Origin of the sequence: Streptomyces sp. NPDC093568 (genome assembly GCF_044764945.1) — a bacterium.
In the GTDB taxonomy this organism is placed as follows: domain Bacteria; phylum Actinomycetota; class Actinomycetes; order Streptomycetales; family Streptomycetaceae; genus Streptomyces.
The window spans coordinates 582,577-625,050 of the sequence record NZ_JBIWJD010000004.1 but is presented as its reverse complement, the minus strand read 5'-3'; the positions used below and the strand labels follow the sequence as shown (position 1 = coordinate 625,050).

General features: G+C 71.3%; 28 protein-coding genes and 1 pseudogene (1 of these 29 only partly in view). 9 read left to right on the top strand and 20 right to left on the bottom strand.

All coding sequences use genetic code 11. The features are described 5' to 3' along the window. Window positions 1–86: 86 nt before the first annotated feature. From ispG to ACIRD7_RS20195, 4 genes are all read right to left on the bottom strand, one after another. Window positions 87–1,244: a flavodoxin-dependent (E)-4-hydroxy-3-methylbut-2-enyl-diphosphate synthase gene (ispG, locus tag ACIRD7_RS20210; RefSeq protein ID WP_403454900.1), complete on the bottom strand. Its 1,158-nt coding sequence runs from the start codon at window positions 1,242–1,244 to the stop codon at window positions 87–89. 202 nt (window positions 1,245–1,446) lie between these two features. Next, complete coding sequence (locus ACIRD7_RS20205; protein WP_403455110.1) at window positions 1,447–2,739, bottom strand: M50 family metallopeptidase; 1,293 nt, start codon at window positions 2,737–2,739, stop codon at window positions 1,447–1,449. An 8-nt stretch (window positions 2,740–2,747) separates the two neighbouring features. Continuing rightward, complete coding sequence (gene dxr, locus ACIRD7_RS20200) at window positions 2,748–4,004, bottom strand: 1-deoxy-D-xylulose-5-phosphate reductoisomerase (RefSeq protein ID WP_403454899.1); 1,257 nt, start codon at window positions 4,002–4,004, stop codon at window positions 2,748–2,750. A 121-nt stretch (window positions 4,005–4,125) separates the two neighbouring features. After that, on the bottom strand, window positions 4,126–6,060 hold the full coding sequence (locus ACIRD7_RS20195) for an acyl-CoA dehydrogenase family protein (protein ID WP_403454896.1): 1,935 nt from the start codon (window positions 6,058–6,060) through the stop codon (window positions 4,126–4,128). 292 nt (window positions 6,061–6,352) lie between these two features. On the opposite strand from ACIRD7_RS20195, the gene ACIRD7_RS20190 reads away from it, so the two are divergent. Both ACIRD7_RS20190 and ACIRD7_RS20185 read left to right on the top strand, forming a co-directional pair. After that, window positions 6,353–7,369, top strand: coding sequence for a LacI family DNA-binding transcriptional regulator (locus ACIRD7_RS20190; RefSeq protein ID WP_403454894.1), 1,017 nt, complete (start codon window positions 6,353–6,355; stop codon window positions 7,367–7,369). A 69-nt stretch (window positions 7,370–7,438) separates the two neighbouring features. Further along, window positions 7,439–9,490, top strand: coding sequence for a TIM-barrel domain-containing protein (locus tag ACIRD7_RS20185; protein ID WP_403454891.1), 2,052 nt, complete (start codon window positions 7,439–7,441; stop codon window positions 9,488–9,490). 45 nt (window positions 9,491–9,535) lie between these two features. On the opposite strand, the gene ACIRD7_RS20180 is transcribed toward ACIRD7_RS20185, so the two are convergent. Together ACIRD7_RS20180 and ACIRD7_RS20175 are read right to left on the bottom strand one after the other, a co-directional pair. After that, window positions 9,536–11,752: a glycosyl hydrolase family 95 catalytic domain-containing protein gene (locus ACIRD7_RS20180; RefSeq protein ID WP_403454888.1), complete on the bottom strand. Its 2,217-nt coding sequence runs from the start codon at window positions 11,750–11,752 to the stop codon at window positions 9,536–9,538. Continuing rightward, window positions 11,749–13,740, bottom strand: coding sequence for a beta-galactosidase (locus ACIRD7_RS20175; RefSeq protein ID WP_403455108.1), 1,992 nt, complete (start codon window positions 13,738–13,740; stop codon window positions 11,749–11,751). The genes ACIRD7_RS20180 and ACIRD7_RS20175 overlap by 4 nt, the downstream gene beginning before the upstream one ends. A 302-nt stretch (window positions 13,741–14,042) precedes the next feature. Here ACIRD7_RS20175 and ACIRD7_RS20170 point away from each other — a divergent pair, with 302 nt between their 5' ends. Further along, on the top strand, window positions 14,043–16,880 hold the full coding sequence (locus ACIRD7_RS20170; RefSeq protein ID WP_403454885.1) for a glycoside hydrolase family 3 C-terminal domain-containing protein: 2,838 nt from the start codon (window positions 14,043–14,045) through the stop codon (window positions 16,878–16,880). Between the two features lie 136 nt (window positions 16,881–17,016). Here ACIRD7_RS20170 and ACIRD7_RS20165 read toward each other — a convergent pair whose 3' ends face one another. The 3 genes from ACIRD7_RS20165 to ACIRD7_RS20155 form a co-directional block, all read right to left on the bottom strand. After that, window positions 17,017–18,462 carry an aldehyde dehydrogenase family protein gene (locus ACIRD7_RS20165; RefSeq protein ID WP_403454882.1) on the bottom strand — a complete coding sequence of 482 codons (1,446 nt, stop codon included), beginning with the start codon at window positions 18,460–18,462 and terminating at the stop codon, window positions 17,017–17,019. 138 nt (window positions 18,463–18,600) lie between these two features. Next, window positions 18,601–20,280: a PucR family transcriptional regulator gene (locus ACIRD7_RS20160; RefSeq protein ID WP_403454879.1), complete on the bottom strand. Its 1,680-nt coding sequence runs from the start codon at window positions 20,278–20,280 to the stop codon at window positions 18,601–18,603. Window positions 20,281–20,395: 115 nt separating this feature from the next. Then, window positions 20,396–22,819 (bottom strand): ATP/GTP-binding protein, encoded by a 2,424-nt coding sequence (locus ACIRD7_RS20155; RefSeq protein ID WP_403454876.1) that lies wholly within the window; start codon window positions 22,817–22,819, stop codon window positions 20,396–20,398. Window positions 22,820–23,102: 283 nt separating this feature from the next. On the opposite strand from ACIRD7_RS20155, the gene gabT reads away from it, so the two are divergent. Further along, the gene (gabT, locus tag ACIRD7_RS20150) at window positions 23,103–24,437 is read left to right on the top strand and encodes a 4-aminobutyrate--2-oxoglutarate transaminase (protein ID WP_403454873.1); all 1,335 of its coding nucleotides are present in this window, start codon (window positions 23,103–23,105) and stop codon (window positions 24,435–24,437) included. A 471-nt stretch (window positions 24,438–24,908) separates the two neighbouring features. Then, window positions 24,909–25,493: a phosphatase PAP2 family protein gene (locus ACIRD7_RS20145; RefSeq protein ID WP_403454871.1), complete on the top strand. Its 585-nt coding sequence runs from the start codon at window positions 24,909–24,911 to the stop codon at window positions 25,491–25,493. Here the strand turns inward: ACIRD7_RS20145 and ACIRD7_RS20140 are convergent. The 8 genes from ACIRD7_RS20140 to ACIRD7_RS20105 all read right to left on the bottom strand — a co-directional run bounded on the left by ACIRD7_RS20140 (window position 25,432) and on the right by ACIRD7_RS20105 (window position 35,161). Then, on the bottom strand, window positions 25,432–27,222 hold the full coding sequence (locus ACIRD7_RS20140) for a chitinase (RefSeq protein WP_403454868.1): 1,791 nt from the start codon (window positions 27,220–27,222) through the stop codon (window positions 25,432–25,434). The two genes, ACIRD7_RS20145 and ACIRD7_RS20140, sit on opposite strands and share 62 nt — an antisense overlap. 174 nt (window positions 27,223–27,396) lie before the next feature. Further along, window positions 27,397–27,843 carry a hypothetical protein gene (locus ACIRD7_RS20135; protein WP_403454865.1) on the bottom strand — a complete coding sequence of 149 codons (447 nt, stop codon included), beginning with the start codon at window positions 27,841–27,843 and terminating at the stop codon, window positions 27,397–27,399. A 113-nt stretch (window positions 27,844–27,956) separates the two neighbouring features. Continuing rightward, entirely contained in the window at window positions 27,957–29,384 is a 1,428-nt protein-coding gene (locus ACIRD7_RS20130) for an NAD(P)/FAD-dependent oxidoreductase (protein ID WP_403454863.1), read from the bottom strand. 22 nt (window positions 29,385–29,406) lie between these two features. Continuing rightward, the gene (locus tag ACIRD7_RS20125) at window positions 29,407–30,207 is read right to left on the bottom strand and encodes an ABC transporter permease (protein ID WP_403454860.1); all 801 of its coding nucleotides are present in this window, start codon (window positions 30,205–30,207) and stop codon (window positions 29,407–29,409) included. Then, window positions 30,208–31,137 (bottom strand): ABC transporter permease, encoded by a 930-nt coding sequence (locus ACIRD7_RS20120; RefSeq protein WP_403454857.1) that lies wholly within the window; start codon window positions 31,135–31,137, stop codon window positions 30,208–30,210. Continuing rightward, entirely contained in the window at window positions 31,137–32,300 is a 1,164-nt protein-coding gene (locus ACIRD7_RS20115; RefSeq protein WP_403454855.1) for an ABC transporter ATP-binding protein, read from the bottom strand. The genes ACIRD7_RS20120 and ACIRD7_RS20115 overlap by 1 nt, the downstream gene beginning before the upstream one ends. 7 nt (window positions 32,301–32,307) lie before the next feature. Then, on the bottom strand, window positions 32,308–33,555 hold the full coding sequence (locus tag ACIRD7_RS20110; protein WP_403454852.1) for a spermidine/putrescine ABC transporter substrate-binding protein: 1,248 nt from the start codon (window positions 33,553–33,555) through the stop codon (window positions 32,308–32,310). 70 nt (window positions 33,556–33,625) lie between these two features. Next, entirely contained in the window at window positions 33,626–35,161 is a 1,536-nt protein-coding gene (locus ACIRD7_RS20105) for a gamma-aminobutyraldehyde dehydrogenase (RefSeq protein WP_403454851.1), read from the bottom strand. Between the two features lie 167 nt (window positions 35,162–35,328). Here ACIRD7_RS20105 and ACIRD7_RS20100 point away from each other — a divergent pair, with 167 nt between their 5' ends. After that, complete coding sequence (locus ACIRD7_RS20100; RefSeq protein WP_403454848.1) at window positions 35,329–35,913, top strand: NADAR family protein; 585 nt, start codon at window positions 35,329–35,331, stop codon at window positions 35,911–35,913. Between the two features lie 210 nt (window positions 35,914–36,123). On the opposite strand, the gene ACIRD7_RS20095 is transcribed toward ACIRD7_RS20100, so the two are convergent. After that, window positions 36,124–36,882 carry a DUF4190 domain-containing protein gene (locus tag ACIRD7_RS20095; RefSeq protein WP_403454846.1) on the bottom strand — a complete coding sequence of 253 codons (759 nt, stop codon included), beginning with the start codon at window positions 36,880–36,882 and terminating at the stop codon, window positions 36,124–36,126. A gap of 157 nt (window positions 36,883–37,039) precedes the next feature. Here ACIRD7_RS20095 and ACIRD7_RS20090 point away from each other — a divergent pair, with 157 nt between their 5' ends. Together ACIRD7_RS20090 and ACIRD7_RS20085 are read left to right on the top strand one after the other, a co-directional pair. Further along, window positions 37,040–38,101: an adenosine deaminase gene (locus ACIRD7_RS20090; protein WP_403454844.1), complete on the top strand. Its 1,062-nt coding sequence runs from the start codon at window positions 37,040–37,042 to the stop codon at window positions 38,099–38,101. 37 nt (window positions 38,102–38,138) lie between these two features. Continuing rightward, complete coding sequence (locus tag ACIRD7_RS20085; protein ID WP_403454842.1) at window positions 38,139–38,837, top strand: glycerophosphodiester phosphodiesterase; 699 nt, start codon at window positions 38,139–38,141, stop codon at window positions 38,835–38,837. On the opposite strand, the pseudogene ACIRD7_RS20080 reads toward ACIRD7_RS20085, so the two are convergent. Beyond that, window positions 38,819–40,501: pseudogene (locus ACIRD7_RS20080) on the bottom strand (sigma-70 family RNA polymerase sigma factor). The gene ACIRD7_RS20085 and the pseudogene ACIRD7_RS20080 overlap by 19 nt on opposite strands. 298 nt (window positions 40,502–40,799) lie before the next feature. Here ACIRD7_RS20080 and ACIRD7_RS20075 point away from each other — a divergent pair. Beyond that, window positions 40,800–41,969, top strand: coding sequence for a serine hydrolase domain-containing protein (locus tag ACIRD7_RS20075; RefSeq protein ID WP_403454840.1), 1,170 nt, complete (start codon window positions 40,800–40,802; stop codon window positions 41,967–41,969). Here ACIRD7_RS20075 and ACIRD7_RS20070 read toward each other — a convergent pair. Continuing rightward, window positions 41,959–42,474 carry the 3' portion of a hypothetical protein gene (locus ACIRD7_RS20070; protein WP_403454837.1) on the bottom strand. 21 nt of this gene lie beyond the right edge of the window, so 516 of the gene's 537 nt are visible here — the last part of the coding sequence; its start codon lies off the right edge, out of view; its stop codon occupies window positions 41,959–41,961. The two genes, ACIRD7_RS20075 and ACIRD7_RS20070, sit on opposite strands and share 11 nt — an antisense overlap.

The following is a 42,474-nucleotide window of genomic DNA, read 5'->3' as shown; positions in this document are numbered from 1 at the left end:
GCACGCTGCGAGGGCCGGCGGCTGCGGGTGAGTGGGGGCTGGGCGCGCAGTTCCCCGCGCCCCTCGGGGGCCTGCGGCCCCCGCTCTCAGCCCGCCACCGAGACCGACGGCTCGCCCGACTCCGTGCCCTCCGCCTCCATCTTTTCGGCCAGCTTCATGGCCTCCTCGATGAGGGTCTCGACGATCTTGGACTCGGGGACCGTCTTGATGACCTCGCCCTTGACGAAGATCTGGCCCTTGCCGTTGCCGGAGGCGACGCCGAGGTCGGCCTCGCGGGCCTCGCCGGGGCCGTTGACGACGCAGCCCATGACGGCGACGCGGAGGGGGACATCCATGCCGGTCAGGCCGGCGGTGACCTCTTCGGCCAGCTTGTAGACGTCGACCTGGGCGCGGCCGCAGGACGGGCAGGAGACGATCTCCAGGCCGCGCTGCTTGAGGTTCAGGGACTCCAGGATCTGGTTGCCGACCTTGACCTCCTCGACCGGCGGGGCCGACAGGGAGACGCGGATGGTGTCACCGATGCCCTGGCTCAAAAGGGCCCCGAAGGCCACCGCGGACTTGATCGTGCCCTGGAACGCCGGGCCCGCCTCCGTCACGCCGAGGTGGAGGGGGTAGTCGCACTGCTCGGCCAGCAGCTGGTAGGCCCTGACCATCACGACCGGGTCGTTGTGCTTCACCGAGATCTTGATGTCCCGGAAGTCGTGCTCCTCGAAGAGGGACGCCTCCCACAGGGCCGACTCGACGAGCGCCTCGGGCGTCGCCTTGCCGTACTTCTGGAGCAGGCGCCGGTCGAGCGAGCCCGCGTTGACGCCGATGCGGATCGGGGTGCCGTGGTCCTTCGCGGCCCGCGCGATCTCCTTGACCTTGTCGTCGAACTGCTTGATGTTGCCGGGGTTCACCCGGACCGCGGCGCAGCCGGCCTCGATGGCCGCGAAGACGTACTTGGGCTGGAAGTGGATGTCGGCGATCACCGGGATCTGCGACTTGCGGGCGATCGTCGAAAGCGCGTCGGCGTCGTCCTGCGTGGGGCACGCCACCCGCACGATCTGGCAGCCGGAGGCGGTCAGCTCGGCGATCTGCTGAAGGGTCGCGCCGATGTCGGACGTACGGGTCGTCGTCATGGACTGGACCGAGACCGGGGCGTCGCCGCCCACCGCCACGGTCCCGACCTGGATCTGCCGGCTCTTCCGGCGCTCGGCGAGCTTGGTCGGAACGGACGGCATGCCGAGAGAAATCGCAGTCATCTGCTGTGCAACCCCAAGTCGTGGATCAAGATCCGGTCCCGTCAGCAGCGGGCTCCAGGCTTCGAGATTACGGCACGCGACCAAAGCCCAGCACGCCCCCACCTCGGATGCACTCGGCGGGGGGACCCCCATCGCCCGTAAACCCACTCAATGGAAGGCGGCCCGGGACAAAGGATCCCGGGCCGCCTCGAACGCCGTATGGCTAGGAGATTCTGACCGGGTTAACGAGGTCCGCGACCAGTACCAGCAGGGTGAAGCAGATGAACACTCCGGCGACCACGTAGGCCACCGGCATCAGCTTCGCCACGTCGAACGGACCCGGGTCCGGGCGGCGCAGCACCCTCGCCAGGTTGCGGCGCAGCGACTCCCACAGGGCGCCCGCGATATGACCGCCGTCGAGCGGCAGCAGCGGGAGCATGTTGAAGAGGAACAGGGAGAGGTTGAAGCCGGCCAGGAGGAAGACGAACGTGGCCAGCTGTTGCGACGCCGGGATGTCGAGGGTCGCGATCTCGCCGCTCACCCGGGCCGCGCCCACGATGCCCATCGGGGAGTCCGGCTCGCGCTCGCCGTCGCCGAACGCCGCGTCCCACAGGGCGGGGATCTTGGAGGGCAGGGCCACGAGCGAGTCGACGGCCTCGCCGACCCGGTCCGTCATCCAGGCCACCGAGTCGCCGAAGTCCTGTTTGACGACGCCGGTGGCCGAGCTGAAGCCGAGGAAGCCGGCCTTGACGTACTCACCCTCGACGTAGGCCCCGCTCGCGTCCTTCTTCACGACCCGGTTGGTGGCGATCTTCGCCTCCAGGGTGACCTGCCGGCCTCCCCGGTCGACGACGATCGGCACCTCCTTGCCGGCGCTGTCGCGGATCAGGTCGGAGAGGGTGTTCCAGTCTTCGGTCCGGACGCCGTCGAAGGCGACGATCTTGTCGCCGGCCTTCATGCCGGCGGCCGCGGCCGGGGACTTGGGGTCGGACGCCTTGCAGTCCTCGCGGTTCTCGGTCTGGGCGATCACACACGGGGAGACCGAGCTGACGGTGGTGGTCTGCTGCTGGATGCCGAAGCCCATCAGCACGGTGAGGAACAGTCCGAAGGCGAGGATCAGGTTCATGAACGGGCCCGCGAACATCACGATGACCCGTTTCCACGGCTTGCGCGTGTAGAACAGGCGGCTCTCGTCACCCGGCTTGAGCTCCTCGAAGGCGGCCGAGCGGGCGTCCTCGATCATGCCGCGCCAGGGTGAGGTGGAGCGGGCTTCGAGGCGGCCGTCCGGTCCGGGCGGGAACATGCCGATCATGCGGATGTAGCCGCCGAACGGGATCGCCTTGACGCCGTACTCGGTCTCGCCCTTGTTCCGTGACCAGATGGTCGGGCCGAAGCCGACCATGTACTGCGGCACGCGGATGCCGAACAGCTTGGCCGTGGACAAGTGGCCCAGCTCGTGCCAGGCGATCGAGAAGAGCAGCCCGACCGCGAACAGCACTATGCCGAGGATGAACATCAGGGTCGTCATGCACGGGCCTCCGCCGTGTGTGCCGCCAGTTCCCGGGCTCGTGCGCGGGCCCAGGTCTCCGCTTCGAGGACGTCCGCGACGGTGAGTGAAGTTCCCGCGCGCGGGGTGCCATGTTCCTCCACCACCCGCGTCACGGTCTCCATGATCCCGTTGAACGGCAGCGCGCCGGCCCGGAAGGCCTCCACGCACTCCTCGTTGGCGGCATTGAACACCGCGGGTGCCGTGCCCGCGAGCTTCCCCACGTGGCGCGCCAGGTTGACCGACGGGAACGCCTCGTTGTCGAGCGGGAAGAACTCCCAGGTCGACGCCTTGCTCCAGTCGAAGGTGGGCGCCGCGTCGGGAATGCGTTCGGGCCAGCCGAGGCCGATGGCGATGGGCCCGCGCATGTCGGGGGGCGTCGCCTGGGCGATCGTGGATCCGTCCGTGAACTCAACCATCGAGTGAACATACGACTGGGGATGCACGACCACCTCAATGCGGTCGAAGGAAATGTCGTACAGCAGATGCGCCTCGATGACCTCCAGACCCTTGTTGACGAGGGTCGCGGAGTTGATCGTGATCACCGGCCCCATGGCCCAGGTGGGGTGCGCGAGGGCGTCCTCGACGGTCACCTTCTCCAGGTCCGCCTTGGTGCGGCCGCGGAAGGGGCCGCCGGAGGCGGTGACGACGAGCTTGCGTACGTCCGCGCGCGCACCGGACGCCAGCGCCTGGAAAAGCGCCGCGTGCTCGGAGTCGACGGGGATGATCTGACCGGGCTTGGCGAGCGCCTTGACCAGCGGGCCGCCGACGATCAGGGACTCCTTGTTGGCCAGCGCGAGGGTGCGGCCCGCCTCCAGGGCGGCGAGGGTGGGGGCGAGGCCGATGGAGCCGGTGATGCCGTTGAGGACGGTGTGGCAGTCGGAGGCGGCTACCTGGGTGGCCGCGTCCGGTCCGGCGAGGATCTCGGGGAGCGGCTCGCCCGTGCCGTACTGGGCCTCCAGGGCTTCCCGCAGCGCCGGTACGACGTCCTCGCGGGCGACCGCGACGGTCCGTACCCGCAGCCGGTACGCCTGCTCGGCGAGGAGGGCGACCCGGCCGCCGTTGGCGGACAGGGCGGTGACCCGGAACCGGTCGGGGTTGCGCAGCACGAGGTCGATGGCCTGGGTGCCGATGGAGCCGGTCGAGCCGAGGATCACCACGTCCTTGGGGCCGTCGCCCGCCACGGGGTCGTAGACGAGATGCGGGTCGGCGAGGGGGGCTGGGCTGTCGCTCATCCCCCTATTGTGGCCGTAACGGCTTGTCGGCAGGACAGGGCGTCCCCCTCCGGCAGGTAACAGGATGGTGAGGGGTCGTCCCCGGCCCCGACCGGGCGGCGGTGACCCCTCACCGGGTCGCTCAACTGATCGGACGGTGTACGTTCTCCCGCTCGCTCGGGCCCGGGGTCGCGTCCGCGATCCACACGCCGCCGTCGTCCGACGGGTCGACGATGCCCTGTTCCAGCCACTCGTACGTGCCCGCCATCACACCCTTGACCACCTTGCGGTCGAGGTCGTCGGTGTTGGACCACAGCCGGCCGAAGAGCTCCTCGATCCGCAGGCGTGACTGCCGGCAGAAGGCGTCCGCGAGCTGGTAGGCCTCGCGGCCGTGTTCGCCCTGGGCGCGCAGGTGCTCGGCGCGGACGCAGACCGCGCTCATGGCGAACAGTTCGGCGCCGATGTCGACGACCCGGCCGAGGAAGCCCTGCTTGGTCTCCATCCGGCCCTGCCAGCGGGACATGCCGTAGAAGGTGGAGCGGGCGAGCTTGCGGGAGGTGCGCTCGACGTAGCGCAGGTGCGCGGAGAGGTCGATGCCCTGCTTGAACTCGCCGTAGGTGTACGGCAGTTGCCCCTGGCCGGCGACCAGTTTCGGCAGCCACTTGGCGTAGAAGACGCCCGCGTTCGCGCCCGCCTTCGCCTTGTCCTGGAGGGACTTGTCGGGGTCGATGAGGTCGCCGGCGACCGTCAGGTGGGCGTCGACGGCCTCGCGGGCGATCAGCAGGTGCATGATCTCCGTGGAGCCCTCGAAGATGCGGTTGATGCGCAGGTCGCGCAGGACCTGCTCGGCGGGGACTCCGCGCTCACCGCGCGCCCTGAGCGAGTCGGCGGTCTCGAAGCCGCGGCCGCCGCGGATCTGGACCAGTTCGTCGGCGATGAGCCAGCCCATCTCGGAGGCGAACAGTTTGGCGAGGGCGCCTTCGATGCGGATGTCGTTGCGGTCCTCGTCGGCCATCTGCGAGGCGAGGTCGGTGACCGCCTCCAGGGCGAAGGTGGTGGCCGCGATGAAGGAGATCTTGGAGCCGACGGCCTCGTGGTGGGAGATCGGCTTGCCCCACTGCTCGCGCGCCGCCGACCACTCGCGGGCGATCTTCAGGCACCACTTGCCGGCCGCGACGCAGGACGCGGGGAGCGAGAGCCGACCTGTGTTGAGCGTGGTCAGGGCGATCTTCAGGCCCGCGCCTTCCGGTCCGATCCGGTTCGCCGCCGGGACCCTGACCTGGTGGAAGCGGGTGACGCCGTTCTCGATGCCGCGCAGGCCCATGAAGGCGTTGCGGTTCTCGACGGTGATGCCCGGCGAGTTGGTCTCGACGACGAAGGCGGTGATGCCGCCCTTGTGCCCCTCGGACTTCGGCACGCGGGCCATGACGACGAGGAGGTCGGCGACCACGCCGTTGGTCGTCCACAGCTTGACGCCGTCGAGGATGTAGTCGTCCCCGTCCGGTACGGCGGTGGTGGCGAGGCGGGCCGGGTCGGAGCCGACGTCGGGCTCGGTGAGCAGGAAGGCGCTGATGTCGGTGCGTGCGCAGCGCGGCAGGAAGAGATCCTTCTGCTCGGGGGTGCCGAACAACTTCAGCGGCTGCGGTACGCCGATCGACTGATGGGCGGAGAGCAGGACGCCGATCGCCGCGCTGGCCGATCCGGCCAGGGTGAGGGCCTTGTTGTAGTACACCTGGCCGAGGCCGAGACCGCCGTACTTGGTGTCGATCTTCATGCCGAAGGCGCCGAGTTCCTTCAGGCCGTCGATCACCTCGTCGGGGATGCGGGCCTCGCGCTCGATGAGGGCGCCGTCGACCTTCGTCTCGATGAAGTCGCGCAGCTTGGCGAGGAACTCCTCGCCGCGCTGGGAGGCCTCGTCGGTGGGCATCGGGTGGGGATGGATGAGGTCCAGGCGGAAGCGGCCGAGGAACAGTTCCTTGGCGAAGCTGGGCTTGCGCCAGTCCTGTTGGCGCGCCTCCTCCGCCACCTGGCGTGCCTCACGTTCGCTGACGGTGGGTTTCGTGGGTGCTGCCGACATGAGGCTCACCTCGACGCGAATCGGGATCTTGGGCCGTTTGGTTACCGACGGGTGCTACCCGATCGTATGTACCCGATTCCGGGCGGCCCCACCACCCCGCGCGCAGCTTGCGCCGGACGAGTGCACGGAGGGAGCATCGCCGTCCCTCGCGCGAGAAGTGCGAGAAAAACTGTCGAAGCGCTTCGACAACCTATGGACACCCACGCGCACCAGAGCTACTGTCGAACCACCCTTACACCCGCCCTGTTCGCACCGCGCACTGTCGAAGCGCTTCAAAAAACCTGGAGAGCGGATGGTCACCCTCGCCGAGGTCGCCCAGCACGCCGGAGTCTCGGCGAGCACGGTGAGCTATGTCCTCAGCGGCAAGCGGTCCATCTCCGCGACCACCCGGCAGCGGGTCGAGCAGAGTATCCGCGACCTCGGCTATCACCCGAACGCGGGCGCCCGCGCCCTGGCCAGCAACCGGTCGAACATCATCGCGCTGATGATCCCGCTGCGCACCGACATGTACGTGCCGGTGATGATGGAGATCGCCATCGCGGTGGCGACGGCCGCCCGTACGCATGGTTACGACGTCCTGCTGCTGACCGGCGAGGAGGGCCCCGACGCCGTGCGCCGCGTCACCGGCAGCGGACTGGCCGACGCGATGATCCTGATGGACGTCCAGCTGGACGACGAGCGGCTGCCGCTGCTGCGCGGCACCGACCAGCCGTCCGTGCTGATCGGGCTGCCCGCCGACACCACCGGGCTGACCTGCGTCGACCTCGACTTCAAGGCGACCGGCGCGCTGTGCGTGGAGCATCTGGCGAGCCTGGGGCACCGCGACATCGCTGTCATCGGCGAGGCGCCGGCCGTCTACGAGCGGCACACCGGTTTCGCCGAGCGCACGCTCGACGGGCTGCGGCTGCGGTCCCAGGAGCTGGGGCTGCGGCTGCTGCACCGGCCCTGCGAGGGCGGGTACGACGCGATGGCCGTCACCCTCGCCCGGATCCTCGACGAGCGGCCGGGCACCACCGGGTTCGTCGTGCAGAACGAGTCGGCGGTCGAGCCGCTGCTCGCCCTGCTGCGCCAGCAGGGCCGTGCCGTCCCCGAGGACGTCTCGGTGGTCGCCATCTGCCCCGACCAGGTCGCCACCCAGGCCTCGGTGCGGCTGACGTCGGTCTCCATCCCCGCGCAGGAGATGGGCCGGCACGCCGTGGAGCAGCTCGTCGCCAAGCTGGACGGGCGCGGCAGCGACGAAGTGCTGCTGATCGCGCCCGAGCTGACGGTCCGGGCGAGCACGGGCCAGGCGCCGTCCGCCGCCCACTGACCGCTTCACCACCGTGCCCTCGCCGGGCACCGCCATGTCTGCATTCGCTGCCCTCCTGAGGAGCACCCCGTGAATCAGTCTGCCGAAAACCAGCCACAGCCGGGCACGGTCAGCCTCACGCAGTCGTCCCCGACCGTCGGCACGTTCCGCGAGCGGGACGGCGCGCTGGAGTGGAGCGGCCGGCAGGAGACGGTACGCGTCGAGCCATGGGGTCCGGACGCGGTCCGGGTGCGGGCCCGGCTCGGCGGGCCGGTCCTCGACGGACTGCCCGGCGCCCTGCTCGACGAGCCCGAGGCCACCGAGAGCTCGGTCAAGATCGGTGACGGGGAGGCGCAGCTGACCGTGGGCGCGCTGACCGTCCACGTGGACGCCGAGGGCCTGATCCGCTTCCTGCGCACCGCGGACTCCGCCGAGCTCCTCGCCGAGGAGCGCGCCCACTTCTGGTGGCCCGGTCCGCGGCTCTACACCGCCGTCGGCAACGGCCACCACCGCCTGGAGCAGCGCTTCGCCGCGTACGACGACGAGAGGCTGTACGGCCTGGGCCAGCACCAGCACGGCCGCTTCGACCAGAAGGGCCTGGTCCTCGACCTGGTCCAGCGCAACGCCGAGGTCGGCATCCCGGTGCTCGCCTCCAGCCGCGGCTACACCCTGCTGTGGAACAACCCGGCGATCGGCCGCGTGGAACTCGCGCACAACGGCACCCGGTGGGTCGCCGACTCGGCCCGCCAGATCGACTACTGGATCACCGCGGGCACCCCGGCCGACGGCCAGCGCCGCTACAGCGCGGCGACGGGCCGTACGCCGATGCTGCCCCGGTGGGCTGCGGGCTTCTGGCAGTGCAAGCTGCGCTATCGCACGCAGGACGAACTCCTCGCGGTGGCACGGGAGTACAAGCGCCGGGGCCTGCCCATCTCCGCGATCGTCTGCGACTTCTTCCACTGGACGCATCTCGGCGAGTGGAAGTTCGACCCGGCGGAGTGGCCGGACCCGGCGGCGATGGTGCGCGAGCTGGACGAGCTGGGCATCAAGCTCGTCGTCTCCGTCTGGCCCTCGGTGTCGCCCCTCTCCGAGAATCACCCGGTCATGGAGCAGCGCGGCTACTTCATCGGCACCCAGTACGGCCCGATGGCGCACGCCGACTGGCCGGACAAGGAGGTGGCGTCGACGGTCCAGGTGGCGTTCTACGACGCCACCAACCCGGACGCCCGCGCGTTCCTGTGGTCGAGGATCAAGCAGAACTACCTCGACCCGTACGGCATCACCGCCTTCTGGCTGGACGCCTGCGAGCCGGAGCTGAAGCCGGGCTTCCAGGAGAACCTGCGCTACTGGGCGGGCCCGGGCCTGGAGGTCGGCAACCTCTACCCGGCGGAGAACTCCCGCACCTTCCACGAGGGCCTGCGCGCCGGCGGCGAGGAGGAGATCGTCACCCTCAACCGCTCGGCCTGGGCGGGCAGTCAGCGCTACGGCGCCGCCCTGTGGTCCGGCGACATCGGCACCGACTTCCCGACCCTGCGCCGCCAGATCGCGGCCGGCCTCAACACCGCGCTCTCCGGCATCCCCTGGTGGAACACCGACATCGGCGGCTTCCACGGCGGCGACCCGGACGACCCGGCCTACCGCGAGGTGATGGTCCGCTGGTTCCAGTTCGGCGCCCTGTCCCCGCTGATGCGCCTGCACGGCTTCCGCGACCCGGGCATGCCGCTCGGCCCGGAGATGACCGGCGGTCCGAACGAGGTGTGGTCCTACGGCGAGCAGGCCGGCGCGATCCTGGAGAAGTACCTGCGGCTGCGCGAGCGGCTCAAGCCGTACGTGCTGGACGTGATGCGGGAGGCGCACGAGGAGGGGCTGCCGGTGATGCGGCCGCTGTTCCTGGAGTTCCCGGACGACCAGGCGGCCTGGGCCGTCGACGACGCCTACCTCTTCGGCCGCGACCTGCTGGTCGCCCCGGTGCTGACGGCGGGCGCGACGACCTGGACGACGTACCTTCCGGCGGGCGCGAGCTGGACGGACGCGTGGACGGGTGAGACGTACGAGGGCGGCGGGACCGTGACGGTCGACGCCCCGCTGGACCGCATCCCGCTGTTCCTGCGGGACGGGGCGCTGCTGCCGGTCGCGGAGTAGCGAGGGTGTGGCCGGTCCCGACCGGGGAGGGACCGGCCACACCCGTCAACTGCTGGTGATCGCGGGGTTGGTGGTGATGAGGCGTTCCTCTCCCGCGCTGAGGTCGAGCTGCTTCGCCACACAGTCCGGAGTCCGGACTTCGATGCGGACGCCGCGGGACGGCTTCAGGACCGCCGTGAGCCCGTCGGGCGCCCAGGTCAGATCGACCTCCGCGCCGAACCGGGTGCGGATGCCCCGCAGCCGGCCTTCCGGCAGGGCGCCGGGCAGCGCGGGCAGCAGGACCAGCCGGTCCGGGGTCGACTGGAGGAGCATCTCGATCAGTACGGCGGGCAGGGTGTGCGCGGCGTCGGCGTTGTAGACGTGGCGGTTCGGGTAGTGGGCGCTCATCAGGGAGGCGTGGAAGAAGTCGCCGCCCAGGACCTGGTCGAGGGCGTGGGCGACGCGCTCGCCGTCCCTGAGCCGGGCCGCGATCAGGGCGTGGTGGAGGTGGCCGTGCGCGGAGTCGTTCTCGGCACCGCGCAGTTCCAGCGCGCGGTGGGCGGCCCTCGCGAGGGCGGGGGTGTCGTACGGGGTGATCTCGTCGAGCGGCCAGACGCCGTAGAGGTGGCTGAGGTGGCGGTGGTCGTAGGTGTCCCGCAGTCCGGGCCAGGCCCACTCGGCGAGGGCGCCGTCCTCGTTGATCCGGTGCGGCGGGAGCCGGTCGGCGAGGGCGCGCCAGCGGCCGGCGTCCGGGGTGCCCGGGTGGTATTCGGCCGCCGTGAGCAGGGCGTGGCGGGCCGCCGAGAGGTCCATGGCGGCGTTGAGCGTGCCCCAGCTCGCGTTCGCCGGGCGGTTCTCGGGTGAGTAGGAGGGGACGACGACCAGTCGGCCGTCGTCGTCGGTGCGGGTGAGGAAGTCCTCGTAGAACAGGGCGGCTTCGGCGAGGACGGCGGCGGTGCGCGGGTCGCGCTCGCCCCGGGTGTCGTCGTGGTCCACCAGGGGCTTGAGGAGCCAGTCGGCGCCCGCGGTCCACAGGTGCAGCGGGTACTCGCGGTTGAAGTGGTAGGAGCGGCCGGACTCGCCGTCGGTGTGGCTGGGGGCGACCACGCCCCGGGCGCCGAAGATCGCCGTCGCGTTCTCGCGCCAGTCGGGGAGCTGCCCGTGGATCAGCGCGGCGTGGGCCTCGGTGACCTCGGGCAGCGCGGCCGCCGCCGCGGACGCGGTCTGGAGGTTGAGGTTGGCGTCGGTGGTGAAGGCGCCCGACCAGGCCGTGTCCCAGTCGCCGGTCCACAGTCCCGTGAGGCGGGGCGGGAGCATGCCGGCGGCGGACAGCTGGTGATAGCGGCCGGCCGCGAAGAGGCGTTCCAGGAGTGCGGGGCTCTTCGGGCGGCGGACCAGCTCCGAGCCGGGGAGGGCGCGTTCGGCCGCGTCGGCGGCCAGATCGAGGCCGGCGCGGAGGTAGGCGGGGCGGTGCAGGGCGGTGTGGCGGGCGAGGAGATGGTCGTACGGGCTCTCGTCGCCGTCGGGAAGCAGCGCGCGCAGCGCCTGGGCCTCGGCGAGGGCGTCCGGCTCACCGGTGTGCCGCCGGACGCGGGTGAGGAGGAGCAGCGAGCGGGCGCCCGCGATGTGCAGGCCCGGCAGGGAGGAGCGGGTGCTGCCGCCCGTGACCACGGCGAGCGTGACGCCGGTGTAGCCGAGGTCGCTGCCGGGGTAGCGGACGCGGAGGCTGAGCAGGGCGCCCTCGGCGGTGAGGACGGCACCCTGTCCGACGGCCAGGTCGTAAGGAGCGCCGGGAAGTTGGTGGTCGAGGGTCACTTCGGTGATGAGGCCGGGCTCGGTGACGTACTGGACGATGACGTCGTCGGCGCGGGAGACGAAGACCCGGCTGCGCCAGGCGCCCCGCACGGCCTCGCAGACGCCGGTGGTGAAGTCGACCTCGCGGCGGAAGTCCGCCTGGCCGTCGGTGGCGGGGCGGCGCAGTCGTATCCCGAAGGCGGGATGGAAGGGCTGCACCCACTGGAGCTCCCGCCCGTCCGTGAAGCGCTCGGCGGCGTCGACGTCACCGGCGAGCAACCGGTCCTGGAGGCCGGAAAGTTCGGCGGCGAGGGCGGGCGGACGGGCGTGTTCGCCGCCGTTCGGGCGGACCAGCGTGTGATGGTTGACGACGACCCGGTCGTCGTTCGGATCACCGAACACCATGACGCCGTGTCGGCCGTTCCCGCTCAGGAAGGCGTCCTCCCAGCGGGCGGCGGGTTCCGGTTCCCAGGTGCCGTGCACCGTCATGACGCAGCCTCCAGTACGACCACCCCATAGCGCCCGAGCTCGACCGCGTCGGTGAGGTCCGCGCCGGTCAGCAGGTCACGATGGCGGCCGGGCACCGGCACGGTGACCGTGTCGCGCCCGTGGTTGAGCAGGAACAGCAGGCTACCTCGCCGTACGGCCTCCACCTGGGCCGGAACCCCGGCGAGGGCCGGCCGTACGCCCGCGTCGGCGGCGATGTCGGCGAGCAGCGTGCGCAGGACGTGCGGTTCGGGGTGGGTGGACAGGTACCAGGCGCGGCCCTTGCGCAGCACCGCGGGGAGCCCGTCCAGCTCGCCGCCCTTGTACGGGGTGACGGCGTCGACGTCGTCCGCCGCCTCGATCTCCTCGGACCACAGCGTGCCGCGGAAGCCCTCGGCATCGACGCTCTCGCCCGCGTCGAGCGGCCACCACTCGTGCAGCACCCGGATGCCGAAGAGGTCCCGCAGCCGGGCGTCCATGCCGCCCTCGCGCACCCGGTCGTCCTCGTCGGCGACGCCGGTCTGGAAGCCCGCGACCAGGGTGCCGCCTTGGTGGACGTAGGCGACGAGGTTGTCGATCGCCGCGTCCGTCATCAGGTAGAGCTGCGGGACGACGACCAGCTTGTAGGCGGACAGGTCGTGCTCGGGAGAGGCGAAGTCGACGGTGGTGTTCGCCTCCCACAGCGCGCGGTGCCAGGCGCGGACGACCTGGGGGTGGTCGACCTCCTGGGACAGCCGCCCGTCCTGCCGGCTCGCCCACCAGGCGTTCCAGTCGAACAGCACGGCTACGCCGGCGGACTCGACACGGGTGTCCGTCACCTTCTCGCTCAGCAGGGCGAGTTCGGCGCCGATCCGCTTGACCTCCTGGAAGGTACGGCCCCGCTCCCCCGCGTGGCCGACCATCCCGGAGTGGAACTTCTCCGAGCCCTGCCGGGACTGCCGCCACTGGAAGTAGCAGACGGCGTCGGCGCCGCGCGCCACGGCCTGCAGGGACCACAGGCGGTTGAGGCCGGCGGGCTTGGGGTGGTTCACCCCGCGCCAGTTGACCGGCCCGGCGGCCTGCTCCATGACCATCCAGGGTCCGCCGCGGGCCTGCGAGCGGGTCATGTCGTGCACCAGGGCGCCGTGCTGGCCGCCGAACGGATCCCTCGGATCCGGATAGATGTCGACGGAGACGACGTCCTCCTGCTCGGCCCACCGCCAGGCGTCCAGCCCCGGCCAGACCGCCATGAAGTTGGTGGTCACGGGGATGTCCGGGCTGCGCCGGGCGACGATGTCCCGCTCGGCGAGGTAGCACTCGAGCAGCGCGTCGGACGTGAACCGCTTGAAGTCCAGCACCTGGGTGGGGTTCTTCATGTAGTGCGCCCGGCGCGGCGGCAGGACCTCGTACCAGTCGCCGTAGCCCTGGCTCCAGAAAGCCGTCCCCCAGGCCTCGTTGAGGGCGTCGAGCGTGCCGTACCTGGCCTGGAGCCAGCCGCGGAAGGCGTCCTCGGCCTCGTCGCCCCAGTCGTAGGTGCAGTACTCGTTGTTGATGTGCCACATCCGCAGGGCGGGGTGGCTGCCGTAGCGGGCGGCGAGGTCCTCGGTGATGGCGGCGGCGTACCGGCGGTAGGTCGCGCTGGAGTGGGAGAAGTGCTGGCGGGACCCCCACCACTCGGTGTGGCCGTCCTCGTCGTGCGGAAGCGTGTCCGGGTGCAGCCGCCCCATCCAGGGCGGTGGTGAGGACGTCGGGGTGGCCAGGACGACCCCGATGCCGTTGTCGTGCATCAGGTCCATCAGCCGGTCCAGCCAGCCGAACTCCCTGGCTCCCGGGCGGGGTTCGAGCCGAGCCCAGGAGAAGACACCGAGGGTGACCGAGTTGACGCCGGCGTCCTTCATCAGCCGGACGTCCTCGTGCCAGGTCTCCTCGGGCCACTGCTCGGGGTTCCAGTCGCCGCCGAACAGGAGGCGGCCGCGGGTGGCGTCGCTCAGGCCGGGTGGCGACGTGCGCATGGACATACCTCGACTCCTGGAAGGGGGGACTGGAGAACCTGAGGGGCGCGGGTCAGCCCTTGACGGCTCCCGTGAGCATGCCCTTCTTCGCCGGTGGAGGCGGAGGAGGCGGCTCTCGGCGTCATGGCGTCAACCCCACTGTCGAAGCGCTTCGATATTGCAGCGAGGTTAAGTGAACGCCTGTGGGTGCACAAGAGTGGCTTCCAAGATTCCTCCAGGCATCTTGACACCGGCCCCAGACGGAATGAGCATCGAAGCGCTTCGAAAGAGCCGAGCCGCTCCATCCGCAAGGGGATCCCCACGTGACCGCACAAACGCCGCCCACGCCGCCGTTCCGTGATCAGCGACTGCCGTTCGCGAAGCGCATCGACGATCTGCTGTCGCGGCTCACCCTCGACGAGAAGATCGGATTCCTGCACCAGTTCACGCCCGCCGTCGAGCGCCTGGGCCTCGCGGCCTTCCGCACCGGCCAGGAGGCGCTGCACGGCGTGGCGTGGATGGGTCCGGCCACCGTCTTCCCCCAGGCGGTCGGCCTCGGCGCCACCTGGAACACCGACCTCGTACGACGGGTCGGCGAGGCGGTGTCCAAGGAGGTCCGGGCCATGCGCGCCCGCGACGACCGCGTCGGCCTCAACGTCTGGTCCCCGACCGTCAACCTCCTGCGCCACCCGCTGTGGGGCCGGGGCGAGGAGGGCTACTCCGAGGACCCGAAGCTCACCTCGGCCATCGCCACGGCGTACACCCGCGGCCTGCGCGGCGACCATCCGACGTACTGGCGCACCGCGCCCGTCCTCAAGCACTGGCTGGCCCACAACAACGAGACGGGCCGCGACGTCACGTCCTCCTCGGTCCGCCCGCGCGTCCTCAACGAGTACGACCTGCGCGCCTTCCGTGAGACGGTCGAGGCGGGCGCGACGGCCGGGGTGATGCCTGCGTACAACCTGGTCAACGGCCGCCCCAACCACGTCTCGCCGTATCTGCGCGAGCACCTGCGCACCTGGACCGACGAGGACCTGCTGGTCTGCTCGGACGCGGGCGCACCCTCCAACCTGGTCGACTCCGAGCACTACTTCGACACCCACGAGGAGGCCACGGCCGCCGCGCTGCTGGCCGGCGTCGACAGCTTCACCGACCACGGCACCGACAGCTCGCGGATCACCGCGCGGGTGCGGGGCGCCCTGGACCGGGGCCTGCTGACCGAGTCGGACCTCGACACCGCGGTGCGCCGTCAGCTCTCGGTCCGCTTCCGGCTCGGCGAGTTCGACCCGCAGGACGACCCGCACGCGCTCACCGAGGACTTCGACACCCCGGATCACCGGGCACTCGCCCAGGAGACGGCCGAGCAGGCGGTCGTACTGCTGAAGAACAGCACGGGTCTGCTGCCGCTCGCGCCCGGGACCCGGCTCGCGGTGGTCGGGCTGCTCGCCGACGAGTGCAAGCGCGACTGGTACAGCGGCACGCTGATCCACCGCTCCACCCCGCTGGAGGGCATGTACGAGCGGTTCGGCGCGGAGCGCGTCGAGTTCGCGGAGGGCGTGGACCGCGTCCTGCTGAAGGCCTCGGACGGCACCTACCTGCACGTCCCGGCGGCGGAGGCCGCCGACGAGGTGCGCGGCGCCGAGGGCGCCCTGGACCCGGCGCTGCTGGCCGGCCGCACGGACCTGCCCGCGCTGACCACCGACCCGGCCGGCACCGAACTCGCGCTCGTCGACTGGGGCGAGGGCGTGCTGACCCTGCGGGCCCCGGACGGCCGCTACCTCTCCGTCGCCGAGGACGGGCTCGTCCGCGCCTCCGCCGACCAGCCCGGAGGCTGGGTCGTCCAGGAGACGTTCCGCCTGGAACCGCATGAGAACGGACACCTCCTGAGGCATATCGGCACGGGTCGCCACGTCTCAGTCGCCGCCGACGGGCTGCGGGTTGCCGAGGCGGACCCGGAAATCTTCGAACTGGTCGTCGTCGAGCACGGCGAGGACGCCGTGGCGAAGGCCGCCTCGCGGGCGGACGTGGTCGTGGTGGTCGCGGGCAACGACCCTCACATCAACGGCCGCGAGACCGAGGACCGTACGACGCTCGCCCTTCCCGCCCACCAGCAACGCCTGCTGGGCGCAGCGCTCGCCGCCAACGCGAACACGGTCCTGGCGCTGGTGTCGGCCTACCCGTACGCGGTCGACCCGGCCGACCTCCCGGCGCTGCTCTGGACGTCCCACGGCGGCCAGGCGGCCGGCACCGCCCTGGCCCGGGTCCTGGCCGGCGACGTCTCCCCCGCCGGCCGCCTCCCGCAGACCTGGTACGCCGACGACGCCGACCTGCCCGATCTCCTCGACTACGACGTGATCGGCGGCCGCCAGACGTACCTGTACTTCGAGGGGACCCCGCTGTTCCCGTTCGGCCACGGCCTGTCGTACGCGAGCTTCGCCTACGCCGATCTGAGCACCCGCACGACGGATGACGCGCTGCAGGTCTCCTTCACGGTCACCAACACCGGCGAGGTGACGGCCGACGAGGTCGCCCAGCTCTACACACGCGCCGTCGACCCGACCGTGCCGCGCCCGCGCCGCGAGCTGCTGGCGCACGCCCGGGTGAGCCTGGCGCCGGGTGAACGGACGGAACTGACCTTCGAAGTCCCCTTGTCCGCCTTCGACTTCTGGGACGTGGCACGGGACGGATGGCGCCGTGAGCCCGGCGCGTACGAGCTGCTGGCCGGCGCCTCCAGCGAGGACGTCCGGCTGCGGACGACGGTGATCCTGGACGGCGAGCCCGCGGTGCCGCGGCCGGTCCGCGAGCGGGGCCTGCCCGCGGCGGACTTCGACGAGCAGAGCGGCGTCGCGATCGTCGACCGCGCGAAGACGTCGGGCGACGCGGTGACGGCGGCAGAGGGCGGAGCGGGTCAACTGGTCTACCGGCACTGCGACTTCGGCGACGGCGTCACCGAGGTGTCGTTGACGGTCGCGGGCGAGGGCACGGTCGAGGTGTCCCTGGACGGCGGCCAGGCACTGGCCGTGGTGACGTCGAAGGCGTCCGGTTCCGGGCCGTACGACTACACGACGCTCACCGCGGGGCTCGTGGCCGAGGGCATCCGCGACGTCCGCCTCGAACTGCGCGGCCCGCTGCGGCTCGCGCATGTCGGCTTCGCCGGTTGAGGGTCCGGAGCAGGCCGACACAAGGAAAGGGCCCGGCACCGGAAGGCATCGGTGCCGGGCCCCTTCTCATCCCGGGATTGCGGGACCACTCTACCTGAAAACGATTGTCACAAGCCAGAGCGGATCCCGAACGCGCTCAGAGGGCGATTCCGGTGAGGACCATCACCCGCTCGTAGGTGTAGTCGTCCATCGCGAACTTCACGCCCTCGCGGCCCACACCGGACTGCTTGGCACCGCCGTACGGCATCTGGTCGGCGCGGTAGGACGGGACGTCGCCGATGACCACGCCACCGACCTCCAGGGCCCGGTGGGCGCGGAAGGCGGTCTGCAGGTCGTGCGTGAACACACCCGCCTGGAGGCCGTACTTGGAGCTGTTGGCGGCGGCGAAGGCGGCGGCCTCCCCGTCGACCTTCTGCACGGTGAGGACCGGCCCGAAGACCTCCTCGCAGGCGATCGTGACGTCGGCCGGTACGTCGGTGAGGACGGTCGGCGCGTAGGAGGCGCCGTCGCGCTTGCCACCGGTGAGGAGGGCGGCGCCGGCGGCGACGGCCTCGTCGACCCAGTTCTCCACGCGCTTGGCGGCGTCCTCGCTGACCAGCGGGCCGACGTCGGTGGCGTCGTCGTTCGGGTCGCCGGTGACCTGGGCCTCGACGGCGGCGACGATGCGCGGCAGCAGGCGGTCGTACACCGACGCGTCCGCGATCACGCGCTGCACCGAGATGCAGGACTGGCCGCCCTGGTAGTTGGAGAAGGTGGCGATGCGGGTCGCGGCCCAGTCCAGGTCCTCGTCGGAGGCGAAGTCGGCCAGCACGACGGCCGCGCCGTTGCCGCCCAGCTCCAGGGTGCAGTGCTTGCGCGGCACCGAGTCCATGATCGCGTAGCCGACCTTCTCGGAACCGGTGAAGGAGATGACCGGCAGGCGCTCGTCCTGGACCAGGGCGGGCATCTTGTCGTTCGGCACCGGCAGGATGCTCCAGGAGCCGGCCGGAAGCTCGGTCTCGGCGAGCAGGTCACCGATGATCAGGCCGGACAGCGGGGTGGCCGGGGCGGGCTTCAGGATGATCGGCGCACCGGCGGCGATCGCCGGGGCGATCTTGTGGGCGCACAGGTTCAGCGGGAAGTTGAAGGGCGCGATGCCGAGGACGACGCCCTTCGGGAAGCGCCGGGTGAAGGCGAGCCGCCCCTGGCCGCCGAGGTCGGTGTCGAGGCGCTGGGCCTCGCCGCCGTTGAACCGCCGGGCCTCCTCGGCCGCGAACCGGAACACGGACACGGCACGGCCGACCTCGCCCCGGGCCCACTTCATGGGCTTGCCGTTCTCGGCGGAGATCAGCCGGGCGATCTCCTCGGTCCGCTCGGCCAGCCGCCGGCTGACGTGGTCCAGAGCGGCGGCACGCACGTGGGCGGGCGTCGCGGCGAACTCGTCCCGGACGGCGTACGCGGCGGCCACGGCCTCCTCGATCTGCGCGTCCGTCGGCACGCTGACCTTGCCGACGACGCGCCCGTCCCAGGGGGAGGTCACATCGAAGCTGTCCTCGCCGCCGACCTGGCGACCGGCGAGCCAGAAGGCGTGGGTGGAAGTCATGTAGATCCCCGGCCCTTCCGCGTTGGGGGTGTCCTGTGTCGTGGTCCACCGTAGGGGCGTGACGGCGGACCGGCGTTTGTCCGGGGTGGAGTGATGGAGGGCCGAGGTTCGCCGGTATGGCACAGCGGGTGCCGGGGGCTACTCCGTCGACGTCGCCTTCAGGGCCAGCCACAGCTCCATCCGCACGTCCGCGTCGTCCAGCGAGCGCCCGAGGATCTCCTCGACCCGCCGCATCCGGTACCGCAGCGTGTGCCGGTGCACCCCCAGGTCCGCCGCGGCCGCGTCCCACTGCCCGTGCCGGGACAGCCACGCCCGCAGTGAGGCCACCAGATCACCCCGGCCCGTCGCGTCGTGCTCGTGCAGCGCGCGCAGCAGCCCGTCGGCGAAGGCCTTCACCGCGTCGTCCGCGAGCAGCGGCAGCACGGACCCCGCGGCCAGCTGCTCGTGCTCCACGAAGACCCGCCCGCGCCGCCGGGCCACCGACAGCGCCTGCTCGGCCTGCTTGTACGCCGCCGCGGCGGCGATGGGCCCGGCCGGCGCCGAAAGGCCGACGACCAGCTCGTCCTCGTCCACGCCCCCGGGCTGCTCCGGTACGCCCCCGGCGCGCGCCGCCTCCAGCGCCGCCGCGTAACCGGCGCACGCCGAGACCGCCGCTCCCCCGTCCGCCGCGAGCACCACCAGCCGTGCCGTCTCCCCTTCTCCCTCCGGCACCACCAGCACCGCCTCCCCCGCCCGGGCGGCCGCGGACTCGACGACCTCGGTGAGCGCTCCCAGCGGATCGCCGCCGGTGTCGGAGACGGCCACGAGGGCGGCGGCGGTCGGCTTGGCGAGCCCCGCGCGGGCCCCGGAGTCCACGACCCGTGCCGCCGACACCGACGCCGACTCGGCGACGATCACCCGGAAGGGCGTGTCGAGCAGGTCGCCGTACAGGTTCCCGGCCACGGCGCGCGCGTGGTCCGGCTCCCCGGCGAGCAGCATGCGCAGCACCGCCGCGCCCACCCGCTGTTCGGCCGCGTGCAACGAGCGTGACCGCTCGGTGGTCAGCGTCAGCAGGGCGATCGCCGAGTGGACGGCGTACCGCTCGGCCGTGCCCAGCGCTGCCGCCGTGCCGACCGCGAGGGCCGCGCGCGGGCGGCGGCCCGTGCCCAGGGTGTGCAGTTCGACCCGGTCCTCGTTCTCCGGCCCGCCCACCACGGACGACGCCGGCGCGGGCCGCTCCCGCAGCCGCTCCACGTCCGCCGTGAGCCGCGCCGCCCGCCGCCCGGCCCACTCCGGCGCGGTCGCGACGACGGCGCCGGACGCGTCGTAGAGCGCCGCCCAGCCGCTCACCTGCGTGGCCAGCGCGGCCAGCAGCCCTTCCGGCCCGTCGGTCAACGCCTGCTTGGTGAGCTCCCGTTGGGCCGCGAACCCGGCCGTGACCGCCCGGTACTGGTCCGCCGCGATGGCCGCCGACACGGCCTTGCTGATGGCGAGGAAGGGGGTGCGGCGCGGCACCTCCAGCAGGGGCAGGTCCTCCTCCTCCGCCGCCTCGACGAGGGCCTCGGGGATGTCCTCGTAGTTGACGCCGACCGCGAAGCCGAGCCCGACGACGCCCGCGCCCACCAGGCGCCGCACATAGCGCCGCATCGCCTCGGGGTTCTCCGCGTCCAGCTTCAGCGCGGTGATCAGCAGCAGCTCCCCGCCCTCCATGTAGGGCACGGGGTCGGCCAGCTCACTCACATGCGCCCAGCGCACCGGCACGTCCAGGCGATCCTCACCCGCCCGCACGGTCAGCTTCAGCGCGGAGTGGTGGACGAGCGAGGAGAGCGTGGGGGGCATAGGGCCTTCAAATCGGTGTGATCACTGTGATCTTTTGGCCGCCGTGTATGAACGACCTGTGTCGATTCTGCCTCACCGTACGGTCACCGCGCGGCGTTGCGCCCGTATACCGAGGTCACCCCCGCAGATCCACCATCAGCGGCGGCGCGTGCTCGCCCCGGACCGTGGTGAGCGACAGCACCGCGTGCCCCGGCGGCACCGCGTGCGCAAGCTCGGACGCCGACCAGCGCTCCCGCTCTACCTGGCGCACCGTCACCGCTTCCGTGGTCACCGCCTTGCCGGTCACCAGCTTGCGCAGGGCGTGCATGGCCCGGGTCATGGGCTGATCGGCGAAGACGGTGTGCTGGGCGACGTCCTTGGTCTCGACCCACTCCGTGCCCCAGGCGTCGGCGAAACGGCTGCCGTCCCAGGTCGTCACCCCGGACAGGGCCATCCGGCAGCCGACCGCGCCGTACAACGGCCCGTGCAGGGGTTCCGGCACGTCGGAGACCGTGCGCAGGGAGAGCACTACACCGGCGTTCTGCGACCGCAGCCCCTGGATCCGGCGCACCGAGGTGGGGGTGACGGTGCCGGTGGCGTCGTCCAGGACCAGGCTGACGAGGTGGTCGCGCGAGCCTTCGCGCGCGACCGCCGCGAACTGCGCCAGCACCAGCCGGGCGATCAGGCGGGAGGCCTGTTCGTGGCCGTGCTCGGGCAGGTCGATCCGCACGCGCAGGGGGTGGTGGGCGAGGGCCCGCAGCGAGAACGGGCGGATCGTGTCGCCGCCCGAGCCGAAGAAGTCGGCGAAGGCGGGCCGGTCCAGCAGAGCGAGCCGGTCGGCGAGCGCCGGGCCCGGGTCGCCCGCGGTGCCGGACTGCCGTGCCCTGGCCTCCAGTTCGCGGCGCATCGCCGTGTGCTTTTCGCCGGCCAGCCGCCGGCGCAGCTCGGCGAGGGCGGCCGGCTGCCCTTCCAGCATTTCCCGCAGGACGGGCAGGGCGGGGAAACGGCCGTACGCGGCACGGTAGGGGCCGAGGAGCTGGGCGAGCGCGGTGGCCGCGCGCTCGGCGCCGACGGTGTCGAGGTCCCCGGCCAGGGCCTCGGCCAGGAACCCGGCCGCCTCGTCGGGGTTGTCGGAGTCCGCGTAGGGATCGAGGTCGTGCACGGAGGCGGGGTCGCCGACGCGCACGACGACGTCGTACGACGTGTCCGCCCCGACCGGTGCGCCCGCGCCGCACACCACGACGACCGCGCACCTGCCGGTGAGGGCCTGCAGCGCGAGTGACTCGACCACCGGGGCGATCACGTGCCGGGTCTTGCCGGCGCCCGAGGGACCCACCACCAGCATCGAGGTGCCCAGCGTCTCCCGCCCGACGGCCGCCCCGACACCGCCGTACTCCGGCGGCGTGCGCTCGGAGGCCACCCACTGTCCGATGCGCACCTGTCCGGTGAGCAGGTCGTGCCGGGCGACGCGGCCGTGCAGGTCCCGGGAGCCGGACGGGTGGGTGAACGCGGCGGCGCCCTGGCGCAGCACGTTGTCCGTGAAGACGGAGAGCCGGCCCAGGCCCCTGGCCCGGTTCCAGCCGTGCTCGATCCGTGCGCAGTCGACATCGTTCATCCGCCCGGCGAGCACTTCGGCGGTGAGCGCGTCGGCGGCCTGGTGCTGTCCGGCCTCGCGCAGCTCCGGCCAGCGGGAGCGGGACTCCTCGACGGCCGGCGAGTCCCCTTCCCGTTCGGCGCGGCCGCGGGCGGCGAGCCAGGTCCGGGCCAGGGACCACCAGCCGCCGAGCCTGGCGAAGGGCCACAGGACGGCCAGGGTGATGAGGGCGTAGAGCCCGTCCGTGGCCCACGGCGACTCGTAGATCCCGTACCCGTCGCTGATCAGCGCGATCAGGGAGAACAGCGGGTTCACGACGGGCAGGGCGTCCCAGCCGGCGCCGGGGAAGGCGTCCGGGAACACGAAGCTCAGCGTGACCAGGGCGCCGAGCGCGGCGAGCAGGGCGCGGGCGGGCTGGGCCTTGTGGCCCACCACATGGCGGACGACGGCCGGCCAGCCGCCGAGCCGGGCCACCGCGTAGACGAGCAGGGCGAAGAAGAGACCGTTGTAGACCTGCAGCGCCTCGACGCCCGGGTACTGGATCGACTGGTCCTCCAGCCGCTTGGGCGAGGCGAGCGTGCCTCCCCACCACCAGTCGTCCGGGGTGAACAGCCGCAGGAACGTGTACTGGTACGGGATCGCGCCGCGCCGCCAGAAGGACCACACCAGCAGCGCCACGGCGAGCGGGATCAGCATGCCGAGGACGGTCACCGGGGCCAGCCGCTCCGCATTGCGTCCGGCTTTGGGGACGCGGTAGCCGAAGCGCCAGATGCCGGGCCCGGCCTCGGGCCGGTCCTCGTCGAGCCAGGCGGCGACCGTCTCGCCCCGGCCGTTCTCCTGCCGGGGTGGCATCCACGGTTCCCGCGCCGGCCGCGGCGGCACCGCGGGAGCGTCCGGAGGCACCGCTGGACGCGGCACAGGGTTCGCGTGCGTACCCCGCGTGTCCTGCGTCCCGTCGCTGTCCATCGCCCTTGCCCCCTGACCAGCCGTTCCGTCCGTGCCATCCACCATCAGCGAGTCAATCTAACGCCCTCTCCTGGGGAGTTCACCGCTTACGCGGCCGACGGAACGGACCTAGATGATCCGGTGATCCTCCGGTCCGCGAGGCGCGCGGGCCCTGCCGCTATGTCCACGACGGACAACGCGTCCGGCGGACAACGCCCACATGGAGCATGCCCACCCCCCACTGCCACCCCTAGCCTGCGAGAAAAGACAAGACAAGAGTCCGCAAAACCCCCAGGAGCCCCTCATGAGCGCACTTCCGCAGGAGCGCCGCGTCGTCACCGCCATCCCCGGCCCGAAGTCGCAGGAACTGCAGGCCCGCCGTACGGCCGCGGTCGCGCAGGGCGTGGGCTCCGTGCTGCCCGTGTTCACCGCGCGGGCCGGCGGCGGGATCATCGAGGACGTCGACGGCAACCGGCTCATCGACTTCGGTTCCGGCATCGCCGTGACGTCCGTCGGCGCGTCCGCCGAGGCGGTCGTACGCCGGGCGTCCGCGCAGCTCGCCGACTTCACCCACACCTGTTTCATGGTCACGCCGTACGAGGGCTACGTCGCCGTCGCCGAGGCCCTCGCCGAGCTCACCCCGGGTGACCACGCCAAGAAGTCGGCGCTGTTCAACTCCGGCGCCGAGGCCGTCGAGAACGCCGTCAAGATCGCGCGGGCCTACACCAAGCGCCAGGCCGTCGTGGTGTTCGACCACGGCTACCACGGCCGGACCAACCTCACGATGGCGCTGACCGCCAAGAACATGCCGTACAAGCACGGCTTCGGCCCGTTCGCGCCCGAGGTCTACCGCGTGCCGGTGGCCTACGGCTACCGCTGGCCGACCGGTGCGGAGAACGCCGGTCCGGAGGCCGCCGCGCAGGCCATCGACCAGATCACCAAGCAGGTCGGCCCGGACAACGTCGCCGCGATCATCATCGAGCCGGTGCTCGGCGAGGGCGGCTTCATCGAGCCCGCCAAGGGCTTCCTGCCGGCCCTCAGCAAGTTCGCCTCGGACAACGGCATCGTCTTCGTCGCCGACGAGATCCAGTCCGGCTTCTGCCGTACCGGCCAGTGGTTCGCGTGCGAGGACGAGGGCATCGTCCCCGACCTGATCACGACCGCGAAGGGCATCGCCGGCGGTCTCCCGCTCGCCGCCGTGACCGGCCGCGCCGAGATCATGGACGCCGCGCACGCGGGCGGTCTGGGCGGCACCTACGGCGGCAACCCGGTCGCCTGCGCCGGTGCGCTGGGCTCCATCGAGACGATGAAGGAGCTCGACCTCAACGCCAAGGCGAAGAACATCGAGGCGATCATGAAGGCGCGCCTCACCGCCATCGCCGAGAAGTTCGACATCGTCGGCGACATCCGCGGCCGTGGCGCCATGATCGCCATCGAGCTGGTCAAGGACCGCGCCACCAAGGAGCCGAACCCGGAGGCGACCGCCGCGCTCGCCAAGGCCTGCCACGCCGAGGGCCTGCTGGTCCTGACCTGTGGCACCTACGGCAACGTGCTGCGCTTCCTGCCCCCGCTGGTGATCGGCGAGGACCTGCTGAACGAGGGCCTCGACATCATCGAGCAGGCTTTCGCCCGCATCTGAGGTCACAGCGAAACCACTGGTGAGGGACCGGTTCCCGGTCCCCTGAACCACTTGCGCCCCAGCCCTGGTGTCCTCCGTGATTCCGGGGCTGGGGCGGCTACCGTCAGAGCGTGTGAAGAAGGTGTGCGAGGTGGATGTCAGGACGCCAATCCGGCTGTCTAACGCCATCTCCCTGTCGTAGGTTCTAACCAGATGAGAGATACACCCCGTCCAGAGGGGACTCTGGGCGTCATCAGGCTGAGGCCTCCCCAGCTTCGACCTGGTCGTGCCCTCGCGCACACACCCGGAGCTTCCGGCTCCGGATCTCCTCACCGATCGGACAGTCGCCCGCCCCAAACCCCCCGGGGCGCGCGACCATCCGATCCGGACGGCCGCCCCGGAACCACCCCCCCTGTTCCGGGGCGGCCGACCTCCCTCTTTCTCCTTCTCGGGCTTCCGGCCCTTCTCTTCATCCTCTTCACCTGGCAGGTCGTGACCGACGGCCCGCTGATCGACCTCGACAGGTCGGCCAGCCGGGCCCTCGTCCACCCCGACCGCCTCTCCGAACTCCTCGCCGACCTGGGCAATGTGCCGGTCGCGGTACCCGTGCTGGCCATCGCGCTCGCGTACGTCACCCGGCGGCATCGACTCAGTGGTACAGACCAGTGGTGGCTGCCGGCCACCGCGGCCGCCGTTCTCATGGCCCTCGTCCCGGCCCTGATCATCCCCCTCAAGATCCTCATCGACCGCCCGGGCACCCCGGCCGTGCCGCCGGCCACCGGCTACTACCCGTCCGGTCACACGGCGACGGCCGCCATCGCCTACGGCGCCGCGACGCTGCTGCTCCTCCCGCTGCTGAACTCCGTGCGCGCCCGTCGCGCACTGCTCGCCGCGTGCGCCGTCCTCAGCCTCGGCGCCGGCTACGGCCTGATCCGGCGCGGCTACCACTGGCCACTGGACGTGGTGGCCAGTGGGTGCCTGTGCACGGTGCTCCTGTCGCTTCTGTGGCTGTTCCTCAGCCGAAGTAGCCGTCGAACGTCCGCTGGAACTCCCAGTTCGAGTAGCGATCCCAGTTGATCGACCACGTCATCAGGCCGCGCAGCGACGACCAGGTGCCGTGGGTGGCGTACGAGCCGCAGTTCGTCCTCTTCGTCAGGCAGTCGAGGGTCTTGGTGACCTCGGCCGGCGGGACGTGGCCGTTGCCCGCGTTGGTCGAGGCGGGCATGCCGATCGCGACCTGGTCGGGGCGCAGCGGCGGGAAGACGTTGCCGGCGTTGCCCGCGACCGGGAAGCCGGTCAGGAGCATGTCGGTCATGGCGATGTGGAAGTCGGCGCCGCCCATGGAGTGGTACTGGTTGTCGAGGCCCATGATCGGGCCCGAGTTGTAGTCCTGGACGTGCAGCAGCGTGAGGTCGTCGCGCAGGGCGTGGATGACCGGGAGGTACGCGCCCGCCCTCGGGTCCTGGCCGCCCCACTGGCCGGTGCCGTAGTACTGGTAGCCGAGCTGGACGAAGAAGGTCTCGGGCGCCATCGTCAGCACGAAGTCGTCGCCGTACCTGGCCTTCAGGGTCTTCAGGGCCGAGATCAGGTTGACGATCACCGGGGTCTTCGGGTTCTTGAAGTCCGTGTCGTCGGCGTTCAGGGAGAGCGAGTGGCCCTCGAAGTCGATGTCCAGGCCGTCGAGGCCGTACTCGTCGATGATCTTCGAGACGGACGACACGAAGGTGTCCCGGGCCGCCGCGGTCGTCAGCTGCACCTGGCCGTTCTGGCCGCCGATCGAGATCAGCACCTTCTTGCCCGCCGACTGCTTGGCCTTGATCGCCGCCTTGAACTCGGCGTCGGACTCGACGTTCGGGCACTCGGTCACTGGGCAGCGGTCGAAGCGGATGTCGCCCGAGGTGACGGAGGTCGGCTCGCCGAAGGCCAGGTCGATGACGTCCCAGCTGTCGGGGACGTCGGCCATCCGGGTATAGCCGGAGCCGTTGGCGAAACTGGCGTGCAGGTAGCCGACCAGGGCGTGGGCCGGAAGCTGCACGGGGCCGCCGGTGCCGGGAGTCGTCGTCGCGGTCACCGTGGCCGACTTCGCCGACTCGCCCGCGTCGTTGACGGCGGCGACCTGGAAGCCGTACGCCGTGGAGGGTGAGAGGCCGCCTGCCGTGGCCGAAGTCCCGGTCACCGTCTGTACCTTGACGCCGTCGCGGTAGACGGCGTAGCTCGTCGCGCCGGGGACCGCCGACCAGGACAGCGCGACGCTGGAGGAGGTGACCGCGCCCGTCTTCAGGCCGGTCGGTGCCGCGGGCGGCTGTCCTGCGTCCACGCCGGGGCCGACGAGCGAGATGTCGTCGGCGTTGTACGCGCCCGTGCCGTACCAGCCGTGGGTGTAGATCGTGACGCGGGTCGTGGAGGGGCCGGTGCGGAACGTCGTCGACAGCTGCTGCCAGGCGGGGGCCGACTGGGTCCAGGTGGAGACGTCGGTGGTGCCGGTGCCGCTCGCGCCGAGGTAGACGTAGGCGCCGCGGACGTACCCGGACAGCGTGTACTGGGAGTCCGGTTTCACGGTCACCGTCTGCGCGCACCGGGCGTTGTCGGACCCGGCCGGGGTCGCCTGGAGCGCCGCGGCGCCGCTGCGGACAGGGGAGTTGACCGTGGTACCGGCCGTGCAGGTCCAGCCGTCCAGGCCGGACTCGAAGCCGCCGTTGCGGGCGAGGTCGGCGTCGGCCGCACGGGCGGCCGACGAGAGCGCGGTGAGGCCGGGCAGGATCAGTGCCGCGGCGGTGAGGAAGGCGAGGGATCTGGAGCGGTCCACAAGTGCCTCCGGGCATGGGGGATTTGGAGGGTGGGGTCGCCCACAACTTGGTCCAGACCAATCCGCCTTGTCAAGATATCGAGCGGCTCGACGACACCCTCAAGGGGCGCGGGGAACTGCGCGACCAGCCACGACACAGCAGCATCCGACCGACAACCCGGCGCGGCACCCTCCTTAGTCGTCGTCGGCCAAGCCGGCGGCCGCCTCGTGCATGGCCAGTTCGAGGAGTGCCGGGTCGTTGAGGGTGCCGGTGCCGTCCGGTGGCACCAGCCAGCGGACACCTCCGGTGGCCCGGCCCGGATACGGAACGACGATCCAGGTGCCGGACCCGGCCGTACGGATGCCGGTGCCGAGCCAGCGGGCGGCCGTGCCGGGCGGCACGAAGAAGCCCATCCGGGAGTCACCGAAGTCGACCAGGACCGGGCCGAGTTGGTCGATGACGCGAGTGAGGACATCGAGGGTCGGATAGCCGAGCTCGGCCGGCAGGATGAGTACGTCCCAGGCCTTGCCGGCGGGCAGCAGCGCGACCCCGAGGGGGTTGCGCTCCCACTCCCAGCGGCAGGCCTCGGGGTCGGGAGCAACGGACGCCAGCCACTCGACCGCCGTTTTCGCCCCTGTCATGACGGTGACCTCCCTTTCCTTCGTGGACGCCGGTTGCGTCACGAGGGAGAGGGAGGTCACCCGGCGGGCATTACGCGGGTTCCCGGGAGGAATCCAAAGTGATCTGGGTCACATCAGCTGTCGAAGCCGAGGCCCAGCCGGTCCATCGCCTTCAGCCACAGATTGCGCCGCCCGCCGTGCGCGTCGGCGCGGGCCAGCGACCACTTGGTGAGCGCGATGCCGGTCCAGGCGAACGGCTCGGGCGGAAAGGGCAGCGGCTTCTTGCGGACCATCTCCAGCTCGGTGCGCTCCGTGCGCTCCCCCGCCAGCAGGTCCAGCATCACGTCCGCGCCGAACCGGGTCGCGCCGACGCCGAGGCCCGTGAAGCCCGCCGCGTAGGCCACCTTGCCCTGATGGGCCGTGCCGAAGAACGCCGAGAAGCGCGAGCAGGTGTCGATCGCGCCGCCCCACGCGTGCGTGAAGCGCATGCCCTCCAGCTGCGGGAAGCAGGTGAAGAAGTGCCCGGCGAGCTTGGCGTACGTCTCCGGGCGGTCGTCGTACTCGGCGCGCACCCGGCCGCCGTACGGGTAGATGGCGTCGTAGCCGCCCCACAGGATGCGGTTGTCGGCGGAGAGACGGAAGTAGTGGAACTGGTTCGCCGAGTCACCGAGGCCCTGGCGGTTCCCCCAGCCGATCGACGCGAGCTGGTCCTCGGTGAGCGGCTCGGTCATCAGGGCGTAGTCGTAGACCGGGACGGTGTAGGAGCGGACGCGCTTGACCAGGTTGGGGAAGATGTTCGTGCCGAGGGCGACCTTGCGGGCGCGGATCCGGCCGTAGGGGGTGCTTACGGCCATGCCGGCGCCGTACGGCTTCAGCGTGAGGGCGGGAGTGTGCTCGTAGACGCGGACGCCGAGGTCCAGGCACGCCCTCTTCAGGCCCCACACCAGCTTGGCCGGGTTGACCATGGCGACGCCGCGGCGGTCGTACAGGCCCGCCTGGAAGGTCGGTGAGTCGACCTGGGCCCGTACCTCGTCGGCATCGAGGAAGTCGATGCCCTCGGCCAGGCCCTTGTCCCGCAGTTCCTCGTACCAGTCGCGCAGTTCCCACGCCTGGTAGGTCTCGGTGGCGACGTCGATCTCGCCGGTGCGCTCGAAGTCGCAGTCCAGGGAGTAGCGGGCGACCGCCTTCTCGATCTCGTCGAGGTTGCGGGCGCCCAGCTCCTCCAACTGGTGGATCTCGTCGGGCCAGCGGGCAAGCCCGTTGGGCAGACCGTGGGTGAGGGAGGCGGCGCAGAAGCCGCCGTTGCGGCCGGAGGCGGCCCAGCCCACCTCGCGGCCCTCGACCAGGACGACGTCCCGCTGCGGCTCGCGCTCCTTGGCGATGAGCGCGGTCCACAGTCCGCTGTACCCGCCGCCGACGACCAGCAGGTCGCAGGTCTCGGCGGTGGTGAGGGCGGGCTCGGGGCGGGGGCGGCCGGGGTCGTCCAGCCAGTACGGGACCGGCTGGGCGTCGGAAAGGGCCTTCGTCCAGTGACTGCCAGAACTCATGGCGCTTGGGGCCATGATTTCAACTCCCTACAAGGGTTTATGCCTTTTGCTTCTTACGGCGGTTTCCGATGGCCATGGAGGCCAGGACGAACAGTACGGCGATGATGAACATGGCCGTGCCGATGACATTGATCTGAACGGGCGTTCCGCGCTGGGCCGAGCCCCAGACGAACATCGGGAAGGTGACCGTGGAGCCCGCGTTGAAATTGGTGATGATGAAATCGTCGAAGGAGAGCGCGAACGCGAGCATCGCGCCCGCCGCGATTCCCGGGGCGGCGATCGGCAGGGTGACCCGGACGAACGTCTGGAACGGCCCGGCGTACAGGTCCTGCGCGGCCTGCTCCAGCCTCGGGTCCATCGACATCACACGCGCCTTGACGGCCGTGACGACGAAGCTCAGGCAGAACATGATGTGGGCGATGAGGATCGTCCAGAAGCCCAGCTGAGCACCGAGGTTGAGGAACAGGGTGAGCAGCGAGGCCGCCATGACGACCTCGGGCATCGCCATCGGCAGGAAGATCAGCGAGTTCACGGCACCGCGCGCCCGGAACCGGTAGCGGACCAGCGCGAAGGCGATCAGGGTGCCGAGCAGCGTGGCGCCGACGGTCGCCCAGAACGCGATCTGGAGGCTGACCGAAAGCGAGCCGCACAGGTCGGAGACTCCGCAGGGGTCCTTCCATGCGTCCGTCGAGAACTCCTGCCACTCGTAATTGAAGCGGCCCTTCGGTTTGTTGAAGGAGAAGACCGTCACGACGACGTTGGGCAGCAGGAGATAGGCGAGCGTCAGCAGTCCCGCGATGACGACGAAATTGCGCTTGAGCCAGTTGACGACGGTCATTTAAACCAGATCCTCCGTGCCGGCCCTGCGGATGTACAGCGTCACCATGACGAGGATGGCGGCCATGAGAATGAAGGACAGGGCCGCGGCCGTCGGGTAGTCCAGGATCCGCAGGAACTGCGTCTGGATCACGTTGCCGACCATGCGGGTGTCCGTCGAGCCGAGCAGGTCCGCGTTGACGTAGTCACCGGCCGCCGGGATGAAGGTCAGCAGCGTGCCGGAGACGACGCCCGGCATCGACAGCGGGAAGGTGACCCTCCGGAAGGTGGTGACCGGCTTGGCGTACAGGTCGTTCGCGGCCTCGTGCAGCCGCGGGTCGATGCGCTCCAGCGAGGTGTAGAGCGGCAGGACCATGAACGGCAGGAAGTTGTACGTCAGACCGCACACCACCGCGAGCGGAGTGGCGAGCACACGGTCGCCCTGGGTCATGCCGAGCCAGCTGGTGACGTCCAGGACGTGCAGCGAGTTGAGGGCACCGACGACCGGGCCGCCGTCCGCGAGGATCGTCTTCCAGGCGAGGGTGCGGATCAGGAAGCTGGTGAAGAACGGCGCGATCACCAGGATCATGATCAGGTTCCGCCAGCGGCCCGCCCGGAAGGCGATGAGGTAGGCCAGCGGGTAGCCGAGGACCAGGCACAGGATCGTCGCCGAGCCGGCGTAGAGCACCGAGCGCAGGAACTGCGGGTAGTACTCGGACAGGGCGTCCCAGTAGGTGGCGAAGTGCCAGGTGACCTTGTAGCCCTCCTCCAGCGAGCCCGTCTGCACGGACGTGGAGGCCTGGTAGATCATCGGCAGCGCGAAGAAGACGACCAGCCACAGGATGCCGGGCAGCAGGAGCCAGTACGGCACCAGCCGGCCGCGCTTGCGCGGGGGCTTCTTCTCGGGCGCCGTCGGGCTGAGAGGCGGTGGCGCCTCGGTGACTGTCGCCATCAGACCGCCGCCTCTTCCTGGATGCCCGCGGCGCCCGTTGTCCCAGCAAGGAGGGACTGGGCCGCGTCGAGCCCGAAGGTGTGCGCCGGGTTCCAGTGCAGGACGACTTCGGCGCCGGGCACGAGCCGGGGGTCGCGGTCGATGTTCTGGGCGTAGACCTCGAACTCGGGACAGACGGGGCTGTCGACGACGTACTGCGTGGAGACACCGATGAACGAGGAGTCGGCGATCCTGCCGGTGATCCGGTTGCGGCCCTCGGGGATCTCGCCCGCCTCGTCGGCGTGCGTGAGGGAGATCTTCTCGGGGCGTACGCCGACCAGCACCTTGCCGCCGGTCGCCGTGGCCGCGCTGCACCGCGCCTCGGGCAGCACCAGCTTGCCGCCGCCCGCCTTCAGCACGATGTCGTCGCCGCTCTTGGAGTCGACCTCGGCCTCGATGAAGTTGGAGGTGCCGAGGAAGTTGGCGACGAAGGTGGTGCGCGGGTTCTCGTAGAGGTCGGTCGGCGAGCCGAGCTGCTCGACGCGGCCCGCGTTCATCACGGCGACCGTGTCGGCCATGGTCATGGCCTCCTCCTGGTCGTGCGTGACATGGACGAAGGTGATGCCGACCTCGGTCTGGATGCGCTTGAGCTCCAGCTGCATCTGGCGGCGCAGCTTCAGGTCGAGGGCGCCCAGGGGCTCGTCGAGGAGAAGCACCTTGGGGTGGTTGATCAGCGCGCGGGCGACGGCCACCCGCTGCTGCTGGCCACCCGAGAGCTGGTGCGGTTTCTTGCGGGCCTGCTCGCCGAGCTGGACGAGGTCGAGCATCTCGTCGACCTGCTTCTTCACGCTCTTGATGCCGCGCCGGCGCAGGCCGAAGGCGACGTTCTCGAAGATGTCGAGGTGCGGGAAGAGGGCGTAGGACTGGAAGACCGTGTTCACCGGCCGCTTGTACGGCGGGAGCCCGGTCACGTCCTGCTCACCGAGGTGCACGGTGCCGGCGGAAGGTTCCTCCAGACCGGCGATCATGCGCAGGGTGGTGGTCTTGCCGCAGCCGGAGGCACCGAGCAGGGCGAAGAAGGAGCCCTGGGGCACGGTCAGGTCGAGCGGGTGCACGGCGGTGAAGGAGCCGTAGGTCTTGGCTATGCCGGAGAGGCGGACGTCGCCGCTGGTGTCGTTCGTCATGGTGTGGTCACGCCCCTGTGAGCTTCGCGAACTTCTCTTCGTAGGCCGTCTCTTCCTTCGAGCTCAGTGAGCGGAAGGCGCGAGAGGCGGCCTGCATGGCCTTGTCGGGGAGGATCAGCGGGTTGTTCGCCGCGTCCTCGTCGATCTTCGCGAGCTCTTCCTTCACGCCGTCGACGGGACAGACGTAGTTGATGTAGGCGGCGAGCTCGGCCGCGGCCTTCGGCTCGTAGTAGAAGTCGATGAGCCGCTCGGCGTTCGTCTTGTGACGGGCCTTGTTGGGGATCAGCATGTTGTCGCTGGACGTCATGTAGCCGCTGTCCGGGATCAGGAAGTCGATGTCCGGGCTGTCGGCCTTGAGCTGGACGACGTCCCCGGCCCAGGCCAGGCAGGCCGCGAAGTCTCCGCTGGTGAGGTCGGAGGTGTAGTCGTTGCCGGTGAACCGGCGGATCTGCTTGTTGTCGACGGCCTTCTGCAGGCGGGCGATCGCCGCGTCGTAGTCGTCGTCGGTGAACTTCGCCGGGTCCTTGCCCATGTCGAGCAGGGTCATCCCGATGGTGTCGCGCATCTCGGTGAGGAAGCCGACGCGGCCCTTGAGCTTGGGGTTGTCGAGCAGGTCGGAGACCGTCTTCACCTCGACGCCGTCCAGCGCCTTCTTGTTGTAGGCGATGACGGTCGAGATGCCCTGCCAGGGGTAGGAGTACGCCCGTCCCGGGTCCCAGTCGGGGTTGCGGAACTGCTGGGAGAGGTTGGCGAAGGCGTGCGGCAGGTTGGACGGGTCGAGTTTCTGGGCCCAGCCCAGGCGTATGAGCCGCCCGGCGAGCCAGTCCGTGAGGACGATGATGTCCCGGCCGGTGTCCTGCCCCGCCGCGAGCTGCGGCTTGATCTTCCCGAAGAACTCGTTGTTGTCGTTGATGTCCTCGGTGTACTTGACCTTGATGCCGGTCCGCTTCGCGAACTGCTCCAGCGTCGGGTGGTGCTTGCCGCTGTCGTCGACGTCCATGTACTCGGTCCAGTTGGAGAAGGAGACCTCCTTCTCCTTGGCCGAGTGGTCCTCGGAGGACGTGCCGCCCTCGGTCTTGCCGGCCGCGGGGATTCCGCAGGCGCTGAGCGCCCCCAGGCCGCCCACCGCGAGCGCGCCGCCCGCGGAGGCACGCAGCAGGGAACGGCGGGTCATGGCGGCCCGGCCGTTGCGCAGGCTGCGCCGCATGGCGGCCACTTGGGCCGGGGACAGGCGGTCGGGCTCGTACTGCTCCATGCGCTTGGTGCCCTTTCGGGAAGGGGGGACGGCCGGCGTGGTCGGACGCCGGCCGTGCCCGCTGATCTGGCTATCGGTCCCCGAAGACGGTGCGGTGCCAGTCCTTGGCGGCGACCGCGGTGTTGTCGAACATGACGTGCTTGATCTGGGTGTACTCCTCGAAGGAGTACGCGGACATGTCCTTGCCGAAGCCGGACGCCTTGTAGCCGCCGTGCGGCATCTCGCTGATGATCGGGATGTGGTCGTTGACCCACACGCAGCCCGCCTTGATCTCGCGGGTCGCGCGGTTCGCCCGGTAGACGTCCCGGCTCCAGGCGGAGGCGGCGAGGCCGTACGGGGTGTCGTTGGCCAGCCGGATCCCCTCCTCGTCGCTGTCGAACGGCAGCACGACCAGCACCGGGCCGAAGATCTCCGACTGGACGACCTCGCTGTCCTGCGCGGCGTCCGCGATGAGGGTGGGCCGGTAGTACGCGCCGTTCTTGAGCTCGCCCTGCGGAGCCTCGCCGCCGGTGACCACGCGCGCGTAGCCACGCGCACGGTCGACGAACCCGGCGACCCGGTCGCGCTGGACATGGGAGATCAGCGGCCCGAGGTCGGTGCCCGGCGCGAACGGGTCGCCGAGCCGGACGCTCTCCATGAGGGCGGCGGTGCGCTCCACGAAGGCGTCGTAGAGCGGCCGCTGCACATACGCGCGCGTGGCGGCCGTGCAGTCCTGCCCGGTGTTGATCAGCGAGCCCGCGACCGCGCCGTGGGCGGCGGCCTCGAGGTCGGCGTCGTCGAAGACGACGAAGGGCGCCTTGCCGCCGAGCTCCAGGTGGATCCGCTTGACGGTGCCGGTGGCGATCTCGGCCACGCGCCTGCCGACGGCGGTGGAGCCGGTGAAGGAGGTCATGACGACGTCGGGGTGGCCGACCAGGTGCTCACCGGCCTCCTTCCCGGTTCCGCTGACGATGTTGACGACACCGTCCGGGATGCCGGCGTCGGTGGCGGCCTGGGCGAACAGCAGCGAGGTGAGCGGGGTGAGCTCGGCGGGCTTCAGCACGATGGTGTTGCCCGCGGCGATGGCCGGAAGGATCTTCCAGGCGGCCATCTGGAGCGGGTAGTTCCAGGGCGCGATGGACCCGACCACGCCGATCGGCTCACGGCGGACGTACGAGGTGTGGTCGCCGGAGTACTCGCCGGCGGACTGCCCCTGCAGGTGCCGGGCGGCCCCGGCGAAGAACGCCGTGTTGTCGATCGTCCCCGGGACGTCGAACTCCCGGGTCAGCTTCAGCGGCTTGCCGCACTGCAGGGACTCCGCGCGGGCGAAGTCCTCGGCGCGCTCGGCGAGCACGGCGGCGAAGCGGTGCAGCGCGTCGGAGCGCTCGCCCGGCGTGGCGGCGGCCCAGGCGGGGAAGGCGTCACGCGCCGCCGCGACGGCGGCATCTACGTCGTCGGTGCCGGCCAGGTCGTACGTGTACACCTCCTCGCCCGTGGCAGGGTCGACGACGGCGTGCGTACGCCCCGAGGTCCCCTTCGCCGGGCGGCCCGCGATGTACTGCGCGCCCTCCGCGAAGCGGTCCTGGGCCGGGAATCGTTCCGGGGTGGCAATGCCCGGGTTGTGCATGTCGCTCCCTCCGTGCCCCATCAGGGGCCGGCGTGGCTCCGGCTCGATTTGAGTGCCGATCCTGACAGAGCAGCAGGACTCCAACAAGTGATTCCGTTGTTGCCTTTTGGTTACGCGACGGAATCTGTCGACCAGGTGTCGAGTTGGCCTGGAAAACCAGGGACGGAATGTCGGTGGTGCCTGCGAGACTCGGCCACATGACGAGAATCGATTCTTGGGACGCTCTGATTCAGGAGGTCCGCGCGGGGGCGAGAGTCAGATATCTGCACTTCTGGGGGCACCGGCCCCGGCCGGACGGGCAGGTGAGCGCGAGCTGCCTGAGCCAGTGGTGGGAGTCGCCGTTCACGGTGGACGGGGCGCGGTACGCGACCGCCGAGCACTGGATGATGGCCGAGAAGGCCCGGCTGTTCGGGGACGCGGAGGCGGAGCGGCGGGTGCTGGCCGCGGGGCATCCCTCGCTGGCGAAGAAGGCCGGGCGGATGGTGCGGGGGTTCGACGACGCGGTGTGGGAGCGGGAGCGGTTCCGGATCGTGGTCGAGGGCTCGGTCCACAAGTTCGCGGCGCACCCGGATCTGCGGGCGTTTCTGCTGGGGACCGGGGAGCGGGTGCTGGTGGAGGCGAGTCCGGTCGACCGGGTGTGGGGGATCGGGCTGGCGGCGGGGGATGACGGGGCCGGGGATCCGGAGCGGTGGCGGGGGGCGAATTTGCTGGGGTTCGCGTTGATGGGGGCGCGGGAGCGGTTGCGGGGGTAGGGGGGGTCGCCCCCGCCGCCCCTACCCGTCCCGTCCCTGGGGGCTGCCGCCCCCAGACCCCCGCTGTCGGCCCCTAAAGGGCCTCGTCCTCAAACGCCGGACGGGCTGAAAAACTCAGCCCCTCCGGCGTTTGAGGAGCGGGGTCTGGGGCGGAGCCCCAGAAGGATGGGAAGGGTAGGGGCGGCGGGGGCGAGAAACATCCCGTCGTCGCTACGCCGTCGCGATCACCAACGCCAGCATCCCCAACCCCAGCACCACACCCGCCGCCCCACAGATGATCCCCGCCAGCGCCTGCCCGGGATTCGTCGCCTCACCCCGCCGCGCCTTGGCGCGACCGATCGCGCCGAAGATCAGGGCCAGCACACCCACCACGATCGCCACCGGCCACAGACAGAAGATCACCGCCGAGATGATCCCGAGCACCAGCCCGGCCGTACCCATGCCGTTGCTCGGCAGCGGCTGCATACCGGGCCAGCCGTAGTACCCCGGCACAGCGGGTCCCGCCTGCGGATACCCGTGCCCGCCGGGATACCCGTACGGCACCTGCCCCGGCCCGTCGGGCCCGATGGGCGGCGGCGGAACGGGCTCGCCGTGAGCGGCGTAGGGGACGGATGCCGTCGGCGGCGCGAAAGGACTGGGCGGCGCGAAGGGGTCGGCCGGCGTCGCGCCCGGCGGCGCGAAGGGGTCGACGGCGGCACCGTTAGCCGGCGGCACAGGCCCCGGCATCGACGTGACCGTCTGCTGGTCATGCACGGACGGCGCCGCCCAGGACGGCGGCTCGTTCGAGGCGAGGGTGAAGCCGGGGCCCTCCGGCTCGGGGCGACGGGCCCGGGCAATGTCGGCCGGCTTGTCCAGGGACGTCTTCCCCTGCTGCGAGGCCGGCGCCTCACCCCCCGGCGCGGCGAACCCCCCGGCCGCCTCCCCCGCCGCCTCCCCCGCTGCCTCCGGCGTCTGTGCGTCGTCCGACATGCGCGGAACCCCCTCTGTCGTCCGTGCCGTCATGCTAAGGCCCCGCCCGCCCGCGCACCGGACCGGCCTACGATGATCCCCGAGTCACCGATCAGCCGATCATCCGCGTCCCGTCGGCCCACCGGCCCGGCCCGGGACGCCGTTCCGGGGAGGAACCTTGACCGACCGTCTCGTCGACGCCCGCGCCCCGCGCGATCTGCACGCCTTCATCGCCGGACTGCCCAAGGCCGAACTGCACGTCCACCACGTCGGCTCCGCCTCCCCCCGCATCGTCGCGGAACTCGCCGCCCGCCACCCCGACTCCAAGGTCCCCACCGACCCGGAGGCCCTGGCCGACTACTTCACGTTCACGGACTTCGCCCACTTCATCGAGGTGTACCTGTCCGTCGTGGACCTGATCCGCACGCCGGAGGATGTACGGCTGCTGACGTACGAGGTGGCCCGGGACCTGGCCCGGCAGCAGGTGCGCTACGCCGAGCTGACCATCACCCCGTTCTCCTCCACCCGGCGCGGCATCGACGAGCGCGCCTTCATGGACGCGATCGAGGACGCCCGCAAGGCGGCCGAGGCCGAGTTCGGGACCGTGCTGCGCTGGTGCTTCGACATCCCCGGCGAGGCCGGTCTGGAGTCCGCCGAGGAGACCGCGCGGCTCGCCACCGACGACCGGGTGCGCCCGGAGGGACTGGTCTCCTTCGGGCTCGGCGGGCCCGAGATCGGCGTACCGAGGCCGCAGTTCAAGCCGTACTTCGACCGGGCCATCGCAGCCGGGCTGCACTCCGTGCCGCACGCCGGTGAGACGACGGGTCCGGAGACGGTGTGGGACGCCCTGACCGAGCTGCGCGCCGAGCGCATCGGGCACGGCACGAGCTCGGCGCGGGACCCGAAGCTGCTCGCGCACCTCGCCGAGCACCGGATCCCGCTGGAGGTGTGCCCGACCTCCAACATCGCCACCCGCGCGGTCCGCACGATCGACGAGCACCCGGTCAAGGAGTTCGCGAAGGCGGGCGTCATCGTCACGATCAACTCCGACGACCCGCCCATGTTCGGCACCGACCTCAACAACGAGTACGCGGTCGCGGCCCGTCTCCTCGACCTCGACGAGCGTGGACTGGCCGACCTGGCCAAGAACGCCGTCACCGCGTCCTTCCTCGACGAGCCCGGCAAGGCCAGGATCGCGGAGGAGATCGACACGTACACGGCCGGCTGGCTCGCCCCCTGAGCGCCCCGTCGCGCGGGCGGGCCCGCAGAATATCCCCATGCAGAACGTGACCGCCGTGGCCCATCGCGGCGACCCCTACCGCGTCCGTGAGAACACCCTCGACTCCCTGCGCTCCGCGCTCCGGCTGGGCGCGGACGCGGTGGAGATCGACGTACGGCTCACCAAGGACGGCGTACCGGTGCTGCTGCACGACGCGACGCTGAAGCGGCTGTGGGAGCAGGAGCGGCCGCTGCTCGCGCTGTCGGCGGCCGAGGTGCGGGGGCTGACGGCGGGCGGGGTGCCGACGCTGGAGGAGGCGCTCGCGGCCTGCGACGGGAGCCGGGTCATGCTCGACCTGCCGGGCACGCCCGATGTGCGCGCGGTGCGCCGGATCGTTGACGTCGCGCGCGCGTGCGGGGCCGAGGACCGCGTGTACTACTGCGCGGGCGCCGACGCCATGCTCGCCGTGCGCGCCGCCGACCCGGCCGCCGAGATCGCCCTGACCTGGACGACGCTGGCGCCGCCGCGCCCCGTACTGCTGGACGCCGTACGCCCGCGCTGGCTCAACTACCGCTTCCCGCTGGTCGACCGCGCCCTCGCCGAGCGCGTCCACCGCGGCGGCCATCTGCTGTCCGTGTGGACGCCGGACACCCGGCGCTCCATGCGGCGTCTGCTCGACACCGGCGTCGACTCGATCACGACGAACCGGGTGGACGTGCTGCTCAAGGCCCGTACGCGTTACACGCGGGACTCCTGAGGCACGGTCGCCGGGTCCGCCGGGGTCGAGCGCGTGAGGTACTGCGGCACGGGTGTGTCGTCCCGGCCGGTGTCGCGGACCAGGCCGTAGCGGGCCGGTGCCGTCGGGCGGGCCGAGCCGGATGTCCTCGTTCGCGGCGTCCCAGCTCGACGGGAAGACGCTGAGGCCGTAGTCGGCGCCGCGTTCGTTCACGGTGAGGGTGACGCTGCCGGTGAGGTAGAACCACTCGTTCTGCCACATCTGCTGGGTGCCGGACGGCGGGACGGCGTAGCCGGTGGTCGCGCTGCCCATGCCGGTGGCGGAGGTGTCGGTGGCGCTGACCCGGTCGTCCATACGGCGGCCGCCGCCGGAGGCGACGTGGAAGAGCCTGCCCCGCAGCCCGGTCCAGGCCGGCATGACGAGGCCGCCCGCGCGGTACTGCGGCGAGATCTGCCAGCGGACGAGGACATAGCCCTCGCCGGTGAGGGTGACGCTGTCGCCGCGGTGGTTCATCACCGCGTGCGCGCCGCCGGTGCTGGTCACGCCGGACTCGGGGCGGCGCGGCAGGGCGGCCGGCTCCGCGTTCGGGTCGGGGGCCCGGTCGACGGCGTCGACGACCGTGCCGTACAGGTCGGCCTTCGGGCGGGTCGCCGAGGGCGAGGGGGAGGGTGGCGCCGACGGTGACGCGGACGGCGGGGGCGGTGTGGGTGACGGCGCCGGGCCGGCCGTGCCGGACGGCGCCGGGGCGGCCGCGCGCGGGGGCGGGGCGTCCGGGGGCTGGGTGACGACGTAGGCGCCGCCCGCGACGAGCGTCGCGCCTGCCGTCACCGCCACGGCGGGCTGCGTGAGGGCGGCCAGCACCTTGGCGGACCAGCCGGCGGAGGTGGCCGTCGCCGCGGCGGCGGTCTTGCCGCCGAGGGCCGGCGAGAGCGTGAAGCCGACCGGGACGGGCACCAGCGCGATGCCGACGAGGAGGCGTTCTGCCGGAACGACGGCCTCGTGGGTGTCGCCGCAGTAGCCGCAGCCCCTGATGTGCCTCGCGAGCCGCTTGCGCCAGACCGAGTCGGGGCGGCCGCCCCAGCGGGCGGTCAGTTCGCGCAGGTCGGGGCAGGCGCCGTCGAGGGCCCGGACGATGCCGCGCGCCGTCTTAAGCCGTTCCTTCACCCGCTGGACGCGTACCGCCGCGTGCTGCCGGCTGATCCCGGCAGCGGCGGCGAGTTCGCGTCGGGTCAGCTCGCCCGCGACCTCCAGCCACCACAGCGAGAGAGCAACTGCCGGTCCTCGTCGTCCAGCCACCGCACCGCCTCGGCGACCTCGCGCCGCTGGCCCTGCAACCGCAGCCGCAGCACGGTGAGTTCGGCGAAGTCGGTGGCCTCCCGGGCGGCCGACTCGTCCAGCCGGTCGGTCTGCCTGCGCCGCGCCCGGTCCCGGATCTGCCGCATGGCGATGGCGACGAGCCAGGAGCGGAAGCTGTCCGGGTCGCGCAGCGAACCGAGGTGGTCGACGGCGCGCAGCATGGTCTCCTGGACGACGTCGTCGACGTCGGCATGGCCGTTCAGCGCGCGCCCGACCACGTTGTAGACCAGCGGTAGCCAGCCCTCGACCAGCTCGTCCAGCGCCCGCCGGTCCCCGGCCTGCGCCGCCGCGATGGTGGAGTGCCACCGCCGGCCGGCTGCCTCGTCCACGTACGTCCTCTCCCGGGTCGTTCGCTGCCCGCACGCACTTTCCAGCCCGACCAGCACCGCCGGCCATGTCGGAGGTCACATTCCGCTTACGGGGTGGAGACGCGGTGAAGGGGGCGCCGATAACACTTTTTCGCCGCCGGCCGCCTGCCCGTAAGGGCGATCCCTTACAACACCCTTGTTCCGTACGGCATTTGCTCCGGGCTCCGCCAGGGGCGCGAGCCCTCCTCACCGACGATCCGGCCGAGGGCACACCGCCCCGACGATGATCACGGACATCCCAACCACCCAGGAGCCGCAGATGCCCGTACGTCCGCTTCCCGCCCTGCTCACCTCCGCGCTCGCCCTGACCCTGACCGCGTTGCCGCTGGCCGGCACCGCCTCCGCGCGCCCGGCGTCGCCGCCCTCCTGCTCCGCGCGGGCGATCGAGGCGGCCTCCCCGCACGGCCCCGACGTCAAGGCCCTGTGCGCCGCGATCGCCGGGCTCCCCGACAAGGACGCGACGGCCGCGCTGATCCGCGTGGGCGGCAAGGGGAGCTGGCACGGGGTGGCCGGGGTGCGCGACATGAGAACCGGGGCCCCGGCGCTGGAGAACGCCCGCTTCCGCGCCGGTTCGTCGACGAAGATCGTGACGGCGGCGATCGTGCTGCAACTCGCCGCCGAGGGGCGGATCTCGCTCGACGGGACGGTGCAGCAGTACCTGCCGGGTCTGCTCACCGACGACTTCGAGCCCATCACCGTACGGCAGTTGCTGAACTTCACCAGCGGCCTTCAGCCGGGGGCGTCTCTCGGTGAGGACGTGGACGACGGCTACGAGCACCGCTTCGAGACGCTGACCCCCGAGGAGGTGGTGGCCGCGTCGGTCGCCAAGGGCCCGGACCCGGACCCCGACCACGAGCCCGGCGAGCACCAGCGGTACGGCAACATCCACTACACCGTGCTGGGCCTGCTGATCGAGAAGGTCACCGGCGACTCGTACGCCCACCAGGCGGCCGTACGGATCTTCCGTCCGCTCGGCATGCGCCACACCTCCTTCCCCGCCGGCCCCGACCCCCGCGTCCACGGACCGCACAACCGCGGGTACGACTGGATCGACGGCAAGCTGGTCGACGTCACCGAGTGGAACATGTCCGACCGGTTCGCGGCCGGCGACATGATCTCGACGACGGCGGACCTGGAGCGGCTGCTGTTCGCCCTGTTCCGCGGCCAGGTGGTGCCCGAGCCGCAGCTGAAGGAGATGTTCACGGTGCCGGACGTCGACGGGGCCACGATGGCGGCGGCGCTGGAGCGCTACGAGCTGAACGGCAAGGAGATCTGGGGCAAGACGGGTGCCCGCCCCGGCTATCACACCGTCGTGGCGGCCACCCGCGACCTGTCCCGGACCGTCGTCTACTCCGTCAACTCCACCGACGCGAAGGGCGACGGCCTGGCCATCGCCCAGCGCTTCGCCTTCCCCGCGTTCAACCGCTGACGGCGGCCGCGGCGGCTGGAAGCGCCGACGGCTCGGTCAGCGCCTCCAGCCGCTTGATCCTCTTGCGTACGACGTACAGCGGGATCACCCCGAAGACGCCGAACGACATGTCGATCACCGACCACCACAGCGGGATGCCGCGGATCGGCCCGCAGACGAGCGCGAGCGGGATGATGCCGGCGCAGGCGATCATCCCGAACTCCACGACCCAGATGTTGCGGACGGGATCGCGGTAGGGGCCGATGAAGGCGACGGCGATGACGAGATGGGCGAAGGCCAGCCAGTCCGTGCCGTAGAGCAGGAAGGGATACTCGGCGTCGGCGGTGTCGAGTCCCTGCCGGACCCGCTCGATCCAGTCCATGAGGCCGGGGAGGTGCTCCGGCGCGGACAGGCCGCGCAACAGGTCCTCGGTCCAGCGCAGTTCGTGGACGAGGGGGAACGCCGTGGCGCCGCTGAGCACCAGACAGACGACGAAGAAGGCCAGCCAGACGCGGATGCCCTTGAG

What these genes read in the sequence shown, in the direction of transcription:
- ACIRD7_RS20115 (WP_403454855.1), bottom strand. Translation starts at nt 32,300, where the DNA reads ATGACGAACGACACCAGCGGCGACGTCCGCCTCTCCGGCATAGCCAAG.
- ispG (WP_403454900.1), bottom strand. Translation starts at nt 1,244, where the DNA reads ATGACTGCGATTTCTCTCGGCATGCCGTCCGTTCCGACCAAGCTCGCC.
- ACIRD7_RS20125 (WP_403454860.1), bottom strand. Translation starts at nt 30,207, where the DNA reads ATGACCGTCGTCAACTGGCTCAAGCGCAATTTCGTCGTCATCGCGGGA.
- ACIRD7_RS20205 (WP_403455110.1), bottom strand. Translation starts at nt 2,739, where the DNA reads ATGTTCATCCTCGGCATAGTGCTGTTCGCGGTCGGGCTGCTCTTCTCG.
- ACIRD7_RS20165 (WP_403454882.1), bottom strand. Translation starts at nt 18,462, where the DNA reads ATGACTTCCACCCACGCCTTCTGGCTCGCCGGTCGCCAGGTCGGCGGC.
- ACIRD7_RS20110 (WP_403454852.1), bottom strand. Translation starts at nt 33,555, where the DNA reads ATGGAGCAGTACGAGCCCGACCGCCTGTCCCCGGCCCAAGTGGCCGCC.
- ACIRD7_RS20105 (WP_403454851.1), bottom strand. Translation starts at nt 35,161, where the DNA reads ATGCACAACCCGGGCATTGCCACCCCGGAACGATTCCCGGCCCAGGAC.
- ACIRD7_RS20175 (WP_403455108.1), bottom strand. Translation starts at nt 13,740, where the DNA reads ATGCGCACGTCGCCACCCGGCCTGAGCGACGCCACCCGCGGCCGCCTC.
- ACIRD7_RS20095 (WP_403454846.1), bottom strand. Translation starts at nt 36,882, where the DNA reads ATGTCGGACGACGCACAGACGCCGGAGGCAGCGGGGGAGGCGGCGGGG.
- ACIRD7_RS20180 (WP_403454888.1), bottom strand. Translation starts at nt 11,752, where the DNA reads ATGACGGTGCACGGCACCTGGGAACCGGAACCCGCCGCCCGCTGGGAG.
- gabT (WP_403454873.1), top strand. Translation starts at nt 23,103, where the DNA reads ATGAGCGCACTTCCGCAGGAGCGCCGCGTCGTCACCGCCATCCCCGGC.
- ACIRD7_RS20075 (WP_403454840.1), top strand. Translation starts at nt 40,800, where the DNA reads ATGCCCGTACGTCCGCTTCCCGCCCTGCTCACCTCCGCGCTCGCCCTG.
- dxr (WP_403454899.1), bottom strand. Translation starts at nt 4,004, where the DNA reads ATGAGCGACAGCCCAGCCCCCCTCGCCGACCCGCATCTCGTCTACGAC.
- ACIRD7_RS20135 (WP_403454865.1), bottom strand. Translation starts at nt 27,843, where the DNA reads ATGACAGGGGCGAAAACGGCGGTCGAGTGGCTGGCGTCCGTTGCTCCC.
- ACIRD7_RS20160 (WP_403454879.1), bottom strand. Translation starts at nt 20,280, where the DNA reads ATGCCCCCCACGCTCTCCTCGCTCGTCCACCACTCCGCGCTGAAGCTG.
- ACIRD7_RS20190 (WP_403454894.1), top strand. Translation starts at nt 6,353, where the DNA reads ATGGTCACCCTCGCCGAGGTCGCCCAGCACGCCGGAGTCTCGGCGAGC.
- ACIRD7_RS20085 (WP_403454842.1), top strand. Translation starts at nt 38,139, where the DNA reads ATGCAGAACGTGACCGCCGTGGCCCATCGCGGCGACCCCTACCGCGTC.
- ACIRD7_RS20100 (WP_403454848.1), top strand. Translation starts at nt 35,329, where the DNA reads ATGTCGGTGGTGCCTGCGAGACTCGGCCACATGACGAGAATCGATTCT.
- ACIRD7_RS20195 (WP_403454896.1), bottom strand. Translation starts at nt 6,060, where the DNA reads ATGTCGGCAGCACCCACGAAACCCACCGTCAGCGAACGTGAGGCACGC.
- ACIRD7_RS20155 (WP_403454876.1), bottom strand. Translation starts at nt 22,819, where the DNA reads ATGGACAGCGACGGGACGCAGGACACGCGGGGTACGCACGCGAACCCT.
- ACIRD7_RS20130 (WP_403454863.1), bottom strand. Translation starts at nt 29,384, where the DNA reads ATGGCCCCAAGCGCCATGAGTTCTGGCAGTCACTGGACGAAGGCCCTT.
- ACIRD7_RS20120 (WP_403454857.1), bottom strand. Translation starts at nt 31,137, where the DNA reads ATGGCGACAGTCACCGAGGCGCCACCGCCTCTCAGCCCGACGGCGCCC.